At 67.2% G+C, this 57671-nt stretch carries 55 protein-coding genes (1 of these 55 running past the window's edge); 28 read left to right on the forward strand and 27 right to left on the reverse strand.

Annotation, left to right across the window (positions count from 1 at the left end):
• The first annotated feature begins 189 nt into the window (after positions 1-189).
• Together ACFWU5_RS18125 and ACFWU5_RS18130 are read left to right on the forward strand one after the other, a co-directional pair.
• Positions 190-1056, forward strand: a complete 867-nt coding sequence (locus ACFWU5_RS18125; protein WP_379268003.1) for a hypothetical protein — start codon at positions 190-192, stop codon at positions 1054-1056.
• A gap of 79 nt (positions 1057-1135) precedes the next feature.
• Positions 1136-1606, forward strand: coding sequence for a GyrI-like domain-containing protein (locus ACFWU5_RS18130; protein WP_379268004.1), 471 nt, complete (start codon positions 1136-1138; stop codon positions 1604-1606).
• Here ACFWU5_RS18130 and ACFWU5_RS18135 read toward each other — a convergent pair.
• Together ACFWU5_RS18135 and ACFWU5_RS18140 are read right to left on the reverse strand one after the other, a co-directional pair.
• The gene (locus ACFWU5_RS18135; protein WP_379268005.1) at positions 1603-2949 is read right to left on the reverse strand and encodes an acyltransferase; all 1347 of its coding nucleotides are present in this window, start codon (positions 2947-2949) and stop codon (positions 1603-1605) included. The two genes, ACFWU5_RS18130 and ACFWU5_RS18135, sit on opposite strands and share 4 nt — an antisense overlap.
• A 206-nt stretch (positions 2950-3155) precedes the next feature.
• Positions 3156-4556 carry a glycine--tRNA ligase gene (locus ACFWU5_RS18140; protein WP_379245897.1) on the reverse strand — a complete coding sequence of 467 codons (1401 nt, stop codon included), beginning with the start codon at positions 4554-4556 and terminating at the stop codon, positions 3156-3158.
• A 178-nt stretch (positions 4557-4734) separates the two neighbouring features.
• Between ACFWU5_RS18140 and ACFWU5_RS18145 the strand changes: the two genes are divergently transcribed.
• The 9 genes from ACFWU5_RS18145 (at position 4735) to ACFWU5_RS18185 (ending at position 11379) form a co-directional block, all read left to right on the forward strand.
• Complete coding sequence (locus tag ACFWU5_RS18145) at positions 4735-5085, forward strand: ArsR/SmtB family transcription factor (protein ID WP_379245899.1); 351 nt, start codon at positions 4735-4737, stop codon at positions 5083-5085.
• Complete coding sequence (locus ACFWU5_RS18150; protein WP_379245901.1) at positions 5069-5539, forward strand: Fur family transcriptional regulator; 471 nt, start codon at positions 5069-5071, stop codon at positions 5537-5539. Before ACFWU5_RS18145 ends, ACFWU5_RS18150 begins: the two co-directional genes overlap by 17 nt.
• Positions 5540-5633: 94 nt before the next feature.
• A complete protein-coding gene (locus ACFWU5_RS18155; protein WP_379268006.1) occupies positions 5634-5927 on the forward strand; it encodes a hypothetical protein in 294 nt (97 codons plus the stop codon).
• Positions 5927-7774, forward strand: a complete 1848-nt coding sequence (locus ACFWU5_RS18160; protein WP_379268007.1) for a hypothetical protein — start codon at positions 5927-5929, stop codon at positions 7772-7774. The genes ACFWU5_RS18155 and ACFWU5_RS18160 overlap by 1 nt, the downstream gene beginning before the upstream one ends.
• Positions 7771-8262, forward strand: a complete 492-nt coding sequence (locus ACFWU5_RS18165) for a hypothetical protein (protein WP_379268008.1) — start codon at positions 7771-7773, stop codon at positions 8260-8262. Before ACFWU5_RS18160 ends, ACFWU5_RS18165 begins: the two co-directional genes overlap by 4 nt.
• 93 nt (positions 8263-8355) lie before the next feature.
• Positions 8356-8931 (forward strand): DUF3558 domain-containing protein, encoded by a 576-nt coding sequence (locus ACFWU5_RS18170; RefSeq protein ID WP_379268009.1) that lies wholly within the window; start codon positions 8356-8358, stop codon positions 8929-8931.
• 12 nt (positions 8932-8943) lie between these two features.
• Entirely contained in the window at positions 8944-9324 is a 381-nt protein-coding gene (locus tag ACFWU5_RS18175) for a hypothetical protein (RefSeq protein ID WP_379268010.1), read from the forward strand.
• Entirely contained in the window at positions 9321-10622 is a 1302-nt protein-coding gene (locus ACFWU5_RS18180) for a hypothetical protein (RefSeq protein WP_379268011.1), read from the forward strand. The genes ACFWU5_RS18175 and ACFWU5_RS18180 overlap by 4 nt, the downstream gene beginning before the upstream one ends.
• Positions 10609-11379, forward strand: coding sequence for an ESX secretion-associated protein EspG (locus ACFWU5_RS18185; RefSeq protein ID WP_379245915.1), 771 nt, complete (start codon positions 10609-10611; stop codon positions 11377-11379). The genes ACFWU5_RS18180 and ACFWU5_RS18185 overlap by 14 nt, the downstream gene beginning before the upstream one ends.
• A gap of 76 nt (positions 11380-11455) precedes the next feature.
• Here ACFWU5_RS18185 and ACFWU5_RS18190 read toward each other — a convergent pair whose 3' ends face one another.
• From ACFWU5_RS18190 to ACFWU5_RS18200, 3 genes are all read right to left on the reverse strand, one after another.
• Entirely contained in the window at positions 11456-11656 is a 201-nt protein-coding gene (locus tag ACFWU5_RS18190; RefSeq protein ID WP_379245917.1) for a hypothetical protein, read from the reverse strand.
• Positions 11657-12106: 450 nt separating this feature from the next.
• Positions 12107-12475, reverse strand: a complete 369-nt coding sequence (locus ACFWU5_RS18195; protein ID WP_379245919.1) for a DUF6188 family protein — start codon at positions 12473-12475, stop codon at positions 12107-12109.
• A 14-nt stretch (positions 12476-12489) separates the two neighbouring features.
• Positions 12490-13476, reverse strand: a complete 987-nt coding sequence (locus ACFWU5_RS18200) for a LacI family DNA-binding transcriptional regulator (RefSeq protein WP_379245921.1) — start codon at positions 13474-13476, stop codon at positions 12490-12492.
• 168 nt (positions 13477-13644) lie between these two features.
• Here ACFWU5_RS18200 and ACFWU5_RS18205 point away from each other — a divergent pair, with 168 nt between their 5' ends.
• From ACFWU5_RS18205 to ACFWU5_RS18215, 3 genes are read left to right on the forward strand one after another with little or no spacing between them, the layout of a single operon-like run.
• Positions 13645-15084 (forward strand): FAD-binding oxidoreductase, encoded by a 1440-nt coding sequence (locus ACFWU5_RS18205; RefSeq protein WP_379245923.1) that lies wholly within the window; start codon positions 13645-13647, stop codon positions 15082-15084.
• Positions 15081-16241 (forward strand): ABC transporter substrate-binding protein, encoded by a 1161-nt coding sequence (locus tag ACFWU5_RS18210; RefSeq protein ID WP_379245925.1) that lies wholly within the window; start codon positions 15081-15083, stop codon positions 16239-16241. The genes ACFWU5_RS18205 and ACFWU5_RS18210 overlap by 4 nt, the downstream gene beginning before the upstream one ends.
• Positions 16242-16282: 41 nt before the next feature.
• The gene (locus ACFWU5_RS18215; RefSeq protein WP_379245926.1) at positions 16283-17035 is read left to right on the forward strand and encodes an ABC transporter permease; all 753 of its coding nucleotides are present in this window, start codon (positions 16283-16285) and stop codon (positions 17033-17035) included.
• 52 nt (positions 17036-17087) lie between these two features.
• Here ACFWU5_RS18215 and ACFWU5_RS18220 read toward each other — a convergent pair whose 3' ends face one another.
• Positions 17088-18062 (reverse strand): hypothetical protein, encoded by a 975-nt coding sequence (locus tag ACFWU5_RS18220; RefSeq protein WP_379245928.1) that lies wholly within the window; start codon positions 18060-18062, stop codon positions 17088-17090.
• Between the two features lie 103 nt (positions 18063-18165).
• On the opposite strand from ACFWU5_RS18220, the gene ACFWU5_RS18225 reads away from it, so the two are divergent.
• Both ACFWU5_RS18225 and ACFWU5_RS18230 read left to right on the forward strand, forming a co-directional pair.
• On the forward strand, positions 18166-18786 hold the full coding sequence (locus tag ACFWU5_RS18225; RefSeq protein ID WP_379245930.1) for a TetR/AcrR family transcriptional regulator: 621 nt from the start codon (positions 18166-18168) through the stop codon (positions 18784-18786).
• Between the two features lie 103 nt (positions 18787-18889).
• Positions 18890-19615, forward strand: a complete 726-nt coding sequence (locus ACFWU5_RS18230) for an LGFP repeat-containing protein (RefSeq protein WP_379245931.1) — start codon at positions 18890-18892, stop codon at positions 19613-19615.
• A 2-nt stretch (positions 19616-19617) separates the two neighbouring features.
• On the opposite strand, the gene ACFWU5_RS18235 is transcribed toward ACFWU5_RS18230, so the two are convergent.
• The 3 genes from ACFWU5_RS18235 to recO form a co-directional block, all read right to left on the reverse strand.
• Positions 19618-19971: a YbjN domain-containing protein gene (locus ACFWU5_RS18235; protein WP_379246086.1), complete on the reverse strand. Its 354-nt coding sequence runs from the start codon at positions 19969-19971 to the stop codon at positions 19618-19620.
• A gap of 65 nt (positions 19972-20036) precedes the next feature.
• Complete coding sequence (locus ACFWU5_RS18240) at positions 20037-20849, reverse strand: isoprenyl transferase (protein WP_379245933.1); 813 nt, start codon at positions 20847-20849, stop codon at positions 20037-20039.
• A gap of 128 nt (positions 20850-20977) precedes the next feature.
• Positions 20978-21733 (reverse strand): DNA repair protein RecO, encoded by a 756-nt coding sequence (gene recO, locus ACFWU5_RS18245; RefSeq protein ID WP_379245935.1) that lies wholly within the window; start codon positions 21731-21733, stop codon positions 20978-20980.
• Positions 21734-21878: 145 nt separating this feature from the next.
• On the opposite strand from recO, the gene ACFWU5_RS18250 reads away from it, so the two are divergent.
• The gene (locus ACFWU5_RS18250; protein ID WP_379245937.1) at positions 21879-23306 is read left to right on the forward strand and encodes an amidase; all 1428 of its coding nucleotides are present in this window, start codon (positions 21879-21881) and stop codon (positions 23304-23306) included.
• 1 nt (position 23307) lies between these two features.
• On the opposite strand, the gene ACFWU5_RS18255 is transcribed toward ACFWU5_RS18250, so the two are convergent.
• From ACFWU5_RS18255 to hrcA, 12 genes are all read right to left on the reverse strand, one after another.
• Positions 23308-24894 carry a serine/threonine-protein kinase gene (locus tag ACFWU5_RS18255; RefSeq protein ID WP_379245938.1) on the reverse strand — a complete coding sequence of 529 codons (1587 nt, stop codon included), beginning with the start codon at positions 24892-24894 and terminating at the stop codon, positions 23308-23310.
• A gap of 4 nt (positions 24895-24898) precedes the next feature.
• A complete protein-coding gene (locus ACFWU5_RS18260) occupies positions 24899-26098 on the reverse strand; it encodes a hypothetical protein (protein WP_379245940.1) in 1200 nt (399 codons plus the stop codon).
• Positions 26085-27623, reverse strand: a complete 1539-nt coding sequence (locus tag ACFWU5_RS18265; RefSeq protein ID WP_379245942.1) for a serine/threonine-protein kinase — start codon at positions 27621-27623, stop codon at positions 26085-26087. Before ACFWU5_RS18265 ends, ACFWU5_RS18260 begins: the two co-directional genes overlap by 14 nt.
• A gap of 168 nt (positions 27624-27791) precedes the next feature.
• Positions 27792-30626 carry an ABC transporter substrate-binding protein gene (locus ACFWU5_RS18270; RefSeq protein WP_379245944.1) on the reverse strand — a complete coding sequence of 945 codons (2835 nt, stop codon included), beginning with the start codon at positions 30624-30626 and terminating at the stop codon, positions 27792-27794.
• A gap of 89 nt (positions 30627-30715) precedes the next feature.
• Positions 30716-31627, reverse strand: a complete 912-nt coding sequence (gene era / locus ACFWU5_RS18275; protein WP_379268012.1) for a GTPase Era — start codon at positions 31625-31627, stop codon at positions 30716-30718.
• Positions 31620-31955, reverse strand: a complete 336-nt coding sequence (locus tag ACFWU5_RS18280) for a cytidine deaminase (protein WP_379268013.1) — start codon at positions 31953-31955, stop codon at positions 31620-31622. Before ACFWU5_RS18280 ends, era begins: the two co-directional genes overlap by 8 nt.
• The gene (locus tag ACFWU5_RS18285) at positions 31948-33324 is read right to left on the reverse strand and encodes a hemolysin family protein (RefSeq protein WP_379268014.1); all 1377 of its coding nucleotides are present in this window, start codon (positions 33322-33324) and stop codon (positions 31948-31950) included. Before ACFWU5_RS18285 ends, ACFWU5_RS18280 begins: the two co-directional genes overlap by 8 nt.
• Complete coding sequence (gene ybeY / locus ACFWU5_RS18290) at positions 33321-33869, reverse strand: rRNA maturation RNase YbeY (protein WP_379245952.1); 549 nt, start codon at positions 33867-33869, stop codon at positions 33321-33323. The genes ACFWU5_RS18285 and ybeY overlap by 4 nt, the downstream gene beginning before the upstream one ends.
• Before the next feature lie 73 nt (positions 33870-33942).
• Positions 33943-35007: a PhoH family protein gene (locus tag ACFWU5_RS18295; RefSeq protein ID WP_379246088.1), complete on the reverse strand. Its 1065-nt coding sequence runs from the start codon at positions 35005-35007 to the stop codon at positions 33943-33945.
• 187 nt (positions 35008-35194) lie between these two features.
• A complete protein-coding gene (locus ACFWU5_RS18300; RefSeq protein WP_379268015.1) occupies positions 35195-35935 on the reverse strand; it encodes a 16S rRNA (uracil(1498)-N(3))-methyltransferase in 741 nt (246 codons plus the stop codon).
• Positions 35936-35939: 4 nt separating this feature from the next.
• Entirely contained in the window at positions 35940-37097 is a 1158-nt protein-coding gene (dnaJ, locus tag ACFWU5_RS18305; RefSeq protein WP_379245956.1) for a molecular chaperone DnaJ, read from the reverse strand.
• A 130-nt stretch (positions 37098-37227) separates the two neighbouring features.
• Positions 37228-38262 (reverse strand): heat-inducible transcriptional repressor HrcA, encoded by a 1035-nt coding sequence (hrcA, locus tag ACFWU5_RS18310; protein ID WP_379245958.1) that lies wholly within the window; start codon positions 38260-38262, stop codon positions 37228-37230.
• Positions 38263-38648: 386 nt separating this feature from the next.
• Here hrcA and ACFWU5_RS18315 point away from each other — a divergent pair, with 386 nt between their 5' ends.
• A complete protein-coding gene (locus ACFWU5_RS18315) occupies positions 38649-38993 on the forward strand; it encodes a hypothetical protein (protein ID WP_379268016.1) in 345 nt (114 codons plus the stop codon).
• A 71-nt stretch (positions 38994-39064) separates the two neighbouring features.
• Positions 39065-40408, forward strand: coding sequence for a hypothetical protein (locus tag ACFWU5_RS18320; protein WP_379268017.1), 1344 nt, complete (start codon positions 39065-39067; stop codon positions 40406-40408).
• Positions 40409-40474: 66 nt separating this feature from the next.
• Here ACFWU5_RS18320 and ACFWU5_RS18325 read toward each other — a convergent pair whose 3' ends face one another.
• Positions 40475-40717 (reverse strand): hypothetical protein, encoded by a 243-nt coding sequence (locus tag ACFWU5_RS18325; protein ID WP_379245964.1) that lies wholly within the window; start codon positions 40715-40717, stop codon positions 40475-40477.
• 250 nt (positions 40718-40967) lie between these two features.
• Positions 40968-42155 carry a radical SAM family heme chaperone HemW gene (gene hemW, locus ACFWU5_RS18330; protein WP_379268057.1) on the reverse strand — a complete coding sequence of 396 codons (1188 nt, stop codon included), beginning with the start codon at positions 42153-42155 and terminating at the stop codon, positions 40968-40970.
• A gap of 454 nt (positions 42156-42609) precedes the next feature.
• On the opposite strand from hemW, the gene ACFWU5_RS18335 reads away from it, so the two are divergent.
• From ACFWU5_RS18335 to ACFWU5_RS18360, 6 genes are all read left to right on the forward strand, one after another.
• Entirely contained in the window at positions 42610-44388 is a 1779-nt protein-coding gene (locus ACFWU5_RS18335) for a nitrite/sulfite reductase (RefSeq protein WP_379245968.1), read from the forward strand.
• 20 nt (positions 44389-44408) lie between these two features.
• Complete coding sequence (locus tag ACFWU5_RS18340; protein ID WP_379268018.1) at positions 44409-45161, forward strand: phosphoadenylyl-sulfate reductase; 753 nt, start codon at positions 44409-44411, stop codon at positions 45159-45161.
• Positions 45158-46111, forward strand: a complete 954-nt coding sequence (gene cysD, locus ACFWU5_RS18345) for a sulfate adenylyltransferase subunit CysD (protein ID WP_379268019.1) — start codon at positions 45158-45160, stop codon at positions 46109-46111. The genes ACFWU5_RS18340 and cysD overlap by 4 nt, the downstream gene beginning before the upstream one ends.
• Positions 46111-47406, forward strand: coding sequence for a sulfate adenylyltransferase subunit 1 (locus ACFWU5_RS18350; protein WP_379268020.1), 1296 nt, complete (start codon positions 46111-46113; stop codon positions 47404-47406). Before cysD ends, ACFWU5_RS18350 begins: the two co-directional genes overlap by 1 nt.
• Entirely contained in the window at positions 47406-48362 is a 957-nt protein-coding gene (locus tag ACFWU5_RS18355) for a sirohydrochlorin chelatase (protein WP_379268021.1), read from the forward strand. Before ACFWU5_RS18350 ends, ACFWU5_RS18355 begins: the two co-directional genes overlap by 1 nt.
• 110 nt (positions 48363-48472) lie before the next feature.
• Positions 48473-49063 (forward strand): hypothetical protein, encoded by a 591-nt coding sequence (locus ACFWU5_RS18360; RefSeq protein WP_379268022.1) that lies wholly within the window; start codon positions 48473-48475, stop codon positions 49061-49063.
• A 70-nt stretch (positions 49064-49133) separates the two neighbouring features.
• Here the strand turns inward: ACFWU5_RS18360 and ACFWU5_RS18365 are convergent, their stop codons facing one another.
• A complete protein-coding gene (locus ACFWU5_RS18365; RefSeq protein ID WP_379268023.1) occupies positions 49134-49745 on the reverse strand; it encodes a TetR/AcrR family transcriptional regulator in 612 nt (203 codons plus the stop codon).
• Between the two features lie 103 nt (positions 49746-49848).
• On the opposite strand from ACFWU5_RS18365, the gene ACFWU5_RS18370 reads away from it, so the two are divergent.
• Both ACFWU5_RS18370 and ACFWU5_RS18375 read left to right on the forward strand, forming a co-directional pair.
• Positions 49849-51264, forward strand: a complete 1416-nt coding sequence (locus tag ACFWU5_RS18370; protein WP_379268024.1) for an MFS transporter — start codon at positions 49849-49851, stop codon at positions 51262-51264.
• Between the two features lie 15 nt (positions 51265-51279).
• Entirely contained in the window at positions 51280-51978 is a 699-nt protein-coding gene (locus ACFWU5_RS18375) for an SGNH/GDSL hydrolase family protein (protein ID WP_379268025.1), read from the forward strand.
• Between the two features lie 245 nt (positions 51979-52223).
• Here the strand turns inward: ACFWU5_RS18375 and ACFWU5_RS18380 are convergent, their stop codons facing one another.
• Positions 52224-53021 carry an HAD family hydrolase gene (locus ACFWU5_RS18380; RefSeq protein ID WP_379268026.1) on the reverse strand — a complete coding sequence of 266 codons (798 nt, stop codon included), beginning with the start codon at positions 53019-53021 and terminating at the stop codon, positions 52224-52226.
• A gap of 276 nt (positions 53022-53297) precedes the next feature.
• Complete coding sequence (locus ACFWU5_RS18385; RefSeq protein ID WP_379268027.1) at positions 53298-55496, reverse strand: Hsp70 family protein; 2199 nt, start codon at positions 55494-55496, stop codon at positions 53298-53300.
• Positions 55497-56023: 527 nt separating this feature from the next.
• On the opposite strand from ACFWU5_RS18385, the gene ACFWU5_RS18390 reads away from it, so the two are divergent.
• On the forward strand, positions 56024-56785 hold the full coding sequence (locus ACFWU5_RS18390; RefSeq protein ID WP_379268028.1) for a glucose 1-dehydrogenase: 762 nt from the start codon (positions 56024-56026) through the stop codon (positions 56783-56785).
• Positions 56786-56859: 74 nt separating this feature from the next.
• On the opposite strand, the gene ACFWU5_RS18395 is transcribed toward ACFWU5_RS18390, so the two are convergent.
• A protein-coding gene (locus ACFWU5_RS18395; RefSeq protein WP_379268029.1) for an FAD-dependent oxidoreductase crosses the window boundary here: on the reverse strand, positions 56860-57671 show its 3' portion. 778 nt of this gene lie beyond the right edge of the window; 812 of the gene's 1590 nt are visible here — the last part of the coding sequence; the start codon falls outside the window, past its right edge — the gene reads right to left on this strand; it ends in the stop codon at positions 56860-56862.

A 57671-nucleotide genomic window follows, 5' to 3' on the forward strand; every position in this document is an offset into this window, starting at 1 on the left:
GGCACTACTGGTTGCCCGAAAGCTGCTGATCAGCAGCTTTCAACCAATCCGAAACCGCTCAGGCCGGGCCGACCGCCTGGCGAAAAATTGAGGCTGACTGCCCGGATGCCGGATTCCGAAGCTGAACTGGCGCGGCTCAATTCGACCTATCCCCCATCAGTGTTAGCCCCGATTCACGACAACGTGCGAATGGCTACGGAGCGAATAACCTTCGCCGAGAACAACATCGACAGTGCGCATGCCGCGCTGGCCCAGCCGGTCGGGCAGCAGGGGGCGGCGGTTGCGGCGATCCGTGCGGCTGAGGGTGCGATCGGTCAGGCCAAGACCTTGCTCGATGCGGTCGACCAGGCGGCGACCAATATTCAGCAGGCCCGCGATGGCTTGCCCGCTGCCCTCGATGAACTGCGCGCCGACCTCACCTCGGCCGCCGGTCTCACCGAATTCGGCGGGCCCGATCTGACCGCCGCGGTCACGTCCGCCACTGCTGCCCTGAATGCCACGAACGCGGACAGCGATCCGCTCGGCGCGTTCCACGACGCGGTCACCGCCGACGCCGAGCTGGACCGAGCCATCGCCGCGGCCTCGGATCGCAAACTGGCCGTGGAGGACTTGCGACGCCGACTCGATCGCACGCTCACCGACGCCACCACTCGCATCGACGCCGCGTCCTCGTTCATCACCACTCGCCGCGGCGGTGTCGACGCGGAATCGCGCACCCGATTATCGGAAGCACAACGTCACCTCGACGAGGCGCGTTCGCTGGCCGAGAGCGATCCCGCACGCGCATTGGTCAGCGCGCAGACGGCCGCGGATCTGGGTGGGCGGGCGCTGCAGCAGGCGCAGGCCAGCGTGCGGGCGTGGGAATCGCGCCAGCCGATGACCGGCGGGGGTGGCTCGCAGACCGGGGCGGTGCTGGGTGGGATTCTGCTGAACGAGGTTCTGCGTGGCGCGATGGGCGGTTCGCGGGGCGGCGGTTCGCGGGGTGGGGGCTATCGGCCGGGTTCTTATGGCGGGTCGTCGGGCTCGCGTCGTGTCAGCCGTGGCGGCCGATTCTGACGCGGGATCAATGTGTCCGATCTTCGAAAAAGCTTGTAGTGCCGAGCATTCAGCCTTTACCAACTAATCAGGAGGCGTCATGTCCGAGGATGTAACGATCAAGTCGGTGCCAGCGGTTCGTGTGGCCGAAATGTCCAGTTGGGCTGCGGGATTCGGACCACACGCGATCAGTCCCGTGATCGGGCCGCTGTTCAGCGAGCTGTCGGATCGACTGGAGAAGGCCGGGATTCCGATCGCGGGCCCGGCGATCGCCTGGTACGAACGGCGCGACGACGGGACCGTGGGCGTGCACGCGTGCGTGCCGGTGGACGTGGAACCCGATGCGGCACCGGACTTTTCGATTGTCGAACTGCCCGCGCTGGACCAGGTGGCGGCTTCGGTCTTTCACGGGAATGTGAGCGGGATCGGGTTGGCGTGGGAAGCGCTGGAGTGCTGGGTGAAGGACAACGGTTACAGCGCCGACGCACCTTGCCGCGAGGTCACCCTGACGTGGACGCCCGACCCCAACGGCTGGGTGACCGAACTGCAGCAGCCCGTCGCGCGGCGTTAAGCGGTCGCGGCTTCCTGGCCTGCTGGTGACCAGCTCAACTCAGCGGCCACCGCGTCCAACAGTTCGGACGCGAGTGCGCCGCCGCCGAGTCGGCCGATGGTCAACCTGCCGAGGTAGGTGTACACGAGGAAGGTGACCGCCGCGGACGCCCCCGTCGACGGGCGGGGGTGCGCGGACAGGTACACGATCTCGTAGTCATCGAGGATCAGGCCGGCGGGCGCACGGAAGGTGGGCACCGTTCCGGTGTTGGTCACCGCGATGTGGCCCGCCGTGCTGTGGATTCGATGCGGGCCGTAGAAGTCCGGGAAGTGCAGCACGGACTGTTCGATCACCCCGTCGGCCAGGTCGTTGTGCAGGCTGGTGCCGATCCGACGGGCGAGCCCGACCAGATCCTCGGTGTCGGCGGCGTCCGCGACGTAAGCGGCCAGGCCCGCCAAGTTGGTGCCCGCCTCCGCGGCCACCGGCGGGTCTAATCGCCTGCGCAGATCGACCGGGTACACGCACGAAACCTGGTCCGCGCCGGACAGTTCGGCATACGCCCGCAACACCGCAGCAGTGACCAACCCGTTCACACTCACCGCGTGCGCGCGCGCCATCTCCAGCACCCGCGCGGTGGCGACCGGATCCAGCTGAACACGCTCGGGCCGAGCCAGTGTCGGCTGCGCGGGTTCGGTTCGCTCGGTCGCGGGCTGTTCGGCGACAGCCAGCGGACGGGTCACCAGTTCGAGCCCCGACCGCTCCCCACGCCCGATCCCCCGCTGCGCCAACAACGCCTCCAGCGACACCGGATATTCCGACAGAGCCCGTCCGTGAGCCGGACCGTTTTCCGCACCGGTCCCCGCCGTCATCCCGCCGGCATCCGAATAGTCCGCCTCCGCCGGTACCACGATCGACCCGGTCTCCGCATACTCGGTATAGAACTCCCACAACCGCGAGAACAGCTCGACACAATGCCCCGCATCAGCCACGCTGTGATGCACGAACAACGTCACCCGAGCCCGATCCTCTTCGGCGAGAACCACATCCAGATAGGCCAGCTGATCACCGGGATCCACCGACTCGGCCGGAATCGGCACCACGTCGGGATCCCCGAAACTCACCCACGCCCCCACGGCCTCGATGTGCCCGGGCCGCAACAGAATCCCGTTCTCGTCGTCGTCCTCGACGATCCGGCACACCAGAATCGGAAACGCCCGCTGCAACGCCGCGAACGCCGCCCCCAGCGCCGCCGCGTCGACTTCCCCGCGCACCGTCACCGACCGCCCGGTGTACGTGGCATGCCGAACAAATCGTTGCTCCGACGGGTCGAGCGCCCGCACCACGTCTTCCGGTTCCCACAGCACAACGAAAATCGTGAGGCAAGCGACCCGCCAACGCAAACCGTCAGCTATGCACTGTGATCAACGCAGCTCGATCAAGATCACCAGGCTGTCCGGGATTTTCCTTCTCGGCCGATGTTTGCGTCAGAGCCTGGTGATCAACCGTCCAGACCGCTGACACGAAAGAGCCCGTACCGAGTGACCGGTACGGGCTCTTCACAGCCGGGAGATCAGGCGCCGATGAGGCGCGCTGCCAGGTACGACTCGACCTTGTCCAGGGCGATGCGTTCCTGGGCCATCGAGTCGCGTTCGCGGATGGTGACCGCGTGGTCGTCGAGGGTGTCGAAGTCGACCGTGATGCAGAACGGCGTACCGATCTCGTCCTGACGACGGTAACGGCGGCCGATCGCGCCCGCGTCGTCGAACTCCACGTTCCAGTTGCGGCGCAGCTGGGCGGCGAGGTCCTTCGCCTTGGGGGTGAGGTCGGCGTTGCGCGACAGCGGCAGCACCGCGGCCTTGACCGGCGCCAGACGCGGGTCCAGACGCAGGCTGATGCGCTCCTCGGTGGTGCCCTTGGCGGTGGGCACCTGGTCCACGGTGTACGCGTCGACCAGGAACGCCATCAGCGAACGGGTCAGACCGGCGGCGGGCTCGATGACGTACGGCGTGTAGCGCTCGCCGGAGGCCTGGTCGCGGTAGCTCAGGTCGACGTTGGAGTGCTCCGAGTGCGTCTTGAGGTCGTAGTCGGTGCGGTTGGCGATGCCCTCGAGCTCGCCCCATTCGCTGCCCTGGAAGCGGAAGCGGTACTCGATATCGGTGGTGCCGGCCGAGTAGTGCGACAGCTTTTCCTTCGGGTGCTCGAACAGGCGCAGGTTCTCCGGGTCGATGCCGAGGTCGGTGTACCAGGACAGCCGCGCGTCGATCCAGTACTTGTGCCACTCCACGTCTTCGCCGGGCTTGACGAAGAACTCCATCTCCATCTGCTCGAACTCGCGCGTGCGGAAGATGAAGTTGCCGGGGGTGATCTCGTTGCGGAAGCTCTTGCCGATCTGGGCGATGCCGAACGGCGGCTTCTTACGCGCGGTCTCCTGCACGTTCTTGAAGTTGACGAAGATGCCCTGCGCGGTTTCCGGGCGCAGGTAGTGCATGCCCTCTTCGTCGTCGACCGGGCCCAGGTAGGTCTTGAGCAGGCCGGAGAAGTTGCGCGGTTCGGTCCACTTGCCGGGCTGGCCGGTGTCGGGATCGTTGATGTCGGCCAGCCCGTTGGCCGGCGGGTGGCCATGCTTGGCTTCGTAGGCCTCGATGAGATGGTCTGCGCGGTAACGCTTGTGCGTGTGCAGCGACTCGACCAGCGGATCGGAGAAGGTGGCCACGTGGCCCGACGCTTCCCAGACCTGGCGCGGCAGGATCACCGAGGAGTCCAGGCCTACGACATCGTCGCGGCTGGTGACCATGGTCCGCCACCACTGCCGCTTGATGTTGTCCTTGAGTTCGACGCCGAGTGGACCGTAGTCCCACGCCGATTTGGTGCCTCCGTAGATCTCACCGCACGGGTAGACCAGACCCCGGCGCTTGGCGAGGTTGGCAACGGTGTCCACCTTCGACTTGGGTGCCACGCGAGATTTCTCCATCCACTGCGAGTCGGAAATGTTCGGCGGTCCGCACGCGGTCCACCGAACGTCAGTGGGTCCAGCGTATCGGGACGCGTCCAGTGGGTTTGCAGCAGCCGAGATGTCCGCGCGGCGCGTCATTTGACATGCGCAATTATGCATATCAAAATGGAATCTGTTTCCATTAAGGAGTTGGTTCATGACGACCGAGGCCGCGCCCGCGCATCCGCACACCCCGTACCACTCCCCCGCCCCCGCCGTCGTGCCCGCGCGCACGGTGCTCGAGGAGGCGGGCGAGCTGCTGCGCGCACTGGCCGCGCCGGTGCGCATCGCCATCGTGCTGCAGTTGCGTGAGTCGCCGCGCTGCGTGCACGAGCTGGTCGACGCGCTGGGCGTCACGCAGCCGCTGGTCAGCCAGCATTTGCGCATTCTCAAATCGGCGGGCGTCGTGCACGGCGAACGGTCGGGTCGCGAGGTGCTCTACGAGCTGGTCGACGATCATCTGGCGCACATCGTGGTCGATGCCATCGCCCATGCCGAGGAAGGGTAAACCGTTGGCAGACAACAACTCCGCCAAGCAAGTCGGAATCCGCAGCACCCGTCAGCGCAGCGCGATCTCGGCGTTGCTCAGCGACATCGACGAGTTCCGTTCGGCGCAGGAACTGCACGACGAACTGCGCAAACGCGGCGAGAACATCGGCTTGACCACGGTCTATCGCACCCTGCAGTCGCTGGCCGACGCGAGCATGGTCGACGTGCTGCGCACCGACACCGGCGAATCGGTCTACCGCCAGTGCTCGAGCGGCCACCATCACCACCTGGTCTGCCGACATTGCGGGCGCACGGTCGAGGTCGAGGGCCCCACCGTCGAGGCGTGGGCCGAGACGATCGCGTCCGACCACGGATTCACCGAGGTCAGCCACACCCTCGAGATCTTCGGCACCTGCACCGACTGCGCCCACTCGCGCGCCGCCGCCTCGTCCGACGAGCCCGCATCGGTGTGACTCACCTCACATGATGGAACCTTCGCTGCGCGAGCCCCGTCCAACCATGACGTAGGGGCCGTCGGCCCGTCTCGGCATCGGAGGAGGGGACATCGTGAGCGCGACTCTGGGCGTGGAGCCCGACCAGTTGAAGACCATGGCCACAACTTGGCGTCGGGAGGCAGGCGAAGTCAGCGGGCTGAGCTGGTCGACAACAGGCGAGGCCGCAGGTGAGGGCAGTGATGTGCTGGCCGCGGTGCGTGGGCTGGCCGATCCGGCGCGACAGGCGATGGACTCCATCGCGGCGCGGTACGGCACGCTGGCCGACCTGGTCGACAAGTTCTCCGCCGATATCCAGGCTCGCGACGCCGAGACCGCCGCCGAAATCGGGAAGCTGGGTACCCGCTGATGCGCCCCACGATCCCGCAACTGGACACCTGGAATCTCGACGGGCTGCACCGCGCCGCCGAAGCCGCCCGCGCCAATGCCGATGCTGTGTCGAGTTCGGTCGACGACTGCTCGCGCGCGGTCTCCGCCGCCGGGAGTTGGCACGGGCAGACCAAGGACGCGGCCGCACGACGCATCGATGAGGAAGTCGACCACGGGTACGAAGTGCGAACGGTGTTGTTGCGCATCGCCGACGACGCCGCCGACGCCTGCGCGGGCTTGAAACACGCGAAAACCTATGTGCTGGACCAGAAGAACCTGGCCGTCACCCAGGGCTTCACGGTCGCCGACGACGGCAGGGTCACCCACTCCGACCCCGAAAAGGAAGGCGCCGCAGGGGTTTTCCAGCTCAACCTGTTCAGCGGGTTGGACGAAATCGAACGCCTCGACAGCCTGTTCGGTGCACGTCTGCGCGAGTCCGTCGGCGACCTCGGCGCGATGCGCGACGGTCAACCCGACATCACCCTCGCCGACGGTTCGATCCGCGACCCCGATGCGGTGGCGATCCAGTTGGCGTCGATGTCGCCGGATGAGCGGGCCGTCTTCCTGGCCGGTTTGAGTGCGGAAGCGCAACGTCAGGTGGTGATCGCGGCGCCGGAGAAGGTGGGGAATTTGAACGGGGTGCCGTTCGCGATGCGGATCGACGCGAATGAGATCAATATTCGCAATGCGCTGACGCAGGAGAAGGCCAAGCCGAATCGGGATGAGTCACGGGTCAAGCAGTTGGAGGCGATGTTGTCGCCGATTCCCAATCCTGAGGGTGTGGGCGTTCCCGACGAACCGCCCGTCGCGACCGGCCCCGAGGCGACACCGCGACTGGATATGGTCGACCGTAAATTCGTCATGTTCAGCACCGAGGGCAATGGTCGAATGATCGAGATGGTCGGCGATATGAAGTCGGGTGCACCGGGTGTCGGCGTCTATGTGCCCGGCACCAGCACCAATCTCAACGGTTCGGGGTCCAACCATGTGGCGGCCTGGAATCTCGCCGACCAGACGAACGGCCCGATTTTTCTCTATATGGAGGGCGACTTCCCGCAGAGTCTGACCGGTCTCTCCGATGGTGCGCCGAGCCCTGGTTTCGCGGCAGATATGGCGCCTCGACTTGTCGACTTCGGTCGCGAGATCGATCGGGAGGTCGCGGCGTCGGCACCGGGAACACCGGTTTCCTATGTGGGCCATTCCTATGGCGGTTCAATCGTCGGGTCGGCCGAGCAGTTGGGCCTGCGGGCCGACCGCGTGCTGCACGCCTCGTCGGCGGGAACCGGTGTGTTCGACGGTGGGTGGAACAATCCGAACGCGAATGTTCAGCGCTATTCCATGACCGCGCCCGGCGATCTGATCGGTGTGGTGCAGTCCTATCCGGAGGGCGGGCTGACCATTCCCGGCGGGATTCACCTCCCCGGAAATCCGCACGCGTCGGAAGTTCTCGGTGGCGATCCCGATGAGGTACCGGGAGTGACCCGGCTCGATACCGGGTTCTACGGCAAGAACATCGACGGCCACACCGTTGGCGAGGTGGTCTTCGGCTCCGACGGACACGGCAAATACTGGGACGACCCCGCGTCGACCGCGTTCCAGAACATTGTCGGCGTCATCGCCGGAACAGATGCGACCGCATACGTGGAACGCGGGATCGAAACCGAGTGGGTGGATGTGGGTTTGGGCGACAACGGCAACGGCGGCAGGGAAGCGTTCGACGCCGGCTGGGCCACCACCGAGAAGGAACTGTTCGGGGTCGAGAACCCCTACGCGAACCCGCGCATCACCGACAACCCACAACTGGGCACACGGATCGACGTCAAATGAGAACAATTCTGCTTATCGGCGCGATCCTGATCCTGCCGAGTTGCTCGGCGTTTATCACCGAGGGCCCGTCGAACGACCGCCTCGCGACCGCCTCGGACCTACGAGTTCCCGAGGCCACCCAGATCGTCGCCGACAACTTCGAGCTGATCTCGCCGAAAACACGCTCTGTCGATGTCAGCTCGGTGCAGTTGGGCAACGGATGCCGCACCGACCCGGAAACGCTGAAGACCTACGGTCCACCGTGGACGCCGAATTACCGAGAGGTTCAACGGAACCCGTCGCAGGAGTACATCGACCAGGCGTTGGCGAACCTCGAAGCGATGACAGCACGCGGTTTTACCCGGCAGGCAGGGATGCCCGGTGCCGACCCGGCGAGCAGGGTGTATCGCGATTCGCGAGGGTTCGCCGTGTACAGCAGCCAGAACACGACCGTGCGCGGCGAGATCGAGTTCACGCTGTACTCGTCCGCACCCTGCACGGCGGAGTAGTGCATGAGCTTTCGCGATGCACATCAGCGTGACTACGATCTCGGGAGCGTGGACGTCATGAGCGAGCACCGGTTCTGTGGGAGGGACGAAGGTATGGCAGTTCGAGGTAGTGCGGCGCGGATGGTCGGGGTTGTCGTGGCGGTGGGGTTGGCTGTCGCGGGGTGCGGGGGTGGGGAGAAGGGGCCGGCTGCTGCGCCGACGAGTGTGGTGAGTGTGGCGGCGAGTCCTACTTCGGTGGATCCCGAGGCGAAGGTGTGGGATCCGTGTTCGTTGCCGGATTCGGCTGTCAGTGGGGCCGGGCTGAACGTGGGCAGTCGGAAGAACGAGGTCGCGGGGGTCGATTTCACCGGCTGGAAGACGTGCACGTGGCAGGACTCGGCCAAGCAGTACTCGTTCTCGATGCTGTCGTCGGAGCACACACTCGCCGAGTCCAGGGCGCGGACGGATTTCACCGACTTCACCGAGACGACCGTGGGGTCGCACACCGCCCTCCAGCTACGAACGACCGGTGCAACATACGACCTCGGTTGCACACTGGCCGTTGAGGTTCCGAATGGGTCGGTCCTGTTCAGGCTACTGAACCGCGTCAGCGCCTCCTCCCCGCCTTCACCTTGCCCAGAGGTTCGCAGACTCACCGACAGCTTCGCCCAATACCTGCCCGAGAACTGAGGGAGCGAGCAAATGCTGCAGAGCATCGACCCCGGCGAGTGGAATCGACTCTTGGTCCAGGCTGAAGCCGGTCAACTCTCACTCGATCCCGAAATCGGCAAGGACCTGGACAGAGTCTGCGACGACCACCTGGATCGACTGGACGAGGTCTTCGCCCAGATCGACCTCGTCCGCAACCTGTCCGGCTTCGGCTCGTTCGACTCGAGCAAGGCGTTGGAACGGAAGTTCTCCCTGACCGCATCCGGAGGCGATCGCCCGCTGGACGAAGTCCTCAAAAAGCACATCGAGGCCGTCAAGACCGCGAAAGAGGTTGTCGCCACGGCGATTGCGAACTTCCGAGCTCAGGACGACGAGGCGGCTGCCAGGATCGCCGCGATCGGAGAACCCACGTGACCTACGAGGATTACAAGAGCAAGGTGATCGCCGCGCAGGAGCAGTGGAACGCCGAACGGTCCAAAATCTACGCCCACCAGGACGCCGGCAAATACTCCACGATCTTCGGCAGCGACATCCAACCGCCGCACATCACCACGCCCGACAGTTTCGACAACATGACACTGGAACAGATGCAGGCAGCGGTGGCAGCGATGAAACCGCAACTGGTCGACGACGCGGTGACCGCGTGGGGAAATATCGGTGGCGCGCTGATGGGCACGTTCGTCGGGTTCAACCAGCAGTTCGCGCGCACCATCACCGGCGAGAACGGCCATACTGGCTGGACAGGTAAGGCGGCCGACGCCGCGATCCGGGCGGTGAGCAACTACGCGGAGAAATCCATCCCGCTCTCCCAGGCCGCAACGGCGATCAGTTGGAAACTGATGGAGATGCGCACCGGAATCGAACAGACCCAGGCCCTGATGCCCGGCCTCACCGAACGCGCCAACATCACCAACAAGTCCCTGCCTGACGACGGCGTCATGAAAGTCGACGCCCACAACCGCACCGAGGCCACCGAGGAAGCCCGGCGAATCCTGCGCACCGTCTACGGCCAGGTCGCCAGCCAAACCGACACCGGCGTCCCTTTCCTCCCGACCGCCCCGACCATCACCGGCGACAGAGGCGGCCCCGGCACCAACGGCGACACGAATACCGGTGGCAGCCAAGGCGGTTCGACCGGCGGCGGCAACACCGGCCAGCCGACGGGCACACCGGGCGACGGCACCGCAACCGGCCAGCCCGCCACCGAACCCTCCTCCGCCACACCGACTTCCACCGACCCCGGCGCCACCACACCCCAAAGCACAACACCGCAATCCACCACACCCACGGCCACCACACCAACGAGCCCTGGCGCAACAACGCCCGGCGCGGGAACTCCAGGCGCAGGTAGCCCGGGTGTCGGCAGCCCCGGTGTCGGCAGGCCCGGCGGCGGCAGCCCAGGCGGCGGCACGCCACGCGGCGCCGGCGCCGCAACCCCCGGCAAAGCCGTCCCCGGCACCCAGTCCCCCGCGGCAGCAGCCGCCGCAGCCGCCGGAAACCGCGCAGGCAGCGCCGGATCAGGCCGCGGCGCACCAGGAATGGGCGGCATGGGCGCCCCCGGCGCAGGCCGCGGCAACTCCGACGAGGACCGTTCCAAGGGCATCCCCGACTACCTGATCACCCAGGAAAACAGCGACCTGTTGCTCGGCATCCACGACCTCAGGACCGTGCCCCCCGTAATCGGCGGAGACGACGACAGTGCATCGAGCTGAATTCACCGGCATCGAGTTCGAGATCCTGTGGTCCGGTTACGGCCGCGATCGCCTCCCCTATCCCCTCCAATACCGCACCGACATAGCCGATTTCGAGGATCTGAAGCAGCACCGCGAACAGGCCGTGGAAAGTCTGCTCCGCAAGTACGACCCCGCGGTCGAACGCGCCCTGATGGTCCTGCTCGACCCCGAAGCCAGAGTCGAATCCAAAGGCCATGTAGGCCAAGAGAACTCGTCCATCATCCGTTTCCACGGCGCGATCCGCGGCGAACAAGGCGCCACCCTGACCCAGGCACCGGGCGCGGACGAAGGCACCGGCGCCGACGTCACCCTCACCTACTGCACCCCCGACCAGGTGGCCGCCCTCGCCGTCGCCGCCCTCCCCCGCACCAAACCGGGCACCAAACCCCCGATCGAAGTCCGTCGAGACCAACTCGCCGAAGAAGAAGACCACTTCGAATACCGAGCAGGCCGCCTGAGCTCCGCCGACCAACTCAACCGCATCTTCCACCGCCCCCGCCAAGCCTTCGGCGAAATCTCCGCCCACTCCGGCCCCGCCATAGACGCCCGCCCCACCCCCGCCCGCACCTTCTGGTGGATGGACTACCCCGACGGCCGCTACTACGTAAAAACCGGCGACCCCATCATCGCCGAACCCCTCCCCGCCGACCGCATGGTCGCCGGCATCCGCCGAATGCTCACCCGAGCCCAGCGCTACCACCAAGAATTCGGCGCCGACGACCAACCCACCAGATGACCATCCCACCTAGTTCAAGATCACCACGCTCTCACCGTGGCCGCACGCGCGAAACACCACGCTGAGAGCGTGATGATCAACCGTCCAAGTCCGGTTCAGGGCGACAACGCCCGCATCGGAGGTTGGCAGTGCAGCGATTGCCGGCGGCCGAATCGCCCGCGCCATAGGCGATCTCGCCCTCGCCCGTGCCGAAAACAGCCCCCGCCGCTTCTACAGCCTGTCCGCCCAGATCCAGCGCGACCGCAAAAATTACTACGCCGTCCTCGAAAGCGCTCAACGAGGCAATCTCGACGTCACCGCCTGGCTGCTCTGGTTCCTCGACGCCTTACACCAGTCGATCAACGCCGCCGACAACACAATCGACGCTGCCCTCACGAAATCCACCTTCTGGCGCACCTGGCATTCGACCGCGATGAACCCCCGCCAGATCGATATGCTCAACCGAGTCCTGGACGGTTTCGACGGAAAACTGACTACCCGAAAATGGGCAATCATCACGAAAACGTCCCAACCCTCCGCCCTCCGCGACATCAACGAACTCATCACCCTCGGAGTCCTACGCCGCTCCGACTCGAGCGGCCGAAGCACCTCGTACGAACTGGCGACCTAGCCCGCCACGTCTAGATCAAGATCACCACGCCCTCACGGCGGACCCTACTCGCGAAATGCTTGCGTGAGAGCGTGGTGATCAACCGTCCAACACTGTTGTGCCTCTAGTGCGGAACCTTCATCCCCATTCAGCCAACCCTCCGCCGGGCATGCAGACCACGCGGAATCCGTTCTTGCCGACAATCCACCACGACTCATAGTCCGGATCGGGAAGAAAGGATATCCCTGCCTCTGAATCCAGGTCGAGCGACAGCGAACCATCTGGGCCGATTACTGCATTCTCTATTGTTCGACCATCCATCAGCCTCGTCAGGACGTCACCGATCGCAGCGGGGTCGTCGCCACGCCATTCGCCGCCTTTGCCATCGCGAGCCGTAACGGTCGATTCGGCCATCAGCTGGTAATCGTCGGCGCCTAGGTTGGCAATCAGGATCGGTTCCAGAGCCTCGATGCTGCACGCCAATCCGATGATCGGAATATTCCTCATATTGCCGGCAATGTTCAGTCGCGGACGATCAGGTCTGCGGTGAAGATTTGGGAGGGTGGGCGGATTCCGGTGCGGAGTTGGGCGATCAGCATGCGGGTTGCGGTGGCGGCTTGGAGTTCTCGTTTGGTGTCGACGGCGGTCATGGGTGGGTTGCTCAGGCGGGCGATCATGCCTTCGGCGGTGACCAGGGCTACGTCGGTGCGGTCGGCGGCGATGAGGGCGGCCGCGGCGCCGTGGGCCAGCAGGTCTAGTGGGGAGTAGATGGCGTCGGTGTCGGGGTGGTTGCGCAGCAGGTCCAGGGTTGCCGCGTAACCGGCCGCGGACTTCGCGTCCGCGGCGGGTGCGACGGCGACGCGGGGGGTGATTCCGCGTTCGGCGCACCACGCCACGAAGGCCAGGCGGGTGCCCTCGGCGGATTGGCGACCGCTGGATTCGACCAGCAGGGCGGGGTTGACGCGGTCGCGGGCGGCGAAGTGGCGCATCGCGCAGGAGACGGCGCTTGCCCGGTCCAGGGTGACGGTGGTGACGTCGTCGCGGGTCGCGTCGCCGCTGATCACGATCACCGGCAGTCCGCGCGCGACCAAGGCGGCGATGGCGGGGTCGTCGTGGTCGGGGTCTACCAGCAGCGCACCGTCGACGGCCAGCGATTGTGCCCAGTTCTGTTGGTCCGAGGGTGGCACCAGCGTGAGCGCGTAGCCCTGGGCGAGGCATTCGTTGGCGGCGGCGACGGCGGTGCGCATGTACCAGTCCATGGTGCTGTCGTGACCGGGCGTGCCGTCCACGATCAGCGAGGAGACGATGCCGATCGTGTTGCCGGACCCGGTGCGTAGCGCCCGTGCGCGCGGATTCGGGTTGTAGCCGAGTTCGGTGGCGATCTGCCTGACACGTTCGCGGGTGCGAATGTCCAAGCGCCCCTTGTCGTTCAGTGCGTGCGACACCGTGGCGACCGAAACGCCCGCGGCACCGGCCACGTCGCGAATTGTGGGGCGGGATCTGGCCACCGAGTGCTCCTCACCGTCGCGAACGCCGTGCCTCGAACTGTACCCGGCGGTGCCAAATCGATTTCGCAACCACATCGTAAACGGGGTTCACGCGGCAGAAATCTGGGCGGCGCAGGCTTGCCCAGGCGGGTGCCAAAACGTTTTAGCACCGTGAGGGAGGCCGAATAGATGACTACGACCATCGATTCCTCAGCCTTGGAAAGCCTGGTAGCCGACATCGGCGAGATCCGGCATTCCGTGGACGAGCGAGTACTACGAGCCAAGAGCCGTGACCGTTTCGCACAGAGCCCGCTGTTGCGCGAGGTGATGCGCGGGCACCTGGCCGACATCTACATCGCCCCGACATCCAAGGACGAGCTACGCACGGTGGTGGCTTCCTGTGCGCGACACCGGATTCCGATCACCGTGCGCGGCGGCGGCACCGGGCAGTTCGGGCAGGGCGTGCCGCTGTCGGGTGGCGCGGTCATCGATGTGACGGGCATCGCCGGGGTCATCGGACAGGGGTCAGGCACGGTGCGCGCGCTCGCGGGCACCCTGATCGCCGATATCGACGCCGCGATCCGCCCCACGGGGTGGGAGTTGCGTATGCATCCCTCCACCGCCACGCATGCCACCGTCGGCGGCTATCTCGCGGGCGGGCATGCCGGCGTCGGCAGTTGTCAGTGGGGCATCCTGCGCGACCGGGGCAATATCACCGCGATCGAGGTGATGACCGTCGAGGAGGAACCGCAGCTCATCGAATTGACCGGTGCCGCAGTCAATATCGTGCACCACGCCTACGGTGCGAACGGCATCATCACCGAGGTCGAACTGCCCACCGCGCCCGCTTGGCACTGGCAGGAACTGGTGATCTCATTCCCCGAATTCGCTCAGGCCGTGCGCTTTTCGGTCGATGTGTGCGAGAGCGAGGGCGTTCTCAAGAAGCTGGTGTCGGTGCAACAGGATCCGCTACCCACCTACTACCCGGACTTGGCACCTTTTGTGCCCGAGGGTCATTCGATGGTGCTGCTGATGGCCGCGGAGCAGAGTTTGCCCGTAGTCGAGGATCTCATCACCGAATCCTGTGGTGCTGTGCGGCATCGAGGCAGGGAAGGCGCGGGTCCGTACGGCGTTCCCCTCTACGAGTTCACCTGGGGACACGCCATGATGCACTTCCAGCGCGTGGACCGCAGCCTCATCAATCTGCTCGCGATGTACCCGAAAGAAGGCTTGGCCCAGTCTATTACGCAGGTTGCTCAGGACTTCGGTGCCGAGCTCGGGCCGACCCATGTCGAGATGAAGCGGTTCGACGGCGGTCTGGCCGCGCAGGGTTCGCCGATCTGGTCGTTCCAGGGCCAGGAGCACATGGCCGCGATCACCACCCGGCTGCAGGAGGCCGGCTTGTCGGTGGTCAACATGCATACCCCGACATTGGGGGCCAGCGGAATGAAGCCGTGGTCGCGCGCCGAGGCCGAACTCAAACGCCGAGCCGACCCGTATGGGCTACTCGCACAGGGCAAGTCAGATGATCAGCGCGACGACGAGGTCACTCGGTCGACGGCGCTGCCGAACAAGGGCTGGACCTACCGGCTCACCGATTCCACCACGAGCACGGAGCGCAGCGCATGAAGGCACAACTGGTCATCGCGGCGGTAATCCTCGCCGCCACAAGCGTTCTCAGCGCCTGTTCGGGATCGACCGAAAGCACCGCCGCCTACGACGGACCGATCGGCTCGGTGAATCTGCGCGAGGTGTGCCCCGCGAAGATCGTGGTGCAAAGCGGCTGGAATCCTGAAGCCGAATTCGGCTACCTCTACAACCTGATCAGCAAGCAGCCCATGGTGGACGCCGCGAACAAGTCCACCATCGGTCCGCTGTTCGCCAAGGGCGAATACACCGGGGTCGACCTCGAAATCCGTTCGGGCGGACCGGCAATCGGATTCCAGCCGGTCTCCTCGCGGATGTACGCCGACCGCGACATCATGCTGGGCTTCATCGACCTCGAGGAGTCCGTGGCCACCGCGGACACCGCGCCGACGGTGAGCGTGTTCGCGCCGCTGGAGAAGAACCCGCAGATGATCATGTGGGATCCGGCGACCTACCCGCAGGTCAAGACCATCGCCGATCTCAAAGCCGCCAAGGCGAAGGTGATGTATTTCCAGGGCGAGGCCTACATGAGTTACCTGGTCGGCGCGGGCATCCTCGACAAGGATCAGGTGGACGCCAGTTACGACGGCACCCCGTCGTTCTTCGTCGCCGAGGGCGGCAAGGCCGCGCAGCAAGGTTTCGCCAGCACCGAACCGTACGTGTACGAGAACCAGGTCCCGCAGTGGAAGAAGCCGGTGGCCTACCAACTCGTCGCCGACGCGGGCTTCCCCACCTACAAGTCGACGCTGGCCGTGCGTGGCGGCGACCTCGCCGGCTACTCGGCATGCCTGAAGAAGCTGGTGCCGGTGATCCAGCAGAGCATGGTCGACTTCCTGGCGGCGCCGGACGCGGCGAACAAGGTGATCGTGGACTCCGTCGCCGGTTTCGCGACCGGGTGGACCTACGACAAGAACAACGCCGACTTCGCGGTGAAATCCATGGTGTCCGAGGGCATCGTCGGCAACGGCCCCAACCCCACCGTCGGCGATTTCGATACCGCGCGGGTTCAGACGATCATGGACATCGCGACGCCGATCTACAAGGCCGAAGGCGTCACCATCCCCGCCGGACTGACCCCCGGCAAGGTCGCGACCAACGAATTCATCGACCCGGCAATCGGATTGGCGAAAACCCCGTGACTCGGGGCTCACTGCGGCCACCGGCGCGCATCGTCGCGCCGGTGACCGTGCTGGTCGCCCTCATCGGCTGCTGGTACTTCGTCAGCTACGTCGTGCTCGACCCCGCCCGCCGGTTCCTGATGCCACCGCTGCATCAGGTGGTCAGCAAGGGACTGTTCGGCGGACAGTCCGAACAGATGTGGGAAGCGTTGGGCCGCACCGCGGTCGTGGCGCTCACCGGGCTGGCGATCGCGGCCGCGGTCGGCATTGCCTGGGCGATCGTGATGTCACAGACCCACTGGGCCGAACTCGCGCTGTTCCCGTATGCGGTGGTGCTGCAATGTATTCCGATTCTGGCGTTGGTGCCGCTGATCGGGTTCTGGTTCGGCTTCGGGTTCGGTGCGCGGGTGCTGGTCTGTGTGCTCATCGCACTGTTTCCGATCGTGTCCAACACCCTGTTCGGGTTGCAATCGGTGGACTCGGCGCACCGCGATCTGTTCACTTTGCAGCGTGCCGGGGCGTTCACCCGTTTGCGCAAACTGGAGTTCCCGGCCGCAACCCCTGCCATTTTCGCCGGTCTGCGCATTTCGGCGGGTCTGTCGGTGGTCGGGGCGATCGTCGGGGACTTCTTCTTCAAGCAGGGTGAGCCGGGGATCGGCGTGGTGATCGATATCTACCGGGCGCGGTTGCAGTCACCGCAGCTGTTCGGCGCGATTCTCGCGGCTTCCGGTTTGGGTGTCACGGTGTTCGCGGTGTTCGGGTGGTTGTCGAAACTCGTTGTCGGGCAGTGGTATCAACCGAAGAGAGGAACATAACGAAGATGCTCCGCACGAATGTTGTTCGTGCGGAGCATCTTTGCAGGGAGAGTCAGGCGGGTAGGGCTACCGGCTCCGGGGTGGTGGCCGGTTGGACTGTGCTGCGGGAGCGTAGTGCTGCGAGGCCGAGCAAACCGAGACCTGTTGCGGCCCAGACGAGTAGCACCGCGAGGGGGCCTGCCGCGCCTGCGCCGTCGAAGTAGGCGACCGAGCGGAGGAGGGAGGCTGCGGCGCCGGGTGGGAGGAGTTGGCCCAGGGTGCCCCAGGGTTGCGGGAGCAGTTCAGGGGCTGAGGTGGCGGCGGAGAAGGGGTTGCCGATCAGGAGCATGGTCAGGGCTCCCAGGCCGATTCCGGGGCGGCCGATGGCGGCGGCCAGGCCGACGATGGTGGCGGCGACAGTGAAGGAAGCCAGGCCGGCGATGGCGGCCAGGGCCAGGTAGGAGCCGGGCAGGATCGACAGCCAGGTGTGGAAGATCAGGGTGCTGAGCAGGCCGCCCGCGATGCCGAAGGTGGCCAGGCCTGCCAGGCGGGAGCCGAGGGCGGGGATCAGCAGGGTGAGCAGGACACCCGCGGCGATGCCGGACATGACCAGCGGCAGGACCATCGAGCCGAAGCCGGCGCCGCGGGGGTCGTCGGGGTCGGTGGCGATCACGTCGGTGACCTGGGCGGCGGGCAGGCCGCTGAGTTGTTGGGCCACCGCGGTGAGTTGCTGTGCGACCGCGGGTGAGGCGGCGGAGGCGACCAGGACCTGGGGTGCGCCGTTGCCGGTGATGATCGCGCCGTAGATCTCGTTGTCGGCCAGCGCTTTTCGTGCGGCGTCCGCGTCGACGACGGTGGTGATCTCGAAGGCTTCAGGGCTGCGCTGGTGCAGCTGTTGGGCGAGTTGGGTGGAGGCGGGGCCCGCGACGGCGATCGGGAGGTCGCGGGGGGCGAGGTTGACGGTGGGCCAGGCGAAGGCGATCAGCATCAGTGCTTGGATCGCGGCTGCTGCCAGGCCGAGAGCGATGGCTCGGCGGGTGATCGTCATGGCGGTTCTCCCCTTAAAGCGAATGTTCGTTCTTTTTGGTGGTTCTACCGTGACACCCCCTCGCGGGCTTGTCAAGAACGAATATTCGTTTTACGTTGGAGCCATGCCCCGAGTCAGCGAAGAACACCTGGAACGTCGCAGGCAGCAGATCCTCGACGCCGCGCAACTGTGCTTCGCCAGGAAGGGGTTCCACGAGACGTCCATGCAGGACGTGTTCACCGAATCCGGGATGTCGGCAGGCGCGGTCTATCGGTACTTCACCAGCAAGAACGAGATCATCGGCTCGCTGGTGGTACACACGATGAAGCCGCTGCGCGCCCGGCTGGCCGAGATCATCCGCGCCGACGACCCGCCGCTGCCCGCCGAGGTCATCCGACTGCTGACCACCGAGGTCGTCAAGCGCAGTGGACCCGACGGCCCCCTGCGGCTGGCACCGCAGGTGTGGGCGCTGGCCACGGTGCAGCCCGAGGCCGGTCTGCCGGTGAGCGAGGGCATCGCGGCCATGCGCGAACTCTGGGTGGAATACGCGATACGGATGCGCGAGCTGGGCTGGATTGCGGCCGACGCCGACGTCGACGCGCTGGCCAAGACGATCATCGGGATGCTGCCCGGCTTCATCCTGCAACACCTACTGCTGGGCGACGTGTCGCCCGACGACTTCGCGCGCGGGTTCGAGGTGCTGTTGCCGATCACGCCTGACGCTCGTGCGGGACGTGAAGGTTAGAAAGCTCACTGTTTTCGGTGCCGGGTACCGGGTAGGTTCGGACGCGGTCCCGGTGTGATCGTCGCCGGAACCCTCGAACATCGATCCGACCAGGGAGTTTCCTGTGGCATTGCACAGAAGAACCGTCCTCGCCGCCCTCGCGGCCGCCACCGTCGTCACCGCGGCCATGGCAGGCACCGCGCAGGCTCGGATGATCGGCGGATTCGAGGTGGGCGGGGCGATCGAGATCGAATACGACCAGGCGGGCGGCCCGGCACTGGGCGAGCCCACCTCCCCCGAATCCGATGCGGCCGCGGGTGGCAAGTACCAGACCTTCGGCAACAACGCGGCCATCTACTGGCATCCCGACACCAACGCCAACACCGTCGCCGGGCAGATCCGTGACAAGTTCGCGCAGGTCGGCAACGAATCGGGCCAGCTCGGCTACCCGGTCACGCGCGAGCTGCCCGCGGCAGGCGGGCGTTTCAACCACTTCCAGAAGGGTTCGATCTACTGGTCGGTCGGCACCGGCGCACACCAGATCAGCGGCCCGATCCGCGACAAGTGGGCGGCGCTGGGCTGGGAGTCGAGCCCGCTGGGCTTCCCGCTCACCGACGTGGCCGCCACGGGCAAGGGCGACGGACAGTTCACGATGTTCCCCACCGGCGCCATCTACTGGAGCTCCAAGACCGGCGCGCACGCGACATGGGGCAGCATCCAGGCCGACTGGACCCGCGCGGGCGGGGTGACGGGCCGATACGGCTACCCGACCAGCGACGAATACGACTACCAGGGCGGCAAAGCCCAGGACTTCCAGGGCGGCAAGATCACCTGGAAGCCCAGCAACTAGCGCTACGGCGCGAGCAAACCCTGGCGGGCCTTGCTCGCGCCCGACAGCGCCAGCAGCAGCATCGTGGTCAGCGCCGTGTCGTCGAGGCCTTCGGCCGGGAACGTGTAGCGCAGGATGACGTCGCCGAGCTTGCCGCGCGCGATCAGGGTGACCGAGCCGAACTGAATCTCGTTGTTACGCTCGGCAACTCGCTTGTACAGCTGCGGCTTCAACGGCCGATCCCACGCCAGCACGCTGGTCAGCGACAAGACCGTGAGGCCCGGCGCCAGGGTGACCGCGCGAATCGAGCACAGGGCACCGTCGTATTCGAAGCCAAGCGATCCGTCGGCGTCGACGCGGACGTCGATCTCCTGCATCTGCAGGCAGGCACCGGTGCGCGCCTGCAGGTCGATCTCGGGGGTGACCACATGTGCTCCGTCGCTCATTTGGCGCCACCGAAGCGACGATCGCGCTTGGCGTATTCCAGGCACGCGTCCCACAGGTTACGCCGATCGAAATCGGGGAAAAGCGTGTCCTGGTAGACGAATTCGGCGTAGGCGGCCTGCCAGATCAGGAAGTTCGAGCTGCGGAATTCGCCGGACGGGCGAAGGAACAGATCGACGTCGGGCATGTCGGGTTCGTCGAGGTACTTCGCGACGGTGGCCTCGTCGACCTTCTCCGGGTCGATCTCCCCCGCTGCCACCCGACGCGCGATTTCTCTTGCCGCGTCGGCGATTTCGGCGCGACCACCGTAGTTCACGCACATGGTCAGCGTCATCACGTCATTGTCCTTGGTGAGCTCTTCGGCCACCTCGAGTTCCTTGATCACGCTGCGCCACAGGCGCGGTCGACGACCGGCCCAGCGCACGCGCACACCCATCTCGTGCATCTCGTCGCGGCGGCGGCGGATCACGTCGCGGTTGAAGCCCATCAGGAAGCGGACCTCGTCGGGGCTGCGGCGCCAGTTCTCGGTGGAGAAGGCGTAGGCCGACAGCCACTTGACGCCCATCTCGATGCAGCCCTCGACCGAATCCATGAGCACGGCCTCGCCGCGTTCGTGACCGGCGGTGCGCGGCAGGCCACGCTCCTGGGCCCAGCGGCCGTTGCCGTCCATCACCAGCGCGACGTGGGTGGGCACGAGCTCGGGCGGGATCGCGGGCGGACGCGCGCCGGAGGGGTGCTGGGACGGCGGGCGCACGGTGCGGCCGGCCTTGCTCGCGGGGGCGGGGTCACGACGCAGGATCACGGCGTCCATCCTGCCTGATCGTCGGGTGTGGGCCGGAGGGCGGTCCACGACCGGCGTAATCACGCAATTCGCGGCCGAGCAATCAGTATTTTGACTGAGCGCGTGCGAAGTGCGTGATTACGCCGGGATCTGTGCGATCAGCCGGCGACGACAGGCTGGGCGACGGACCGCTCGACCATCGACAACGTGCGCAGCTGACGTTCCAGGTGCCACTGCAGGTGGGCGGCGACCAGACCGCTGGCCTGGCGGCGGACGTTGTCGGGGACGGTCTCGATGTAGGCCCACTCCCCCTTCAGCAGGGCAACGAGCAGATCGAGCACCCCGGTGACCGGCGTGCTCGCGCCCGGCGGGCGACAGTGCACGCAGACCGCGCCGCCCGCTGCCACGTGGAAGGCGCGGTGCGGGCCGGGGGTGGCACAGCGGGCGCATTCGTCCAGCGCGGGGGCCCAGCCGGCGAAACCCATGGCGCGCAACAGGTAGGCGTCCAGGATCAGTTCGTGCGGGCGCTGTTTGGCGGCGATGGCGCGCAGGGCGCCCGCGGTGAGCACGTGCAGTTTCGGAGCGGGTGCGCGTTCCTCGCCGGCGAGGCGTTCGGCGGTTTCCAGGATCGCGCACGCGGTGGTGTAGCGGCCGTAGTCGTCGATGATGTCGGCGGCGAACGCTTCCACGGTGATGACCTGGGTGACGATGTCCAGGGTGCGGCCGGGGTGCAGTTGCACGTCGATGTAGGAGAACGGTTCGAGCCGCGCCCCGAACTTCGACTTGGTGCGCCGCACCCCCTTCGCCACCGCCCGAACAAGGCCATGTTGCCTGGTCAGGAGCGTGACGATGCGATCGGCCTCGCCCAGCTTGTGCTGGCGAACCACCACCGCCTCATCCCGATACAAACGCACGGGCCCAGTCTTCCATGCGGGCCCGACACCGCCGTCACGGACACGTGACGCGGTGCCTGCCGGAAATACCCACCCTAGGGGATGTGGACGGGTGACCAGGTTCGCGTTACGGTCGAGCTACTTACTTTTCAGAGACGGAGTTCACATGTCTGCGCCTGACCGCATCGTGCCGGATCACTCGGCCGATCTCGGCCTTGCCGAACTGTCCGCGGCTATCGCCGACGGCAGCATTTCCTCCGTGGCGGCCGTGACCGGGGCGCTGGATCGGATCGAGGGTTCGCAGCCCACGCTCAACGCTTTCCGGGTGGTGCGTCGCGAGGCGGCGCTGAAGGAGGCCGCCGAGGCTGATGCCAGGCTGGCCGCGGGCGTGCGACTGCCGTTGCTCGGTGTGCCGATCGCGGTCAAGGACGACACCGACATCACCGGTGAGATCACCGCGTTCGGGTGTGGTGGGCAGTTCGCGCCGAAAACCGCGGATGCCGAATCGGTGCGTCGGTTGCGCGCGGCGGGGGCGGTGATCGTGGGTAAGGCCAATACTTGTGAATTGGGACAGCTGCCGTTCACCAGTGGGGACGCGTTCGGGCACACTCGCAATCCGTGGGATCGCACGCGTACGCCCGGCGGGTCGTCGGGTGGGTCGGCGGCGGCGGTCGCGGCCGGATTGGTGCCTGCCGCACTGGGTTCGGATGGGGCGGGGTCGGTGCGGATCCCGGCTTCGTGGACCAATCTGGTGGGGATCAAGCCGCAGCGTGGACGGATTTCGACGTGGCCGTTGGCGGAGTCGTTCAACGGGCTCACGGTGAACGGGCCGTTGGCGCGCACCGTGCGGGACGCGGCGTTGCTGCTGGACGTCGCGGCCGGTTCGCATGACGGCGATACGCACAAGCCCGCGCCGATCGATGCCAGTGCAGCGGTGGGGCGCGATCCCGGAAAGCTCAGAATCGCACTGTCGCTGAACATTCCGTACACCGCGAGCAAGACCGCGCTGGATCCCGAGATCGCGGCGGCGGTGCATTCGGTGGCTTCTACCCTGCGCTCGCTCGGGCACACCGTCACGGTGACGAACCTGCACTACGGGTTGATGATCGGGGCGTCGTTCCTGCCGCGTTCGCTGGCGGGGATCAGCCGGGTGCATCGGAATATGCCGGGCGCTGTCGTCGATCCGCGCACCACGGCCAATGCGCGGATCGGGCGCGTGCTCAGTGGGCCCGTGCTCGCCGCGGCGCGCAGGGCGGAACCGTTGCTGCACAAGCGGATCGGGTCGTTCTTCGACGATTACGACCTGGTGCTCGCGCCGACTACCGCGACCGCCGCCCCTCGGGTGGAGGAGATCGACGGGATCGGTGTCGGTGCGACGAACCATCTGATCACCGCGGCGTGCCCGTACACGTGGCCGTGGAATGTGTTGGGTTGGCCGAGCGTGAATGTGCCTGCCGGGTTCACCGAGGCGGGGCTGCCGATCGGCGCGCAGTTGATGGGCACCGCCGATACCGAGCCGATGTTGATTTCGGTTGCGGCACAGTTGGAGTCGGCATTGCAGTGGGAGCGTGCGCGGCCCTCGCAGTGGTGGTGAGTCACAGGGGCGCGTCGGGCCACCAGCGGTCGAACAGCTCACGGGCGGAGTCGCGATCGCTGTAGACGAAGATCACACACGGGCTTCGGAGCACGTCATCGAAGGTCACCGACAGCAGGCCGACGGGCTTGTCGCGGATCGTCCGGTCCTCGGCGATGATGTGGCCTCGACCCGACGGTCGCTCCCACCCCTGGTCGACAACCGCCGTGCCGAGGGGTCGGTCGTGGATCGCGAGCCGGTCGGCGTTGCAGCTCACCGCGACCCTCTCGACCGGGTTGCGGTCGCCGTTGCAGGTGAGGCGGCCGACTCGGGTCGGCGGTTGGTCCAGCGGCAGCGGATTGCCGTCGCGATCCACCGCCGCGCAACGGATCCCCTGATAGCCGCTGGCGAAGGGGCCCTTCGGTAACAGTGCGGGAAAGGGGTCCGCGACGAATTGGTGTGCGCCCCAGTTCTGTTCGGCGGTGGTCGGGGCCGGGGTCGTCGCCGTGGGTGGTGGGGTCGCGGTCGAGTCACGTTGTGTCACAACGAAACCGACAGCGGCGGCCACCGCGCCTACCGTGACCGTTGCGAGGGCGATCCGTGTTCGTTTTCGAGGGGCGCGTGTTGGTATCGGCGCGCCGAGCCTGATCGCAGGATTGGATGGGGCGGCCTGCCTCCTGTCAGGTCCGGTGAAGTCAGGTCCCGGCCCAGGATTCGGATTCGGGGGCAGTGTCGGCCCGTACAGGGTTCGGACCGTAGGGAGTGTCGCGGGGCCGAAGGCGACGTTCGTGGCAGCGGCCAGCGCCCCGCAGGTGGAGTAGCGGGCGTCGCGGTCTTTGGCCAGCGCGCGGGCGAGCACCGCGTCGATGGCAGGCGGTAGCTGGGGGTTCAGGTCTGTGGCTCGGGGCGGCTGCTCGTGCAGGTGGGCGGCGATGACCGCGGCCGGGGTTTCCCTGGGGAACGGTGTGCGGCCGGTGAGCAGTTCGAACAGGGTGCAACCGAGGGAGTACACGTCGGCGCGATGGTCGACGTGGCCCAGCGCGATCAGTTCGGGGGCGGCGTAGGCGAGGGTGGCCAGGAAGGTGCCGGTCTGGGTGAGGGCGGTGCTGTCGGCACCGGCTTTGGCGATGCCGAAGTCGGCGACCAGCACCCGGTCGGGCTCGCCTCGGCGCGGTTCGAGCATGAGGTTGGCCGGTTTCACGTCGCGGTGCAGCAGGCCGGCCCGGTGTGCGGCGTCCAAGCCCGCCGCGGCCTCGGTGATGATGTGCACGGCGTGCGGTGGTTGTAGCAGCCCGCTGCGCAGCAGAGCCGCGGCGTCGGTGCCCGCGACCAAACGCATCGAGATCCACAGCGCGCCCTCGTCGAGGCCACGATCGTGCACGGCAATGACATTGGGGTGGTCGATGCGGGCGGCGAGTTCGGCTTCACGGATGAATCTGGCGCGGAATTCCGGTTCGGCACTGTGGGTTTCGCTGAGGATCTTCAGTGCGTCCAGGCGTGGCAGGCGTGGGTGACGGGCGGCGTATACCGTGCCCATGCCGCCGTTGCCGAGCACACGTTCGATCACGTAGCCGGCGAAAACTGTTCCGGGGCGCAGAATTACGGGCACGAGCTCACCCGGCCCGTACGAGCAGGCTGTACTGGGCCGCGGCCTTCTGTCTCACCTTTTGCTCACTGGACTCGAACACTGTCGCGTTGTAGCGTCCGTGCACAATCTTGCAGAAGTACTGCACGTACACGGGGCCGTCCTTTTGCTTGCCGCACCAGATGTCCTCGATGCCCGCCGGGCCGGCGAATTCGTGGATACCCTCGGCCGCGATGATGCGCTTGCTGCGATCGAACGCCGCGCGCGCGGTCACCGCATCCGGTTCGCGCAGCAAGCCGTCCAAGCCCAGCCACGCCCACCGTTCTGTGGTCGAGCGCGATTCGCGCGACCCCATCAGGTAGGCCGCATTCGGGCCGAACGCCAAACCCCGTGGCTGCAGCAGGATCTTTCCGCCCGCGATCCGGTCGAGGTCGGACATCGTGACCGCGGGCATCGACCAGCGGCCCGGCTTCTCCGGCACCATTCTGGCCACCATGCCGTCCGCGTCGATCGGCAAGGTAGCCAGCGCCTCGCGGGGGGTGGCCACGAATCGGCGCAATTCCGGGATCTGCGCGCTGAAGGTCTTGCCTGCCAGAGCTGTCATCGCGGGCAGATCGATCGTGGGCAGGTGCACCAGCACGCTCACGACGTAGTTGCCGGCGGCGATCGTGGCGGCCAGGCTCGGCACGGTTGGGCGCCAATGTGCCTGGGCTGCTGTGTGTTCCGGGATATCGACCCGGACGTTGTCCGCATTGACCGCGGCGTCGGCGGCGTCGAGCTCGGCGGCGGCCTTGGTCGCGGCGTCGGCGTCGGGCATGCGCAATGCCACGATGGTCAGCTTGCGCGCCTCAGTCGTATCGGAGCCCGCGACGGTGAAACCGGCGAGCATCCCATGGCGAGTCAGCACGGCACGGCTGGGCTCGGACAGTACGCCGGAGACCTTGGTCGGAGTGGGCAGCGGAACCGCGGCCATCGTGGTCGTGCCCTGTGACAGCAGCGGATCTGCTCGCGCCGGGTTGATCATCACCTCGCCCAGGCGCACCGACTCGAGGATCTTGCCGGTGTACAGGTCGTTGTTCAGCGGCGCGGTCAACGGAATGTGCTGATATTCACCGTAATCGAGGGTCGCCAGGTCGACGTGAGACGACGTGGCGGTGCCCGGCACTGTGCACGCGCTCAGCAACACCACCAGCAGCAGCGCACCGAAACCGATCTCAGAGCGGCGCATCGGCCCACCACCGTTCTCGCAACTCGGCGCCGGACTCGCCGCCGCTCACCTCGAACCGACAGAACCAGCGGGCCGGGTCGTCGAAATACAGGTGTAGGTAACCGACTCGAACCGCTTCGACACCGATGTTGTTACCCCACATCACCGTTCCGCCGCCGGTTCCGCGCTGCCACTTCTCGCTGCCCTCGACACGATCATTGCTGGGTGGTGCGAGGATGCGCGATCGGTCGGTGTTGCAGAAGATGCGTACCGCCACCACGGGATCCCGGTTGCCGGTGCAGTACATGACCGCTATGGGCACCGGGGTGTCCGGCGACGCCATGTCGCCCTTGCCGTCGAACATGAAGCACAGGCTCAGCTCCTGATAGCCGACACCGAAGTGAAAGCGCGGCAGTAAATCCGAGAATGCATCGGCGACAAAGCTGTGGACACCCCACGATGTGGCGGGTGGCAGTGGTGGTGGCGATGTGGTGACCTGCGCGTTCGGTGCGGCGGCGTCAGGCCCGGTGGCGCGCAGTATCGCGGCGGCGGTGACGATGCCGACGAGGACAACCGCTGACACCGCACCCCAGAGCTTGCGGCGGGCGAAACGACTGCGTCGCGAGGGCGCGCCTTCGGACGGCGGCTTCAAGTAATTTTGGCTGCCCACAACGGAATTCGAGGCGTTGGCCGAGGGCGGTTGCACCGGCGCCTGTAGCGCATCGCGGGCGGCCGCGGCCAGCTCACCGCACGACGCGAACCGATGCGCCGGATCCTTCGCCATGGCCCGCGCGATCACCGCATCGAAGGCGGTAGAAAGTTCAGGACGGCGATCGGACGGTCGCGGTGGGGGTTCGTGCAGGTGGGCGTACATCACCGCAGCAGCAGTTGGTCGAGGGAAAGGCACTGTGCCGGTGAGTAATTGGAACAGTGTGCAACCGAGGGAGTAGACGTCGGCGCGATGGTCTATGCGCTGACCGTTGAGTTGTTCGGGGGCCACGTAGGACAGGGTCGCGGTGACGCCGCCGCCGGACAGGGTGGCGGTGTCCTCGGCGCGGCGGGCGATGCCGAAGTCGGTGACCAGTACGCGATCTGGTTGGCCAGCTTCCTCGGCGACGAGGATGTTGGCCGGCTTCACATCGCGATGCAGCAGGCCCGCTCGGTGCACTTCGTCGAGGCCACGCGCGGCTTCGCTGACGATGTAGACGGCGCGGGCGGGGTCGAGTGTGGCGCCCGTGCGTCGAATGAGTTCCGCGGCATCGGATCCCGGGACGTACTGGGTGGCGATCCACAGCTTGCCGTCGAACTCGCCGCGGTCGCGCACGGCGACGAGGTTCGGATGTTGCAGTGCCGCAGCCAGTTCGGCCTCGCGCAGGAATCTGGCACGAAATTCCGCGTCGGTGGCGTTGTCCTCGGCGAGAACTTTCAGCGCGTCATGGCGGGGCAGGCGCGGATGTCGGGCCAGGTAGACGGTGCCCATACCGCCCGCGCCGAGGCGGCGTTCTATCAGGTAACCGGCGAACTGCGCACCTTCGGCAATACTCACCGGCGGTCTCCCACATGCTGATAACGCCGCCGGGACCCTTCCAGCGACCATCCTGGCTCCAGCCGGTTTCCATCGCGCGAATCGCGAGCGGAAACCGCAGCTCCGAGCCACGTTTTTGCGACTATAACAGCACCGATTCAGTTGCGCTGGAGAAGAATTGCCGCAGTTTTACCGGGCAGGTTCGACCCAGGTTTCCAGGTCGCTTTTCGTCCCGGAGGGACAGCCGTCGCGGCCGGGCTGCCGGGGGAACATCATCAGGCAGCGTTGCGGTCCCCCACCGCCGACCGCGGTGGTGACCAGGACCGCGATCGAGGAGCCGTCGGCGACGCGGCTGGTCGAGAAGCCGAGAGTGCCTGTGACACCGCGATAGTCGGACTCGCGCAGTTGAACGGCGATCGCGGTGCGGTTGGGGTCGGCGAGCACGCCGCGGCTGGCGCGCACGGCGTGCAGGAACAGCCCGCTCACGTCGAAGGCCAGGCCCGTGCGGTCGCCTGCCCAGGTGGGGCGGTAGTCGGTGAGTTCGTCGTAGCCGCGCAGGTCTTCGATCAGGCCCGCCAGTTCGGCGCACAGCTGTTCGTGTTCGAACGGAACCGGTTGATCGCCGAGTTTGCCAGTGCCGCCGACACAGTCGGCGCCACCGAGCATGACCGGGGCCGCCTTGGCCACGTAGCGCACGGTGAGGTTGGACGGTAGTGCGGCAGTGGCCTTCTGGTCGGTGATCAGCCGGGTGACCGCGTCGTTGCCCAGGATCGCCGGGCCAGCGCCGCTGACACAGCCGCGGCTGACCGACTTGGCGAAGGTCGGGAAGTCGTCGTTGCGGCCCGCGAAGAACAGCAGGGTGCCGCGATCGAAACCCTCGGTCTCGCACGGGGCCGGGAAACGGTAGAGCTGTTGCTGTTCGCGCCAACTCATGCTCTGTTGTGGCACACCACGTTTGGTCAGTTCCTCTTGAAGGTCGTCGACCAGGGTGGTCACGTAGAGGTCGCCTGCGGCTTCGGGGTGGTAGATCGCGACCTTGTCGTAGCGGGGTGCACCGTTGCGGTCGCGGGCGCCCTGTACGTAGTCCGCGACCAGGCGAGCCTGGACTCTATTGCTGGGTGCCGCTTGGAAATACAGCGGGGAGGCTTGCTCGAGGCCGTCGGCGGACAGGGTCGTGGCCACCGCGGGCACACCGAGTTCACCCAGAAGGCTGATGGCCCTGCGGGTTTCGTCGTTGCTGCGGTCGATGCCGACCACGCCGAGCACGCTGGCATCGTCGGTCACCAGCTCGCGCAGTGGATTGTCGACCACCCACCCGGCGTGCCGCATATCGGATCCGCCATTGGCAATGATGATGCGCAACAACGGTTCCGACTCGTCGGAGGCCAGCAGCGCGCGACGCTGCTGGACGGCCAGGCCCGCCAGTTCCTCGACCTGGGCGTGCGGGTAGCGCACGTTGGTGTCGACGTAGCTCAGGCCCGCGAAGTACACCAGCGAGACCAGTGGGCGCTTCGGGTTGTCGGCGCGCGCGTCGAGGGCTGCGGCGTTGAGCCGGAACACTTCTCGCTGCATGGTGGTCAGTTCGGGGTCGTCGGCGAAGGTTTGCCGGGCGTTATCGCTGTAGCCGACGCATTCGCCGTCGCGCAGGCTCACCGAGACGCCGCCGGTCCACGGCCAGTGCGAACACTGCGCCCCACGCAGCGGCGGGAAATAGACCAGCGTCGCGGCCACGGCCAGCACGATCGGGATCAGCACACACAGCCCGACGAACCAGCTGCGCGCGGCCAGCGGTGGCGCGGGCGGCAGTGCCAGACCACGGAATCGGGCGTCGCTCACGCGCGGGGTGGTGTCGGGCGCGATGATCGCGCGCAACGGCAGGAACCAGGCGTCGGCCTGACGGTGCGTGCGGCGGTTGTCGATCTCGCGCAACCACTCCTGCAGCGGGTCCGGCGGTTGCGGGGTCGGTGCGTCGGCGAGGCTTTCCAGGGTGCGCAACGGGCGCAGATCGCTGATGTCGGACAGCTCGCCGACCTCGCGACTGGGCCCGACGTCGCGCAACGCCACCACGACCAGGGGATCGAAAAGTCCTGTCTCGTTGCGGATCTCGTTGATCCAGGTGAGGATGCGCGCGCCGTCGCTGCCCTCGGCCAATCCACCCAGCAGCGCCACGGGGTAGGCGGTACGCCGCCAGCTCGACGGGCGCCAGATCCTGCGCTTATAGGCGTCGCGCAGGTCCTCGAGGAAGGCGTGCACGAGCAGTTTGGCGACCTGCTCCTCGTTCTCGTCCACGCGATGCGAGGCTGTGAGCCGAGACGCGAAACCCAGGAAACTGCCCGACAATTCGGGGGCGAGGTACCGCTGGCGCAGGAACCACCGGGTCACCTTCGACATGCCGGGGATGCGTCCCGACACCCACAACCACAACCGCAGCACCGGCCACAGCGCCAGCACGCCGAAAACCACGCGCGAAATCGTGTCGCCCGCAACACCTTCGGCGGTATCGGAGCGACTGGTCGGCGAACCGCTGCGCAACAGTTTGGGCAGGCGACGGCGCAGTTCGTCGGGGGCCTCGGATTCGTCGGCGGTCACCCGCTGACGAGTCAGCCAATCGGCGGTGCGGTAGCGGGGGAACTTGATCGCGCCCATCGCGGTGTCATCGGCGGCGAAACCGGCCACCAGCTGCTGCACGATCGGCAGGCAGTGGCCGGGGATCTCCGGCTCGTTGGCGTGCGGGCCCGCGTTGATCGCGTTGAGGTCGGGGGTCAGCGACATGCGCGGCAGGTCGGGCGCGCGCAGGTCGATCTTCGCGCGCGGGGTGGCCCGCCTGCCACCGGATTCGCTGAGCCAGCTGTAGATTTCGCCGATCAGTGCCGTGTGCCCGGCGACACCGACCACCTCGACGATCGGGCGGGGCAGCGCGCGCCGACCGTGCACCAGAGTGCGCAGCACGCGCGGGCGAGTATCGGGGATCTCGAGCGCCCGCAGCAGCTCCAGCAGCTTGCCGACATCATTGGCATCGGGCACTTCGGCGGCCTCCCCGGGCGATCAGCGAACACGCCGAACCAACCGACGTGTTCGCCGAACGATACCCGGTACCGCTGACACTCAAACGGTCAAAAGCCCAGCTTCCCCATCTGTTTCGGGTCGCGCTGCCAATCCTTGGCTATCTTCACGTGCAGGTTCAAGTAGATGCGGGTGCCCAGGATCTTCTCGATCTGCGCGCGGGCGTTGGTGCCGACCTCTTTGAGGCGGGCGCCGTTCTTGCCGATGATGATCGCCTTCTGGCTGGGCCGTTCGACGTACAGCAGCGCATGGACTTCGAGCATGTCCGGGTTCGCGGAGTAGGGCTCGATGTCCTCGATGACCACGGCCAGCGAGTGCGGCAGTTCGTCGCGCACACCTTCGAGGGCGGCCTCGCGGATCAGCTCGGCCATGAGGGTTTCCTCGGGCTCGTCGGTGATCTCGCCGTCGGGGTAGAACGCCGGGCCCTCGGGCAGCTGCGAGGCGATCAGGTCGACCAGCACCTCCACCTGTTCGCCCTTCACCGCCGACACCGGGATGACCTCGGACTCGGGGCCCAGCAGCTTCGACAGCGCCATCAGCTGGTGGGCGATCTCGTCGCGGCTCACCTTGTCGATCTTGGTGACGATGCCGAGGATCTTGGTCTTGGGCGCCATCATCCGGATCTGCTCGACGATCCAGCGGTCGCCGGGGCCGATCTTCTCGTCGGCCGGAATGCACAGCGCGATCAGGTCGACCTCGGAATAGGTGTCGCGGACCAGGTCGTTGAGGCGTTGGCCGAGCAGGGTGCGCGGGCGGTGCAGGCCGGGGGTGTCGACCAGGATCAGCTGGGCGTCCTCGCGGTGCACGATGCCGCGAATGGTGTGCCGGGTGGTCTGCGGGCGCGAGGAGGTGATCGCGATCTTGGTGCCGACCAGCGCGTTGGTCAGCGTCGACTTGCCGGTATTGGGGCGGCCGACGAAACAGACGAAGCCGGAATGGAATTCCTTGCCCGAATCAGCCACCGTGCACCTCGTTCAGGACGGCGCCGGTGCGGTCGGTGCGAATGACCGCGGCGGACGGGGAGACCTCGTGCAGGGCGTCGATGCCGGCGTCTTGGGGGTCACCGCCCACTACTACGGCGGCCTCGAAACCTTCGGCGCCGCTCGAGATCGCGGCGGCCACGGCGGCCTGCAGCGCGGTCAGGGTCAGGGCGGCCAGCTGGACTTCGCCCGCGGCGTAGGTGCGGCCGTCGGTGTCGCGTACGGCCGCGCCGCTCGCGCCGCCGGTGCGGCCCAGTGCGCCACGTGCCAGCACCAAGAGTTTGTTGTCTTCGGTGTCCAGTTCACTCATGTGTTTCTCCGTTGTCAGTGCTGATGGGCACGCGCACCTGGTCGGTGTCGGCGGTTGCCTCGTCGGTCGCGCCCTTGCGGGGCTTGTCGGTCTTCTTCTCTGCTTTATCGGTTTTATCTGTGGCCCGGCGCACCAGTACGGTGTTGACCCGCATCCGGCCGCGCGCGTCGGCGCCGCCTTCGCCGCGCAGCACCAGCCCGTACACGGTCACCTTGGAGCCGGGCAGCGGGACGCGGCCCAGCTCGTGCGCGAGCAGTCCGCCGACGGTGTCGACGTCGTCGTCCTCGATATCGAGGCCGTACAACTCCCCCAGGTCCTCCACCGACAGCCGCGACGAGACCCGGTAGCGGCCGTCGCCGAGATCTTCCACGGGCGGGGTCTCGTCGGTGTCGTACTCGTCGTTGATCTCGCCGACGATCTCCTCGAGCACGTCCTCGATGGTGACCAGCCCGGCGATGCCGCCGTACTCGTCGACCAGCAACGCCATGTGGTTGCGGCGGCGCTGCATCTCGTCCAGCAGCGCGTCCAACGGCTTGGAATCGGGGACGAAGGTCGCGGGGCGCATCACATCGCGCACCGACACCTTGCGGGCCCGATCGGCGTAGGGCACAAGGTCTTTGAGGTAGATCACGCCCAGCACGTCGTCGACGTTCTCGCCGATCACCGGGATCCGGGAGTGGCCCGAACGCACCGCCAGCGACATCGCCTGGGCGGCGGTCTTGTCGTCTTCGATCCACACCATCTCGGTGCGCGGCACCATCACCGCGCGCGCGGGGGTGTCGCCCAGTTCGAACACCGACTGGATCATGCGACGTTCGTCGTCGGCCACCACGCCGCGCTCGCGGGCCATGTCGACCACCTCGCGCAGCTCGATCTCCGACGCGAACGGGCCGTTGCGAAACCCCTTACCGGGCGTGATCGCGTTGCCGAGCAGGATCAGCAACCGGCTGACCGGGCCGAGCACCGCCGCGATGATCTGCAACGGCACCGCCGCGGCCAACGCGATCGAATAGGCATGCTGGCGACCCAGTGTGCGGGGGCCGACACCGATCACGACATAGGAGACCACGACCATCAGCGTGGCGGTGACCAGCAGCGCCGTGCTCTCGGACCACATATCCAGGGTCGCTGCGGCCAGCAGTACCGTGGCGGTGATCTCGCACAGAATGCGCAGCAGGACAACGAGATTCACGTACCGCGGGCGGTCGTCGACGATCTTGCGCAGGCGCGCGGCACCGGACCGATCCTCGCGGACCATGTCGTCCAGGCGGGCCCGCGACACCGTGTTCAGCGCCGAGTCCACCCCGGCGAACACCCCGCCGATCCCGATCAGCGCGATGGCAAGGGCTATCAGGGTCAGTGCTGTCACGCGGGGCCGTCACCGGGTGCGGTGAAACCTGCCTTGCCCAGTAGTCGGTCGTCACGCTCGGCCAGTTCGGCGAGGCGCTGCTGTTCGCTCAGGCTCACGTACCACTCCTCGAGCAGTTGGGCCTGCAGCGCGAACATCTCCTTCTCCTCCTCCGGCTCGGCATGGTCGTAGCCGAGCAGGTGGAGCACGCCGTGCACGGTGAGCAGGGCCAGCTCGTGATCCAGCGAATGCTCGGCCTTCTGGGCCTGACCCATCGCGAACTCCGGGCACAGCACGATGTCGCCGAGCATGGACGGGCCGGGCTCCGGGCTGTCGGGGCGACCGCCGGGCTCGAGCTCGTCCATCGGGAACGACATCACGTCGGTGGGGCCGGGCAGGTCCATCCAGCGCACGTGCAGGTCGGCCATGGTGTCGAGATCCACGAGCACCATCGACAGTTCGGCGGCCGGATGCACGTCCATCCGGGCGATCACGAAACGTGCGACGCTGACCAGGTCTTCTTCGGGAATGTCCATACCCGATTCGTTGGCGATCTCGATGCTCACCCGTTCAGCCTACGGGGCCGACCCGATGCCGCCGGGAGCGGCATCGGGGCAGCTCGATCGTGTCTCGCCCCGATCAGCGACGGTCGGTGCGGCCCGCCGCTCGACGCTGGGCGCGATTGCCCGGGTAGTGCGGGCCCGGTACCGCGCGGGTTTCGGATTCGGCGCGATCGTAGGCGTCGACGATGTCGGCGACCAGGCGGTGCCGCACCACATCGGCGCTGGTGAGCTCCGCGAAATGGATGTCGTCGATATCGGTGAGGATCTCCGCGGCCGCGCGCAGACCCGAACGCTGCCCGTTGGGCAGATCGACCTGCGAGATGTCACCGGTGACCACGATCCGCGAACCGAAACCCAACCGGGTGAGGAACATCTTCATCTGCTCGGCGGTGGTGTTCTGCGCCTCGTCGAGAATGATGAACGAATCGTTGAGCGAGCGACCGCGCATGTACGCCAGCGGCGCGACCTCGATGACACCCGAGGCCAGCAACTTGGGGATCGCTTCGGGGTCCATCATGTCGTGCAGGGCGTCGTAGAGCGGACGCAGGTACGGGTCGATCTTGTCGTTGAGCGTGCCGGGCAGGAAGCCCAGACGCTCGCCGGCCTCGACCGCGGGCCTGGTCAAGATGATGCGGGTGACCTGCTTGGTCTGCAGGGCCTGCACCGCCTTGGCCATGGCCAGGTAGGTCTTGCCGGTGCCCGCGGGGCCGATGCCGAACACGATGGTGTTGGCGTCGATCGCGTCGACATAGCGCTTCTGGTTCAGCGTCTTGGGGCGGATGATCTTGCCGCGCCGGGACAGGATGTCCAGGCTGAGCACCTCGGCAGGCGATTCGGACACGCCCTCGTCGGTGAGCATCGAGATGGTGTGCCGCACCGCCTCGGGGGTGATCACCCGATTGCGGCCGGTCAGGGCCACGAGCTGCTCGATCACGCGCTCGGCCAGCGCCACTTCACCGGCTTTACCGGTGATGGTGACGGTGTTGCCGCGGACATGGATATCGGCCGGGAGCAGTTTCTCCAGCTGACGCAGGTTCTGATCGGCCGAGCCGAGGAAACCGAAGACCGACTCAGGCGCGAGTTCGATACTGGAACGCACGGTCCTGGGCGCGGGACCAGCATTGCTTCCGCCTGCGCCGATATCAGTTACGGGGTTGGTGGTGTTGCCGATCTCGCTCGAGTTCTTCAAAAGTGGCTACAGCCTGCTTCCGGTTTCGACCTGGTGTTCGATGAGATCCAGTTTACCGCCGAGCACTGACACCGCACAGTGGTTAAAAATCGTGCTCGTGGTATGCCACTGCGGATACCCGATCCTGGGCGGTCCACTCCTACCAGCGGGAAGTGAGCGCGCCCAGCGCACCCAGGGCCACGGCGGCGGCGGTCGAGGTGCGTAGGACGGTCGGGCCCAGCAGCACGATGTCGGCGCCGGCCTCTTCCAGCGCGGCCAGTTCGGCGTTGTCGAGGCCGCCTTCGGGGCCCACGATCAAGACCACTTCGCTGGTCTGCGACAGGGGAAGTTCGGTGAACTTGCCCGCGCCGGATTCGTGCAGGGCCGCCACGATCGCGCCGTCCGCCTTCGCCTTGCGCACGAGTTCGACCAGGTCGCGGGTGCGGTGCAGACCCGCGATCTCGGGAATGTAGGCACGCCGGGACTGCCGGGCCGCGGACTTGGCCGCGGCACGCCACTTGTCGATCCCCTTGGCGGCCTTGGCTTCCCAGTTCGCCACGCACCGCGCGGCCTGCCACGGAACGATGAGGTCCGCGCCCGCCTCGGTCATCAATTCGATGGCCAGTTCGGAACGATCCGACTTCGGCAGCGCCTGCACCACAGTCACCTGCGGGGTGGGCGGCTGCGCGATCCGGCGGTTGCGGACCTCGAGTTCCAGGCGATCCTTGCCTGCCGCGACGACTTCGGAGTCGGCGAGCACACCGTGCCCGTCGGACAACGTGATCGGCTCGCCGACTTTGATCCGGCGCACGGTCGCGGCATGGCGACCTTCCGGACCGTCCAGCACCGCGACGGCGCCCGGCTCGGGCACCTCGTCGAGGTAGAAGACCGTCGCGGCCACGGGGTCAGCGCCCGCTGAACGACGCGCGCAGCCGGGCGAACAGGCCGCTGTTGTGCTCGGACTGGGTCGACATCACCTCGGCGCGATCCTTGTCACGCATGCCCTTGAACTTGCGCAGCAGATCGGTCTGCCTGCCGTCGAGCTTGTTCGGCACCACGATGTCCAGGTGCGCGAGCAGGTCGCCACGCGCGCCCGAACGCAGGCGCGGCATGCCGTGCGCACGCAACTGGATGACCTCGCCGGGCTGGGTGCCCGCGGAGATGGTGAGTTCGGTGGGGCCGTCGAGGATGGTGTCCACGACCACGGTGGTGCCCAGGATCGCGTCGACCATCGGCACGCGGACGGTGCAGTGCAGGTCGTCGCCGTCGCGCACGAAGGTGTCGTGGGGCTGCTCGACGACCTCGACGTACAGGTCACCGGCATGGCCGCCGCCGGGGCCGACCTCGCCCTGTGCGGCAAGGCGAACCCGCATGCCGCTGGCGACACCGGCCGGGATGGGCGCGGCGATCTCGCGGCGAGCACGCACGCGGCCGTCGCCACCGCACTTGTTGCAGGGGTCGGGAATGGTCTCGCCCGCGCCGCGGCAGGTGGGGCAGGGACGCGAGGTCAGGACCTGGCCGAGGAAGGAGCGCTGCACCGACTGCACCTCACCGGCACCGTCACAGGTCTCGCAACGCACCGGCTTGGACTTGCCGTTGGTGCCCGCGCCCACGCACACGTCACACAGGATCGCGGTGTCTACGGTCAGGTGCTTGGTGACACCGACCGCGCATTCGGCCAGGCTCAGCCGGGTGCGGATCAGCGAATCGGCGCCGGGCTGCACGCGGCCGCGCGGCTTGCGCTGGCCACCGCCGCCCTGGCCGCTCATCCCGCCGAAGAACGCCTCGAAGACATCGCCGAGACCGCCGAAGCCCGCCCCGTTGAATCCTGCTCCGCCGCCGCCGTTTTCGAGCGGGTCACCACCGAGGTCGACGATGCGACGCTTCTCGGGGTCGGTCAGCACCTCGTACGCGGTGGAGACCTCCTTGAAGCGGGCCTGCGCACCCTCGTCCGGGTTCACATCGGGGTGCAGTTCGCGGGCCAACTTGCGGTAGGCGCGCTTGAGCTCCTGGTCGGTGGCGTTCTTGCCGACGCCGAGCAGTCCGTAGTAATCCCGTGCCACGTGAGTTCTCTAGTCCTTGGTCGGTGTGGTCCGGCCGAGCGCCGGGCGCATCCTTTAGTCGAATCCACTCAACTTTACCGGCCGAAGTATCGACCTTAACAGCCCGGTGACCCTCGTTCCCGAGCTGGCTTCACCTTTCGGCCAGCACCTCGCCGATGTAGCGGGCCACGGTCGCCACCGACGCCATCGTGCCCGGATAATCCATGCGTGTGGGGCCGAGCACACCCATGCCGCCCAGCACCGCGCCTGCCGCGCCGTAACCGGTGGAGACCACCGAGGCGCCGCGGATCTGCTCGACCTGGGTCTCCTCGCCGATCTGCACCATCACCTGGCCCGGCTGCTGCGCGGCGGCGAGCAGTTTGAGCACGATGACCTGCTCTTCGAGGGCTTCCAGCACGCTGCGCAGGGAGCCGGGGAAACCGAAGTCGGCGACATTGCGGGTGAGGTTGGCCGTGCCGCCCAGCACCAGGCGTTCTTCCGGGTGTTCGACCAGCGTCTCCACCAGCACCGTGGACACCCGGATCAACACATCGCGGATCTTGGCCGGTGCGCGTTCGGGCACACCCGCCACGGCCGCGCTGGCCACCGACAGCAGTTTGCCGTCCATGGCACCGCCGAGCAGGCCGCGCACCGCGACGAGGTCCTCGTCGGAGATCACCGCGCCCAGATCCACGATGCGCTGGTCGACGCGGCCGGTGTCGGTGATCACCACCAGCAGCAGTTTGGCCGGGTTGAGCGCGACGACCTCGATGTGGCGCACGATCGAGGCCGACACCGTCGGGTACTGCACGACGGCGACCTGGCGGGTGAGCTGGGCCAGCAGGCGCACGCCACGACGCAGCACGTCGTCGAGGTCGACCCCGGATTCGAGGAATTCCATGATCGCGCGGCGCTCGGCACCCGACAGCGGTTTCACCTCCGCGATCCGGTCGACGAACTCGCGATAACCCTTGTCGGTGGGAATGCGGCCCGAACTCGTGTGCGGCTGGGTGATGTAGCCCTCGGCCTCGAGCACGGCCATGTCGTTGCGGATGGTGGCGCTGGAAACCCCGAGATTGTGTCGCTCGACCAGCGACTTGGAGCCGATCGGTTCCTTGGTGGCGACGTAATCCGCGACGATCGCCCGTAGAACCTCGAAACGTCGATCTTCGGTACTCGACGCCATCGACCCCACCTTCCTCGCTCGTGCCCGGTACTTCGTGTGCGACCGTGCCGTGTTCGGCACAGGTTCGCACGTGGACGCTGTCAGCGTCTGGTTCCCAGTCTAATTGCCTCGGGCGAGATCGCCGGATCACGCGGTCGGTCGGCATCCAACCGTCACGTGGCGGATTTCCGGCCATAGGGGCGGTGTTCTGCCGTCTGCGGGGGGTGTTCGTCGGCGAAAAGTTATCCACAGGCCCGAGTTATCCACAGATGGGATTTCGGGGGTTGTCGAGGTCGGGTGGTGGGCGTAGGTTCGGAATCGAATCAGGGGGTTTACCAGCACTTTTCACAACACGAGGGGGAACTGTGGGGTATTCGGGGGCAGTCGCGGTACGACCGGCGGAGTTCGTGGGAATCGAGAACGCGTGCGCCGAACTGCTGTTGGCGATCGCGCGGATTCGGTTGCTCGCCGCCGAGATCGGCGATCAGGTGCGGTGGGGGCTGGGTGAAGGGAACGCGCGGCTGATATCCGCTGCTGCTTTAGTGGCGCGATTGCGTTGTGTAGCTGGGGCGACGGACAACAGCATCACCGCGGCGCTGGACGCGCATGCGCGGATTGTCGAGGATCTTCGGCTGGCACTGCTCGATGTTTGTGATCGGATGGTGATTGCCGACCGTGATTGGGCGGATCGCCTGCATTCGGTGGAACTGATTGCGGGACAATCCGATCCACCAGTTCCGGAGTCGAGGTGACAGGCCGCGAGCCGCCCGGCTCTACTGGCGGCGAGCAGAGGAATTCCGAAGTTTCCCGTGGTGCCACACAATTGGGCGTTCCCGGCGGCGGGGAGAACACGCATTCTTGGCGGCATCACGAGATCGTCGCGGCATTCCAGTCACTCGACGTGACCGATGCGGTGGCGCAGGCGGATAAGTTCGACCAGATCGCGCGCGACTGGGAGGCTGCGGTCCGCACTTTTCAGCACGCGGTGGGTGGATTGCTGCCGCAGGTCTGGGAAGGTGTGGCCGCTGCGGCAGCGGGGTCCGCGATCGACGCCTATGTCAGGCAGGCTCGCGAACTGACTGTGGCACTGGAGGAATTGCCGGGGATCGTTCGGGCGGCGGCGGAGGCGATCGTGGCGACGAAGTATGCGATCGGGTCGCCGAGCACCCAGGTCTCCGCCGGGATGGGATCGGAGTGGCCGGCGAACGGGGCGGTGCGCGAGGCCGATTCCACGTTGTCGGCCGCGGAGGAAGACGCGCGGGCGGCGATGCGGCAGCGGTACGTGGTGCCGTTCGGTGAACTGATCGGACGTATTCCGTTGCTGCCCACGCCACTTCGAACGGTCGATGGTGGGAGCGAGGTCGGTGATCGGCAGTTGTTGATCGACATCGTGGGGCAATCGCGCAGCGAGCGGCGCGCGCAGTCACGGGGCGGGATCGAGGTGCCTGTCGACGATTCGGGAGCAACGAAAGTCGACGGTCGCGTTACTGGAGTTCCGACCGAAAGTTCCGACGAAGTCATCGACAGATCGGAGGGGATCGGAAACAGTTCGGGCGGGGCCGCAGACTGGTCGGCGGGACCGGATCACGGGGCCGCGCAGTCGAGCGGCACGGTGGCACCGATGTCGACGGCCACCACTGTGACGACGTATCCGGGCGGCACGGCCGCGCCGCCGATACCTGGCGGAACCGGATTCCACACCGCACCTACCTCGACATTTGCTGCGACCATCGATCCCGCAACCGTCACGGCGGGACGCGGTCCATCGCCAAGTTCGGCGGGCGCGAGATCGGACCACGGCGTCGGCATGAGCGCGGCCCGTGATCGAACGCCGGGCGGTCGGAATCACCCTCTGCCGGGCAGGCAGGACGGGCCCAGAGCCGGGCACAGCGTTGCTGGTTCGGTCAGCCCGGTGATCGGCGCCGGTCCGCCAGTGGGACACGCCTCGACCCGGTCGGTCGATCGGTTCTTCCACTGCGCCGGCGCACCGGTGACGCAGTCGTCACCCAGCATCGAGACCGAGCGTGGGTTGCCGCAGTACCTGATCACGCAGGCGAATACCGAGGAATTGCTCGGCGTCGCGCTACCGGCGGTGGCCGGTGGGGTGATCGGTGGTGGTGCTGACCTGCTACCCGGCGAGCAGTGCTCGCCGGTGACTCGGGGCTGACGACGATGTCAGCGAGCCGAGACAGGCGTCGGCAGTGGCCACCCTGGCTGGGCGGCCGATGCCGAGTCAGACTCGGGCAGCTGCACCGCAGCGAGCGGCCGAGTCGGGAGCGCCTACATTCTTGCCCGCGAGGGCGTCGAGGCCGAGCATCGCCAGCAGCGATGTGCAGTCTTCGGCGTCGTTGGAATGCGAAGCGACCGTCCGTGCGGCGACTGCGCACTGACGAGCGTTCTCCGCCTTCTCAGCAGAGCGCGCTTCCGCGAATTCGCTCTGCTCGTGGACGAGGGTGATGTGCCGTTCGGTGGACATATAACTCCCTAGGATCGAGTCGAAGCTTACGCCCCTAATCGTTATCTTCCACGGCGAACCCTCCGAACATAGCCTTAAAGGACCCCAATGTAGCGACCCTTCCACAGGGTGTGCATTGGCTTACCACCCCACGATGACCGGGCATTCTTTGTTGCTGATCCCAAGGCGCGGAAATCTCGAAATTCAGATCACGATGACATCACCGCCGCGCGATTCGCCGGGCCCCGGAACCGCGCGCGATCGCGATCGATCAGGTGAGGAGGTCGCGGACTATGCCGTCGGCGAGCAGGCGGCCGCGGTCGGTCAGCACGAGGTTGCCGTCGGCGATGTGGGCGAGGCCGTCGGCGAGGACGCGGTCGAGGGCGGGGGTTGCCGAGGGGGCTAGATCGGCCAGCGGCAGGCCGGTGCGCAGGCGCACGGTGAGCATGAGGTGTTCGGTGTAGCGCTCGTCGTCGGTGAGCGCTTCCCAGCCTGCGGCGGGTAGGCCACCGAGGGCGACGCGGTCGGCGTAGCGGGCGGGGTGTTTGACGTTCCACCAGCGCACGCCGCCGACGTGGCTGTGGGCACCGGGGCCCGCGCCGAGCCAGTCGCCGCCGTCCCAGTAGCCGAGGTTGTGGCGGCACCGGGCGGAGTCGTTCGCGGCCCAGTTGGAGACCTCGTACCAGGACAGGCCGGCCTCGGCCAGACGGGAGTCGATGCGCTCGTAGCGAGTGGCGAGCACGTCGTCGTCGGGAGCGGGCAGCTCACCGCGACGGACCTTGCGCGCCAACGCAGTTCCATCTTCGACGATCAGAGAGTAGGCGGACACATGATCGACACCGGCGGCCAACACGGCGTCCAGACTCGCGTCCAGATCGGCATCGGTTTCGCCCGGCGTGCCATAGATCAGATCCAGGTTCACGTGCTCGAATCCCGCGGCCTTGGCCTCCTTCGCGGCGGCGACCGCGCGGCCCGGTGTGTGCGTGCGATCGAGCACCTTCAGCACGTGCTGCGCCGCGGACTGCATCCCCAGCGACACCCGGCTGTAGCCGGCGCCGCGGATCCGCTCGAAGAACTGCGGCGAGGTCGATTCCGGGTTCGATTCGGTGGTCACTTCGGCATCGGGCGCCAGCGTGAAATTCGCGCGCACAGCATCGAGCACCGAGCCCAACCCGTCGCCGCCGAGCAACGACGGGGTTCCGCCGCCGACGAAGATCGTGGATACCTGCGGGGTCGCGCTGGGCAGTGCGCCGAACTCCTGCGCCGCGGTCGCGAGTTCACCGCGCAACGCCTCGAGCCACGATTGCGGCGACGCCGACGTCCCCAACTCCCCCGCCGTGTAGGTGTTGAAATCGCAGTATCCGCAGCGGGTGGCACAGAACGGCACGTGCACGTACACCCCGAACGCGCCGCCGCCGAAATCGCGCAGCACCGGGCGATCGGCGTCGGCCGGTGTCACGCCGGGAGCCCCGGAAGCAGCGCTGGTAGTCACCCCTGCAGTCTGCCGGGCCCGGCACCACCGCCCCGACGCGCCCCACGTCGAGACCACGCGGCGGCCCCGCGCGGTCCGAAGCCGATTATGACCCCCGTCACAGAATGGGACGACCGTCCAGGGGATTTCCCGCAAAAGTGGGGGAAATATCTCCTTGCGGTCGGAACGACCCGGCTGACGTGGCACAATAGGCACATGCACGCAACTGGAGTACGACTCGTGGCCCGTCGCCACGTCGACTTCCAGCGTGTCTGTAGCGCCTGTTGTCGGCCCGGTTTCCACCGGTAGCGCAGCGGCGTCCACGCCCGGGTAACCCCCCGGTGCCTTCGACTTTCATCGGCCCCGCTGACTCCCCTGTCGCGAGCCAGCCCCTCGCGCCTTCAGCACGGATGTCCCACCACCCCCGCAGGAGCGACCCCACATGACGTCGAGCACCGACGCCGGTTCGACCGAGCAGTCGACGGCCAGCGCGCAGCGTTCAGCACCCACGCGCCCCGTCCGGCCGACCAGCGATGCCCCGGTCGCCCCGCGCGCCCGCACCGGCAAGCCGGTTCGCCGCCGGTCCGAAGGCCAGTGGGCCCTCGGCTACCGCGAGCCGCTGAACCCCAACGAGCAGTCCAAGAAGGACGACAACCCGCTCAACGTGCGTTCGCGCATCGAGAACATCTACGCCAAGGGCGGCTTCGACTCGATCGACAAGGCCGACCTGCGTGGCCGTTTCCGCTGGTGGGGTCTGTACACCCAGCGTGAAGAAGGCTACGACGGCACCTTCACCGATGACGACAACATCGACCTGCTCGAAGCCGAGTACTTCATGATGCGGGTGCGTTGCGATGCGGGCGCCCTGTCGGTCGCGCAGCTGCGCACCATCGGTGAGATCTCCACCGAGTTCGGCCGCGACACCGCCGACCTGTCCGATCGCGAGAACGTCCAGTACCACTGGATCGAGGTCGAGAACGTCCCGGAGATCTGGCGTCGGCTCGAGTCGGTCGGTCTACACACCACCGAGGCGTGCGGCGACTGCCCGCGCGTGGTGTTGGGTTCGCCGCTGGCCGGTGAGTCCCTGGACGAGATCATCGACCCCACCTGGGCGATCGACGAGATCGTCAAGCGCTACATCGGGAAGAAGGAGTACTCCAACCTTCCCCGCAAGTTCAAGACCGCGATCTCGGGCCAGCAGGACGTGGTGCACGAGATCAACGACATCGCGTTCGTGGGCGTGAACCATCCCGAACACGGGCCCGGCCTTGACCTGTGGGTCGGTGGCGGTCTGTCCACCAACCCGATGCTGGCCCAGCGCGTGGGTGCGTTCGTGCCGCTCGACGAGGTCCCCGATGTGTGGGAAGCGGTCGTGTCGCTGTACCGCGATTACGGGTACCGCCGCCTGCGTACCAAGGCTCGGCTGAAGTTCCTGATCAAGGACTGGGGCATCGAGAAGTTCCGCGAGGTGCTCGAGACCGAGTACCTGAAGCGCAAGCTCATCGACGGTCCCGCGCCCGAGCAGCCCGCCAAGCCCATCGATCACGTCGGTGTGCAGAAGCTGCGCAACGGTTTGAACTCCGTGGGCTTCTCCCCCATCGCCGGTCGCGTCTCGGGCACCATCTTGAGCCAGGTCGCCGACGCCGCCGCCAAGTACGGCTCGGACCGCATCCGCTTCACGCCGTACCAGAAGCTGATCGTCCTCGACATCGCCGACGACCAGGTCGACGCGCTGATCGACGAGCTCGAGCCGCTGGGCTTGCAGGCGCGCCCGTCGATCTGGCGGCGAAACCTCCTGGCATGCAGCGGGATCGAGTTCTGCAAGCTGTCGTTCGTCGAGACCCGCAAGCGTTCACAGGTGCTGGCTCCCGAACTCGAGCAGCGACTGGCCGACATCAACGCCGAACTCGACGTGCCGATCACCATCAACATCAACGGCTGCCCGAACTCCTGCGGCCGGTCCCAGATCGCCGACATCGGCTTCAAGGGCCAGCTCGTGGACGACGGCACCGGGAATCAGGTGGAGGGTTTCCAGGTTCACCTCGGTGGCAGCCTCGGCCTGGACAGTGCCTTCGGCCGAAAGTTGCGCCAGCACAAGGTAACCAGCGTCGAGCTCGGTGACTACATCGAGCGCGTGGTCCGCAACTTCGTCAAGAACCGGGAATCCGGTGAACGTTTCGCGGTGTGGGCTGTACGCGCCGACGAAGCCGACCTCCGATAGTCGATGAGGAGATCCCCACTGTGACAACCAATCTCACGGCGAAACTGTCCGAAGACGAACTGCGCGCCCTGGCCGAACAGGGCGCGGCGGAACTGGGCCCCGAGGCGTCGGCGGCCGACCTGATCGCCTGGACCGACAAGGTCTTCGGGCCGACCCGGTCCAGCGACCCGCAGGACCCGAGCGGCGGTTACATCGTCGCGTCGAACATGCAGGACGGCGTGCTCGTGCACCTCGCGGCCCAGACCCGGCCCGGCGTGGACGTGCTGTTCCTCGACACCGGCTACCACTTCGCCGAGACCATCGGCACCCGGGACGCGGTCGAGGCCGTGTACGGCGTGAACGTGATCAACGTGGGCCCCGAGGCCAGCGTCGCCGAGCAGGACGCGCTGCTGGGCAAGGACCTGTTCGCCCGCGACGCCGCCGAATGCTGCCGCCTGCGCAAGGTCGTGCCGTTGAAGCGCTCGCTGGCCGGTTACAACGCGTGGATCACCGGCATCCGCCGCGTCGAGGCGCCCACCCGCGCCAACGCGCCGCTGATCTCGTTCGACGAAGCCTTCGGCCTGGTGAAGATCAACCCGATCGCGCCGTGGTCCGACGACCAGATGCAGGCCTACATCGAGGCCAACGGCATCCTCGTCAATCCCCTGGTGGAGGAGGGCTACCCGTCCATCGGGTGCGCTCCCTGCACGCGCAAGCCCGAACCGGGATCCGACCCGCGGTCCGGCCGCTGGGCCGGGCTGGCCAAGACCGAGTGCGGACTGCACCAATCATGACTATTACCGGGAGTGAGCCTGTGAGTACCGACACCACCGAACGCGACCTCGGCCTGACCGAGTTCGACACCCTCGCGGCGCTGGAATCCGAGGCGATCCACATCTTCCGTGAGGTCGCGGGCGAATTCGAGCGGCCCGTGATCCTGTTCTCCGGCGGCAAGGACTCCACGGTCCTGCTGCACCTGGCGCTGAAGGCGTTCTGGCCCGCGCCGCTGCCGTTCACGCTGCTGCACGTGGACACCGGCCACAACCTCGACGAGGTGCTCGAGTTCCGCGACAAGATCGTGGAGCGCTACGGCCTGCGCCTGCACGTGGCCTCGGTCGAGCAGTACCTGGCCGACGGTCGCCTGACCGAGCGTCCCGACGGCATCCGCAACCCGTTGCAGACCGTGCCGCTGCTGGACGCCATCACCGAGCACCGCTTCGACGCGGTCTTCGGCGGCGGCCGTCGCGACGAGGAGCGTTCGCGCGCCAAGGAGCGAATCTTCTCGCTGCGCAACGCCTTCGGTCAGTGGGACCCGAAGCGTCAGCGCCCCGAGCTGTGGAACCTGTACAACGGCAAGCACGCGCCCGGTGAGCACGTGCGCGTGTTCCCGCTGAGCAACTGGACCGAGCTCGACATCTGGCGCTACATCGCCCGTGAGGACATCGACCTGGCGTCGATCTACTACGCGCACGAGCGTCCTGTGTACTCGCGCGACGGCATGTGGATGACGCCCGGCGTGTGGGGTGGCCCGAACGAGAACGAGGTCCTCGAGACCCGTTCGGTGCGCTACCGCACCGTCGGCGACGGTTCCACCACCGGCGCCATCATCTCCGACGCCGCCGACAACCAGGCCATCCTGGCCGAGGTCGCGGCATCACGACTTACTGAGCGTGGCGCCACTCGCGGCGACGACCGTGTCTCGGAAGCCGCCATGGAAGACCGCAAGCGAGAGGGTTATTTCTGATGTCCGACCTATTGAGGCTGGCCACCGCCGGTTCTGTCGACGACGGCAAGTCCACCCTGGTCGGACGGCTGCTCTACGACACGAAGTCCGTGCTGGCCGATCAGATCGACGCCGTGACTCGCGCCTCGGTCGACCGTGGGCTGTCCACGCCGGACCTGTCGCTGCTGGTCGACGGCCTGCGCGCCGAGCGTGAGCAGGGCATCACCATCGACGTGGCGTACCGCTACTTCGCTACGCCTAAGCGGTCTTTCGTGCTCGCCGATACGCCGGGGCACGTGCAGTACACGCGCAACACGGTGTCGGGTGCGTCCACGGCGCAGCTGGTGATCCTGCTGACCGACGCGCGCAAGGGTGTCATCGAGCAGACTCGCCGTCACGCGGCGGTGCTCGCGCTGCTCGGCGTGCCTCGTCTGGTGCTCGCGGTGAACAAGATCGACCTGGTCGACAACCCGGCCGAGGTGTTCGCCGAGATCTCCGCCGAGTTCAACGAGCTCACCTCGAAGCTGGGCTGGTCGTCCGACGACGTCATCGAGATCCCGGTCTCGGCGCTGCACGGCGACAACATCGCCAGCCGTTCCGGGAACACCCCGTACTACACCGGGCCGTCGCTGATCGAACACCTGGAATCCGTTCCGACCGACGCGGATTCGACCGGAACCCACGCGCTGGGTCTGCGTTTCCCCGTGCAGTACGTGATCCGTCCGCGTACCGCCGAATACCCCGATTACCGGGGTTACGCGGGTCAGATCGCGGCCGGTTCGGTCTCGCCCGGTGACGAGATCGTGGTGCTGCCCTCGGGCAAGAAGACCACCGTCGAGCGCATCGACACCCCCGACGGCGAACTGGCTGTCGCGCAGGTCGGGCGCAGCGTGACGCTGATCCTGGCCGACGAGGTCGACATCTCGCGCGGCGACATCATCGCCTCGGTGCACGACGCGCCGGAGTCGATCGACACCTTCGACGCCACGGTCTGCTGGCTGGGCGACAAGGGCCTGCGTCCCGGCGCTCGCCTGCTGCTCAAGCACGGCGCCAAGACCACGCAGGCGATCGTCGGCGCGCTGGTGGAGCGGTTCGACGAGCAGACGCTCACGGCGGTTCCGAGCCCGGAATCGTTGGAGCTCAACGACATCGGTCGTATCTCGCTGCGACTGGCCGAGCCGATCCCGGCCGACGACTACCGCACCAACCGGCACACCGGCTCGTTCCTGCTCATCGACCCCGCCGGTGGCAACACCCTCGCAGCCGGCCTGGTCGGCGACGTGCTGACCTCGGTCGAAGTCGGCGCGACGGTCTGATGTATCGCCTGCCCGCCCCGCCACGTGGTGCCGTCTCGGTGCCGCGGGGTGGTGGCGGGCCCGCGCTGATCGCGGTCGCCCACGGCAGCCGTGATCCACGGTCGGCCGCGACCATGGCAGCCGTAGTCGCCGAAGTGGCCGCCGCCCGGCCCGATATCGCGGTCCGGCTGGCTTTTCTGGATTTGAGCGCACCATCGGTGCACGAGGTTGTCGATGACCTTGCCGCGCAAGGACATACCGATGTCATCGTGGTTCCCCTGTTGCTGGGCAACGCTTTTCACGCCCGCGTCGACCTGCCCGCCCTGCTTGCCGATGCCACCCGGCACCATCCGCAGCTGCGGCTGACCCAGGCCGCGGTTCTCGGGCCCGATCCCCTGCTCATCTCGGCGCTGGCCGACCGAGTCGCGGCGGCACACCGCCGAGCTCCACTGATCGCCACGGCGTCGAACGCTCAGGGTTCATCGGCCACGCACCTCTCGGACCCGGCTTGCGATCGACTCGACCTGATCGGCGGTCCGAAGGCCGCCCACTCCCCGACGGCAGTTCGATCCGGTCTCGCACCGTTGAGCGTGGTGGCACCGGCGAGTGGATTGTCGGGCGATCCCGTGGTGGGAATCGCTGTCGCTGCCGTCGGTTCTCGTGATGCCGCGGCCAATCGACGGACCGCGGTGGTGGCGCGGCGGCTGGCGTCGGTGGCCGGTTGCCCCACCGAACTCTGCTTCGCCACAGTCGAACCCGGCATTTCGCAGGCCGTGGAGCGATTGGTGGCGCGCGGAGCCGAACGGATCGTTGTCGCGCCATGGTTCCTGGCGCCGGGGCTGCTCACCGACCGGTTGGTCGCCGCTGCTCCCGAGGTCGTCCATGCCGATGTCATCGGGGCGCATTCCGCGCTGGTAGACGTGATCTGCGCTCGGTACGACAGTTGCGTCGCCGCAGATCTCGAACTCTCCGCCTGAGAACCCTCACGCCAATCCCCTACTGGCACAGCGCATTCTCGCGCTGCCGCAAACCATATCCTCCTCTATCGTATTAGCGGGGACTTGGCGCGGCAGCTGGTGGAGGCACGATGCCCGGAAGACTAATCGTCAGATGGCAGGGCCGGTCGACCACCGAGCGCGACGCGCCACCGCCACACTTGCTCGACTCCTGGCGCAACACCGCCGTCACGGCTGCGATCCTGCTACTCGGTCTGATGTCGATGATCTGGATGGCCGGTCAGCTGGCGGTGCACCCATGGGTCCACAGTGCGGGACTTGTCGTTCACTTCGGCGCGCTCATGCTCGGTTTCGGTAGCGTGCTGGCCGCCGATTTTCGCATGATGCTCTGGGTGATCGGACGCTGCTCGCTAGCCGATGCGCTGCACCAGGTTTCGCGCCTTCACTTCCCTATCTGGGCCGGATTGGCAACGCTGATCGTGAGCGGCTGCGTCCTGGAACCCGATCTCGGGTCCCCGCTGACCGTCACCAAGATGGTTCTGGTTCTCGCACTGACACTGAACGGACTGATTGCCACGGCCCTCGGGCGGCGATTGGCCGCGCGCCAGACCGCGGATCCCCTGCCGCGCAGACTCCTCGGCGTGGGCGCGGTGTGCGGTGGGATCTCCCAATTGTGCTGGTGGGGCGCGATCGGCATCGGGTTCTGGAACTTCACCCACTGACCTACCGCTGATTCCCGGCTTCACCTTCGGCGGCACCACCCACTCGTGCAGCGGCGCCGATTCGCGTCGACTAGACCCCCGCCAACAAACGGTTCGCGATCGTGCGTGCCGCCTCGACGCGAGCCGAATCTCCCGTCTGACGGGCGATATTGGCGGCGCTCACGATCGCATCCAGTTCGAACACGAGCAGGTCAGCATCGGCGTCCGCGAGTTCGTTCTGCGCCTGCGCCTTCACGACCTCGGCGGTCAGGAAGCTCAACCATTGGTCGTGGTCGGCGACGACGGCGTCGCGGACGGCACCCGGCTTGCTGCTGAATTCGGTGAGGGTGGCTACCCGGAAGCAGCCGCCGGGGAACGGGGGGTTGTCGATGTGGGCGAACCAGCGGTCGATCAGGTCGCGGACTCTGCCCGCACCGCGCGGGGTGCGCAGGCTCGGGGCGATGACTCGTTCGATGAAGATGTCGCGGGCGGTCTGGACCGCGGCCAGCTGCAGTGCTTCCTTGGTGCCGAACAGGGTGGCGATGCCGCTTTTGCTGATGCCGAGGTCGGCGGCGAGGCGGCCGATGCTGAGGCCGTCGAGACCTTCGACGGAGGCGAGTTCGGCGGCGCGCCGGGCGATGGTGGCGCGGGCGCGGGCACCTTTGGCCAGCCGTTGGTCACTCGAATCGGTCAGCTGGGTCATAGAAATCATTGTTCCACTCCGGGGTTGCGAAGGCGAACGATCGGTCGTACTTTAATTTACGAACGATCGTACGTTCTTATTTCTCCTCCTCGAAGGACTCCGCATGACCGACGTGTCAGCTCGGCCCGAAGAACCACTGGGCACCAAGATGCCCGACACCAGCGCCGCGGGCCGCACCCTCGCGGTGGCCGCGGGCGCGGCATTCATCGCTTTCCTCGACCTGTCCGTGGTCAATATCGCGTTCCCGACCATCGCGACGAGCTACCCCGGCACCGACACCGCGACGCTGACCTGGATCGTCAGCGGTTACGCGATCGCGTTCGCGGCCCTGCTCACCCCGGCCGGGCGCCTCGCCGACGCGCTGGGTCGCCGACGCCTGTTCGCGCTGGCCCTGGCCGGATTCGCCATCACCTCCCTGCTGTGTGGGCTGGCACCCGGTGCGGACTGGCTCATCGCGGGTCGCGTTCTTCAAGGCGTCGCGGCGGCATTCATGGTTCCCGCCGCGCTCGGACTCGTCCTCGAGGCCACCCCACGGGAGAAGATCGGGGCCGCGATCGGCGCCTGGTCGGCCGCGGGTGGGTTCGCGGCGGTGGTCGGGCCGGCGCTGGGTGGTGCACTGGTCGAAGCGTTCGGCTGGCGCGCGGTGTTCCTGATCAATGTGCCGATCGCGGTGGCGCTGATCGTGCCGGGACTGCGGCTGCCCGGTGGTGACAAGACTTCGCGCGATGCGCTGCTGCCTGATCCGCTGGGGACCGTGGCCATCGCGGTCGGGCTCGGCGCGCTGGTCGCCGCGGTCACCGAAGGTCAGTCGTGGGGGTGGACCGCGCCCGGCACGCTGGTCGCGTTGCTGGGTGGCGGCGCTTTGACCGTGTTCGCGCTGGTTCGTTCGCGGACGCATGTCAGCCCCGCGATCGCTGTATCACTGTGGCGGAACAGGCAATTCGCGCTGGCCAACGCGGGCTCGTTCCTGTTCGGCGCCTCGATGTTCGCGTGGTTGCTGGCAGGGCCGCTGTTCCTGAACGCGATCTGGCACTACTCGGTACTCGAATCGGCGGCGGCACTGACCGTGGGCGCGGTGGCGTCGATGGTGACAGCGGTGGTCGCCGGGCGAATCACCACACCCAGCGGCCAGCGGTGGGTGGGCGTGCTCGGAGCGCTGATGGCGACAGTCTCGCTGGCCTGGATGAGCACCGACGCCTTCGGGCTCGAACCCGCGCTGTGGTCGGCATGGGTTCCAGCGGGGCTACTCGGCGGTGGTGGCGTCGGGATCGTGGTCACCGTGCTCGGGACCGCGGCGGCGAGTTCTGTTCCCCCACAACAGTTCGCGGCCGGCGTCGGCATGAATCTCACCGCTCGCCAGGTAGGCGGGGCGCTCGGTATCGCCATGCTGGCGGCGATCTTCGCCGCCTCCCACGATGCCCTGCGCGGCTTTCACGTGCTGTTCGCGGTATGCGCGGCGATCAACTTCGCCGTGGCGTTGCTGCTGGCACTGCCTGCCCGAACCACTTCGACCAACTGACGTAGGGAGATCGACATGTCCACCAGCACTTCACTGTCCGCGAACGGCTTCACCGCCGAGGCCAACGATCCCTTGGTACTGCCACCGGATCAACGAACAGCACTGCTCGCCGGAGCGCCGTGGCAGCGCTTCGCGGTGCTGGGTGATTCGATCGCCGCGGGCATCGGCGACCCGAGTCCAGGGTATGCCCCGACCGGCTGGGCGCAGCGAGTCGCGGCCGACCTCACCGTCGCGAATCCCGCACTGGCCTACCGCAATACAGGCCGAATCGGGGCTACCAGCGGTCAGGTCATCGAGCAGCAACTGAACGAAATACTGGAATTCGCACCGGATCTCGTGCACGTCAGTTGCGGCGGGAACGATCTGTTCACCGCGGGCGGCGATGTCGATCAGGTGCACGAGAACCTGTCGACGATCCTCACCGCCCTGTCCGCCACCGGAGCGCAGCTGTCGATCTTCACGATGTGCGACGTGTGGGACTCCGAACGCATGGCGCCGATGCGACCCATGCGCGAACGGATGGCCGCGCTCAACGAGGTGCTGCGGTCGGTGGCCACCGAGTTCGATGCCGTGCTCACCGAACTCTGGGATCACCCGCTGCGGTTGCGACCGGAGGTGATGAGCACCGACCTCATCCACTTCGCGACGAACGGGCAGGCGGTGCTGGCCAGTGCGGTGGTCGGGTCGCTGGCCGCGCGCATCGACCGCACATAGTGGGTGCGGGCGGTCGAAGGGGGATCGCCCGGACTTGCCTATCGTCGCCGAGGGATCGCTAGGTGGCGGGTGCCCGTCCGGCGATGGCGGCGCGGTGGGAGGTCAGCCGATGACCGTCGCGGCAATGGCGGCGCGGTGGGAGGTCAGCCGATGACCGTCGCGGCAATGGCGGCGCGACGGTCATTGGATTGGCGGAACACTCGGGCCACGTCCGACCCGCACCGCGTGGTGATGGCGAGCTGGAGTCAGGCGAACCAGCGTTCGAGGACGGTGGCGACGCCGTCCTCGCCGACATTGCCGGTGACCTCGTCGGCCAGGGCGAGCACTTCGTCGGGTGAGCCGGACATGGCTACCGAATGGGCTGCCCAGCGCAGCATTTCGCGGTCGTTGAAGCCGTCGCCGATGGCCAGGGTCGCCTCGGGTTCGATGCCCAGGTGCAGGCGAAGTTGTTCCAGGGCCCAGCCTTTGGAGACGCCGCGGCGGGAGACGGTGAGCCAGGGGCCGTACTCGCCGTGCACCCAGGAGGCGTCGGGGACCTCGAAGGTTTCGAGCAGGCGCAGCATTTCCTCGGGGGTGCCGGCGGGCCACCAACCGTTCAGGCGTGGGGTCGGTTGACTGCTCAGGGTGCGGTGGTCGACCAGGCGGAAGTCGCCGATCGAGAACTCACCGGGGCTGTGCCCGGTGGCCCAGGTGCCGATGCCGACCCGTTCCGCGGCAAAGATCATCTCCGGGAACAGGGTGCGCAGGGCGTGCACCGCCGGAGCCGGATCGAACGACTGGACCGCGACCGGCTCGCCGCGTGCCACGTCGATGTGCACGGCGCCGTTGGAGCACAACGCATGTCCGTGCGACAGACCCAGCTCGCGCAACACCGGGCGGGTGGTGAGCAGGGTGCGCCCGGTCGTGACGACCACATGCGCCCCCGCCGACACCGCCGCCCGCACCACCGCGCCCACCCGCGCACTGATCCCGACCCCCGTCGACAGCAGGGTCCCGTCCACATCCAGCGCGATCAGTTTCGGCGCGCCCCCAACTGAAGCCACCGACCCATTGTGCCCGCCCGCACCGACACCCACGCCGGTTTCCCACCAGCACTACCCGGGGCTACGCCTGCGCTCTGCCGACCAGCCCTGCCGGTGAAGCCCCGCAGCCTCGACCCGTTGCCGCACGAGCGGCGAGATTCCGTCCCCGCATCGGCAGCACGGTGTGCAGCGAGAGCCACCACTACTCCCACTGCTCCGGCTCCCTCTCACACCAGAGGCCGCGCGGGGATGCATTCAGCCGGAAGCCCACTCCCGTCGCCAGCCAGGTAGGCGAGGTCAGCGGCGAGAGCCGCCACCGCCACCACCGTCGCCACCACCGCCGCCTGCGGAGCCGCCCGACGATGCACCGCCGGTCGAACCGCCCGATGATGCGCCGCCGGTCGAACCGCCGCTGTCCGCGCCGCCGGACGACGTGCCGCCTGATGTCCCGCCGGAGGAATCGCCACCCGAAGAGGCTCCCCCACCCGAAGAGGCTCCCCCGCCTGAGGAATCGCCGCCGCTCGACGCACCACCGGTGGAGGCACCGCCGTCGGAACCGCCACTCGATGTACCGCCCGACGCACCACCACCGGACGCACCAGCGTCGCTGCCGCCGCCGGATGCACCACCACCGGAAGCACCGCCGTCGCTGCCACCGGACGACGCACCACCACCATCGCTACCGCCGCTCGACGCGCCGCCGCCGGAGGTATCGCCACCTGTGGAACCACCGGAAGTGTCGGTGCCACCGGTAGATCCGCCCGCAGTGCCACCACCCGCAGTGCCACCATCAACGGTGCCACCGGTCGGCGTCCCGCCCGAGGTGGTGCCGTCTGTTCCGCCGGTCGACGTACCCGGAGCGGAAGGTGCTGTCCCCGTGTCACTTCCGCCGGTACTCGGAGCCGACGCTCCATCAGCGGGTGCCGTTCCAGGCGCCGGCGCGGTGCCGGGCGCGGGTGCGGTTCCTGGCGCAGGCGCTGTACCCGGCGCAGGTGCGGTACCGGGCGCGGGAACCCCAGCACCGGGCACGGTCGGCACACCCGGCATTTCCGGCAACGGCCCCGGAGCCGAGATCGGCCCACCCTGCGGCAGTTCCGGCGCACCAGGATTGGTCGGGGTGTTCTGCGGCTGCGGCGCCTGCTGACCGAAGAACGGCAGCGGGTTGATGAAGCGAGCCGGGTCGCCATAGGTGCTGCGAGCCAGCATCAACGACTTGCAGTCGTTGCGAACATCCTGATGCCCGGGGCCACCACGGTCGACTTCCGTGGAGCCGGGACGACCCTTCACACCGGCAGTTGTCGCCGGCGCGATGAACTTCTCGTACGCACTGCGCGCCGCGATCGCGCCTGCCACCCGGATCCGACCGGTCAGCGGGTCGACATCGCTGACCAGGCCGGCGGTTTGGGCCGCCAGCAGGTCGGCGCTCATGTCGTACAGCAGCGCGTCGACGGGCGCACCCAGCGCCGGGAAGCGGTCAAGGACCGGCATCAGGCCGGGATCGAACGGACTGCCGAACACCGTCATCGCCGACATGGCCAGCGCGGAAACCACTGCGGCACTGGAGAACACCGCGACGTGCGGGACAGTGCTACCACTGGGCTGCTCGGGGGCGAAGGTGCGAGCGGCCAAACCGGCTGCGCCCGCGGCGATCACCTGACCGGGATCGGCGACGGTCACCAGCGGTACGCCGAGTTCGGCCAGGGTGCGGGCGACTTCGGGTGGGCGCGAGGCCCCGCCGACGACCAGGATGCGCGACAGATCCGCCAACCGCAGACCCGCCGCGGACATGGCCTTGCTGACCAAGGGGAAGGTGTCGCGGATGTGTTCGGCACGCAGCGCGTCGATGTTCACCATGGAGGTGAGAGTCTGCGTCGCCCGACCCTGACCCGGTTCGCCCGCGTATCGGGCGACCATCTCCCCCAGCGGCTTGCCACCGAAATCGGTGGACCGCATAGGGGTTCCGACCATCGGGTGGTGCGGCCAGTCCGGGCCGACGCGCAGGACCGTGAGGTCCAGGCTGGTGGCGCCGAGGTCGTAGACGAGCACGAAGCCCGGTTCGAGCGGCCCGCGGTCGATCTCCAACCATTCCGCGGCGGCGACCGGTTCGGGGGCGAGCAGTACCTGTCCGGCGCCCGCGAGATGCAGCGCCTGACCTAACAGCGCCACCTGTTTATCGGAGTACACCGCCGGATAGGTCAGCACGATCCCGGCCGGTGGTTCGGCCAGTTCGATCAGGCCGGTGACCACCGCGGCGATCAGGTTGGTGGCCGAGTAGAACCGTCCACCGATCACCATCGGCTCCGGTTCGCGGGTGAGGTCCGCGAAATCGGTGATCGCCGAGGCGAACTCGTTGATGGCGCCGATGCGGGGTTTGCCCGCGTCGTCGAATGTCAGTGCGGTGCGCCGTGCGCGCACCGTCGGTTTGGCCGGATCTTCGGCGACTACCGCCGAAATCGCATTGACCGCACCGATACTCAAGCCAAGACCTCTGGTCATGTTTTTGCTATCCCGTCAACGCACCGTGACCACGTCCAGCACGCGAGCGCACTCATGTGGCCGCGGTCGTCTTCCAAACAGCTCGCCTAGATTAACTGTCGTGTCCGCGAATTGCTGCCGGATTGATACGAAACCGGCAATCATGAGGCGTCATGGGATGATTCACGCAGGTGGGGTGGTTGAAGCTTAAATATCCAGCCCCCTGAACACTTCGGTGCCGGTGTGCAGACTCCGAGAGGCAGCTACCTGCGAGTAATCGGGCTCAGCCCCCATTCAATACATTCCTAGAGTTTGTTATTGGTGCTATTAATTGCACTTACCGACCGGTAACCAATTCATTTACTACCTAAGCGATTTCATCGACGGCGGATTTCGTTCCCCGTATATCGCAGTAGAACCGATTTCCGATGACGCGTCAACGCAGCGACCGATTCCCGCCAGCACCGCCCCGCGCCCGGCGGTTGACTGGAACAGCGGACAGACACCGACCGCGAACGCGAAACATCAAGGGAAAGAAGGCACTACGCATGTCCACTCGATTCGCCGACCAGGTCGTTCTCATCACCGGAGCGGGCTCCGGCATCGGCAAGGCGGTCGCACTGCGGGTCGCCGCCGAAGGTGCCGCGGTGGTGCTGGGTTCGCGCGGCAAGGATCAGGGCGAACAGGTCGCCGAGCAGATCAGGGCGGCAGGCGGGCGGGCACTGTTCGTGGCCACCGACGTCACCGTCGACGCCGACGTCGAACGGCTGACCCAGGCCGCGCTCACCGAATACGGCCGCCTCGACGCGGCGTTCAACAACGCGGGCGCCGTACACGCCTTCGGTTCGATCGCCGACATCAGCGACGCCGACTGGCGTGCCGACATGGACCTCAATCTCCACGGGGTGTTCTACGGACTGCGCCACCAGGTCCCGGCCATCCTGGCCTCGGGCGGGGGCGCGATTCTCAACAACGCCTCCAACCTGGGCGTGGTCGGAATGGCTTCGGTGGCACCGTATGTCGCGGCCAAGCACGCGGTGGTCGGGCTCACCCGGTCGGTGGCGTTGGAGACCGCGGCAGCGGGCGTGCGGGTGAACGCGCTGGTCTCCGGCGCGGTCGACACCCCCGCGTTCCGCGCGTCGATGGGCGCGACACCCGAGGGCGAGGCGGCCATCGCGGCACTGCACCCGCTGGGCCGGATCGCGCGACCCGAGGAGATCGCGGCACTGTGCGCGTTCCTGCTCAGCCGCGAGGCCTCGTTCGTCACCGGTGCGGCGATCACGGCAGACGGCGGTTTCACCGCGCAGTGACACGACAGGCACGACAACGAACAAGGCCCGCAACATCACCATTGATGTTGCGGGCCTTGCTGTTCGAGAAAACGTCAGCCGCGAGTGAACAGACTCTTGAACGTCCGATCATGCTGCGGAAGCGCCGCCCCACCGGGCACCGCCTGCGGACGACGAGCCCGCACGAGCCGGTCGAATTCCTGCGCGTCGCGCGTCGGCGCGCGCAGCACCCCACCGTTGAAATCATCGGCGAGCTGCTGCACGGTTTCCTGCGCACAGGACTTGTTGGTCCCGATGAAGCCGGTCGGACCGCGCTTGATCCACCCGGTCACGTACGTACCGGGGAAGACCTCGCCGCCGGGCGCGGTCAGCACCCGACCGGCCGTGTTCGGGATCACCGCGCGGGCGTCGTCGAACGGCAGTCCCTCGGTCGGCACCCCTCGGTAGCCGACCGAGGTCAGCACGACCCCGGCTTCGAGCAGGGTGGTCTCACCGGTCGGCGTGGCGGACACGCGACCTTCGGCATCGGCGGTCAGTTCGTTGCGCTCCACGCGCACGCCGGTCACCGTGTCGGTGCCGACGATCTCCACCGGCGAGGACAGGTAGCGGAACACGATGCGCTTGCGGTCGCCGAACGGGCGATTCGCGACGCTGTGCAGCAGTCGCAGCTTCTGCTCGACCTTGTACGGCAGCTCCGGCGTGACCGGCGGCAGCTCGCCCTCGATCGCGATGTCGATATCGGCGGCCAGCAGGCCGACGAACTCGGGCACCGTGAACGCGGACTCCGCGGGGCCGCGACGGCCCAGGATCACGACCTCTTCGATCTTGCTCTCGCGCAAGGCCTTCAGCGCGTGCGGCGCGATGTCGGTATCGGCGAGCAGCGCCGGATCCACGGTCAGGATGCGCG

Origin of the sequence: Nocardia sp. NPDC058640, from assembly GCF_042716995.1 — a bacterium.
GTDB lineage: Bacteria > Actinomycetota > Actinomycetes > Mycobacteriales > Mycobacteriaceae > Nocardia.

Excerpts from the sequence above, each read along its gene's own strand:
- ACFWU5_RS18165 (WP_379268008.1), top strand. The coding sequence starts at position 7,771 with ATGAGAACAATTCTGCTTATCGGCGCGATCCTGATCCTGCCGAGTTGC.
- ACFWU5_RS18350 (WP_379268020.1), top strand. The coding sequence starts at position 46,111 with ATGTCCGACCTATTGAGGCTGGCCACCGCCGGTTCTGTCGACGACGGC.
- ACFWU5_RS18385 (WP_379268027.1), bottom strand. The coding sequence starts at position 55,496 with ATGACCAGAGGTCTTGGCTTGAGTATCGGTGCGGTCAATGCGATTTCG.
- cysD (WP_379268019.1), top strand. The coding sequence starts at position 45,158 with ATGACTATTACCGGGAGTGAGCCTGTGAGTACCGACACCACCGAACGC.
- ACFWU5_RS18325 (WP_379245964.1), bottom strand. The coding sequence starts at position 40,717 with ATGTCCACCGAACGGCACATCACCCTCGTCCACGAGCAGAGCGAATTC.
- ACFWU5_RS18160 (WP_379268007.1), top strand. The coding sequence starts at position 5,927 with ATGCGCCCCACGATCCCGCAACTGGACACCTGGAATCTCGACGGGCTG.
- ACFWU5_RS18210 (WP_379245925.1), top strand. The coding sequence starts at position 15,081 with ATGAAGGCACAACTGGTCATCGCGGCGGTAATCCTCGCCGCCACAAGC.
- ACFWU5_RS18145 (WP_379245899.1), top strand. The coding sequence starts at position 4,735 with ATGACGACCGAGGCCGCGCCCGCGCATCCGCACACCCCGTACCACTCC.
- ACFWU5_RS18375 (WP_379268025.1), top strand. The coding sequence starts at position 51,280 with ATGTCCACCAGCACTTCACTGTCCGCGAACGGCTTCACCGCCGAGGCC.
- ACFWU5_RS18260 (WP_379245940.1), bottom strand. The coding sequence starts at position 26,098 with ATGCGCCGCTCTGAGATCGGTTTCGGTGCGCTGCTGCTGGTGGTGTTG.
- ACFWU5_RS18140 (WP_379245897.1), bottom strand. The coding sequence starts at position 4,556 with ATGGAGAAATCTCGCGTGGCACCCAAGTCGAAGGTGGACACCGTTGCC.
- ACFWU5_RS18250 (WP_379245937.1), top strand. The coding sequence starts at position 21,879 with ATGTCTGCGCCTGACCGCATCGTGCCGGATCACTCGGCCGATCTCGGC.
- ACFWU5_RS18175 (WP_379268010.1), top strand. The coding sequence starts at position 8,944 with ATGCTGCAGAGCATCGACCCCGGCGAGTGGAATCGACTCTTGGTCCAG.
- ACFWU5_RS18195 (WP_379245919.1), bottom strand. The coding sequence starts at position 12,475 with ATGAGGAATATTCCGATCATCGGATTGGCGTGCAGCATCGAGGCTCTG.
- ACFWU5_RS18235 (WP_379246086.1), bottom strand. The coding sequence starts at position 19,971 with ATGCAGGAGATCGACGTCCGCGTCGACGCCGACGGATCGCTTGGCTTC.
- ACFWU5_RS18365 (WP_379268023.1), bottom strand. The coding sequence starts at position 49,745 with ATGACCCAGCTGACCGATTCGAGTGACCAACGGCTGGCCAAAGGTGCC.
- ACFWU5_RS18390 (WP_379268028.1), top strand. The coding sequence starts at position 56,024 with ATGTCCACTCGATTCGCCGACCAGGTCGTTCTCATCACCGGAGCGGGC.
- ACFWU5_RS18355 (WP_379268021.1), top strand. The coding sequence starts at position 47,406 with ATGTATCGCCTGCCCGCCCCGCCACGTGGTGCCGTCTCGGTGCCGCGG.
- ACFWU5_RS18130 (WP_379268004.1), top strand. The coding sequence starts at position 1,136 with ATGTCCGAGGATGTAACGATCAAGTCGGTGCCAGCGGTTCGTGTGGCC.
- ACFWU5_RS18225 (WP_379245930.1), top strand. The coding sequence starts at position 18,166 with ATGCCCCGAGTCAGCGAAGAACACCTGGAACGTCGCAGGCAGCAGATC.
- ACFWU5_RS18370 (WP_379268024.1), top strand. The coding sequence starts at position 49,849 with ATGACCGACGTGTCAGCTCGGCCCGAAGAACCACTGGGCACCAAGATG.
- ACFWU5_RS18335 (WP_379245968.1), top strand. The coding sequence starts at position 42,610 with ATGACGTCGAGCACCGACGCCGGTTCGACCGAGCAGTCGACGGCCAGC.
- hrcA (WP_379245958.1), bottom strand. The coding sequence starts at position 38,262 with ATGGCGTCGAGTACCGAAGATCGACGTTTCGAGGTTCTACGGGCGATC.
- ACFWU5_RS18360 (WP_379268022.1), top strand. The coding sequence starts at position 48,473 with ATGCCCGGAAGACTAATCGTCAGATGGCAGGGCCGGTCGACCACCGAG.
- ACFWU5_RS18240 (WP_379245933.1), bottom strand. The coding sequence starts at position 20,849 with ATGGACGCCGTGATCCTGCGTCGTGACCCCGCCCCCGCGAGCAAGGCC.
- ACFWU5_RS18150 (WP_379245901.1), top strand. The coding sequence starts at position 5,069 with ATGCCGAGGAAGGGTAAACCGTTGGCAGACAACAACTCCGCCAAGCAA.
- ACFWU5_RS18125 (WP_379268003.1), top strand. The coding sequence starts at position 190 with ATGGCTACGGAGCGAATAACCTTCGCCGAGAACAACATCGACAGTGCG.
- ACFWU5_RS18220 (WP_379245928.1), bottom strand. The coding sequence starts at position 18,062 with ATGACGATCACCCGCCGAGCCATCGCTCTCGGCCTGGCAGCAGCCGCG.
- ACFWU5_RS18170 (WP_379268009.1), top strand. The coding sequence starts at position 8,356 with ATGGCAGTTCGAGGTAGTGCGGCGCGGATGGTCGGGGTTGTCGTGGCG.
- ACFWU5_RS18280 (WP_379268013.1), bottom strand. The coding sequence starts at position 31,955 with ATGAGTGAACTGGACACCGAAGACAACAAACTCTTGGTGCTGGCACGT.
- ACFWU5_RS18205 (WP_379245923.1), top strand. The coding sequence starts at position 13,645 with ATGACTACGACCATCGATTCCTCAGCCTTGGAAAGCCTGGTAGCCGAC.